At 60.3% G+C, this 57671-nt stretch carries 48 protein-coding genes (2 of these 48 only partly in view); 22 read left to right on the top strand and 26 right to left on the bottom strand.

Translation table 11 applies throughout. The annotated features are described in order from the left end of the window. A protein-coding gene (locus tag V2391_RS06940; RefSeq protein ID WP_329738751.1) for a homoserine dehydrogenase crosses the window boundary here: on the top strand, nt 1-68 show its final stretch. The gene continues 1276 nt to the left of window position 1, outside the view; the window shows 68 of its 1344 coding nt (coding positions 1277-1344); its start codon lies beyond the left edge, outside the window; it ends in the stop codon at nt 66-68. A 213-nt stretch (nt 69-281) separates the two neighbouring features. Next, nucleotides 282-1031 carry an SDR family NAD(P)-dependent oxidoreductase gene (locus tag V2391_RS06935; RefSeq protein ID WP_329738750.1) on the top strand — a complete coding sequence of 250 codons (750 nt, stop codon included), beginning with the start codon at nt 282-284 and terminating at the stop codon, nt 1029-1031. Nucleotides 1032-1152: 121 nt separating this feature from the next. Here V2391_RS06935 and V2391_RS06930 read toward each other — a convergent pair whose 3' ends face one another. After that, nucleotides 1153-2715 carry a cation:proton antiporter domain-containing protein gene (locus tag V2391_RS06930; protein WP_329738749.1) on the bottom strand — a complete coding sequence of 521 codons (1563 nt, stop codon included), beginning with the start codon at nt 2713-2715 and terminating at the stop codon, nt 1153-1155. 184 nt (nt 2716-2899) lie between these two features. On the opposite strand from V2391_RS06930, the gene V2391_RS06925 reads away from it, so the two are divergent. Beyond that, nucleotides 2900-6646 (top strand): phosphoribosylformylglycinamidine synthase, encoded by a 3747-nt coding sequence (locus V2391_RS06925; protein ID WP_329738748.1) that lies wholly within the window; start codon nt 2900-2902, stop codon nt 6644-6646. A gap of 99 nt (nt 6647-6745) precedes the next feature. Continuing rightward, a complete protein-coding gene (locus tag V2391_RS06920) occupies nt 6746-7681 on the top strand; it encodes a DMT family transporter (protein ID WP_329738747.1) in 936 nt (311 codons plus the stop codon). Between the two features lie 103 nt (nt 7682-7784). Here V2391_RS06920 and V2391_RS06915 read toward each other — a convergent pair whose 3' ends face one another. The 4 genes from V2391_RS06915 to V2391_RS06900 all read right to left on the bottom strand — a co-directional run bounded on the left by V2391_RS06915 (nt 7785) and on the right by V2391_RS06900 (nt 11283). Beyond that, a complete protein-coding gene (locus tag V2391_RS06915) occupies nt 7785-8846 on the bottom strand; it encodes a GGDEF domain-containing protein (protein WP_329738746.1) in 1062 nt (353 codons plus the stop codon). 268 nt (nt 8847-9114) lie between these two features. After that, nucleotides 9115-10137, bottom strand: a complete 1023-nt coding sequence (locus V2391_RS06910) for a 2-keto-3-deoxygluconate permease (protein WP_329738745.1) — start codon at nt 10135-10137, stop codon at nt 9115-9117. 140 nt (nt 10138-10277) lie between these two features. Next, the gene (locus V2391_RS06905; protein WP_329738744.1) at nt 10278-10601 is read right to left on the bottom strand and encodes an AzlD domain-containing protein; all 324 of its coding nucleotides are present in this window, start codon (nt 10599-10601) and stop codon (nt 10278-10280) included. Then, nucleotides 10591-11283: an AzlC family ABC transporter permease gene (locus V2391_RS06900; protein ID WP_329738743.1), complete on the bottom strand. Its 693-nt coding sequence runs from the start codon at nt 11281-11283 to the stop codon at nt 10591-10593. Before V2391_RS06900 ends, V2391_RS06905 begins: the two co-directional genes overlap by 11 nt. 138 nt (nt 11284-11421) lie before the next feature. Between V2391_RS06900 and V2391_RS06895 the strand changes: the two genes are divergently transcribed. Further along, on the top strand, nt 11422-12234 hold the full coding sequence (locus V2391_RS06895) for an HD domain-containing protein (RefSeq protein WP_329738742.1): 813 nt from the start codon (nt 11422-11424) through the stop codon (nt 12232-12234). On the opposite strand, the gene V2391_RS06890 is transcribed toward V2391_RS06895, so the two are convergent. Genes V2391_RS06890 through V2391_RS06880 form a run of 3 tightly spaced genes read right to left on the bottom strand, consistent with a single transcriptional unit; the run spans nt 12231 to nt 15856 of the window. Then, a complete protein-coding gene (locus tag V2391_RS06890; RefSeq protein ID WP_329738741.1) occupies nt 12231-13436 on the bottom strand; it encodes an electron transfer flavoprotein subunit alpha in 1206 nt (401 codons plus the stop codon). The genes V2391_RS06895 and V2391_RS06890 overlap by 4 nt on opposite strands. After that, nucleotides 13437-14252: an electron transfer flavoprotein subunit beta/FixA family protein gene (locus V2391_RS06885; RefSeq protein ID WP_329738740.1), complete on the bottom strand. Its 816-nt coding sequence runs from the start codon at nt 14250-14252 to the stop codon at nt 13437-13439. 2 nt (nt 14253-14254) lie between these two features. Next, a complete protein-coding gene (locus V2391_RS06880) occupies nt 14255-15856 on the bottom strand; it encodes an FAD-binding oxidoreductase (protein ID WP_329738739.1) in 1602 nt (533 codons plus the stop codon). Nucleotides 15857-16201: 345 nt separating this feature from the next. Between V2391_RS06880 and V2391_RS06875 the strand changes: the two genes are divergently transcribed. The 9 genes from V2391_RS06875 to V2391_RS06835 all read left to right on the top strand — a co-directional run bounded on the left by V2391_RS06875 (nt 16202) and on the right by V2391_RS06835 (nt 25929). Further along, nucleotides 16202-16498 (top strand): hypothetical protein, encoded by a 297-nt coding sequence (locus tag V2391_RS06875; protein WP_329738738.1) that lies wholly within the window; start codon nt 16202-16204, stop codon nt 16496-16498. Further along, complete coding sequence (locus V2391_RS06870; RefSeq protein ID WP_329738737.1) at nt 16495-17004, top strand: hypothetical protein; 510 nt, start codon at nt 16495-16497, stop codon at nt 17002-17004. Before V2391_RS06875 ends, V2391_RS06870 begins: the two co-directional genes overlap by 4 nt. Nucleotides 17005-17092: 88 nt before the next feature. Continuing rightward, on the top strand, nt 17093-17692 hold the full coding sequence (locus tag V2391_RS06865; RefSeq protein WP_329738736.1) for a hypothetical protein: 600 nt from the start codon (nt 17093-17095) through the stop codon (nt 17690-17692). Beyond that, nucleotides 17676-17933, top strand: a complete 258-nt coding sequence (locus V2391_RS06860; RefSeq protein WP_329738735.1) for a hypothetical protein — start codon at nt 17676-17678, stop codon at nt 17931-17933. The genes V2391_RS06865 and V2391_RS06860 overlap by 17 nt, the downstream gene beginning before the upstream one ends. A gap of 41 nt (nt 17934-17974) precedes the next feature. Further along, nucleotides 17975-19387, top strand: a complete 1413-nt coding sequence (locus tag V2391_RS06855; protein ID WP_329738734.1) for a hypothetical protein — start codon at nt 17975-17977, stop codon at nt 19385-19387. Nucleotides 19388-19505: 118 nt separating this feature from the next. Next, on the top strand, nt 19506-20222 hold the full coding sequence (locus V2391_RS06850) for a DUF554 domain-containing protein (protein WP_329738733.1): 717 nt from the start codon (nt 19506-19508) through the stop codon (nt 20220-20222). Nucleotides 20223-20310: 88 nt separating this feature from the next. Then, entirely contained in the window at nt 20311-22071 is a 1761-nt protein-coding gene (locus tag V2391_RS06845) for a TerB N-terminal domain-containing protein (protein ID WP_329738732.1), read from the top strand. After that, a complete protein-coding gene (locus tag V2391_RS06840; RefSeq protein WP_329738731.1) occupies nt 22064-23368 on the top strand; it encodes an ATP-binding protein in 1305 nt (434 codons plus the stop codon). The genes V2391_RS06845 and V2391_RS06840 overlap by 8 nt, the downstream gene beginning before the upstream one ends. Before the next feature lie 116 nt (nt 23369-23484). Further along, nucleotides 23485-25929 carry a DEAD/DEAH box helicase gene (locus tag V2391_RS06835; protein WP_329738730.1) on the top strand — a complete coding sequence of 815 codons (2445 nt, stop codon included), beginning with the start codon at nt 23485-23487 and terminating at the stop codon, nt 25927-25929. A 102-nt stretch (nt 25930-26031) separates the two neighbouring features. On the opposite strand, the gene V2391_RS06830 is transcribed toward V2391_RS06835, so the two are convergent. The 4 genes from V2391_RS06830 to V2391_RS06815 all read right to left on the bottom strand — a co-directional run bounded on the left by V2391_RS06830 (nt 26032) and on the right by V2391_RS06815 (nt 30530). Then, entirely contained in the window at nt 26032-26907 is an 876-nt protein-coding gene (locus tag V2391_RS06830; protein WP_329738729.1) for a spermidine synthase, read from the bottom strand. Then, nucleotides 26908-28812 carry an elongator complex protein 3 gene (locus V2391_RS06825; protein ID WP_329738728.1) on the bottom strand — a complete coding sequence of 635 codons (1905 nt, stop codon included), beginning with the start codon at nt 28810-28812 and terminating at the stop codon, nt 26908-26910. Nucleotides 28813-28911: 99 nt separating this feature from the next. Further along, nucleotides 28912-29808 carry a DUF4097 family beta strand repeat-containing protein gene (locus V2391_RS06820; RefSeq protein ID WP_329738727.1) on the bottom strand — a complete coding sequence of 299 codons (897 nt, stop codon included), beginning with the start codon at nt 29806-29808 and terminating at the stop codon, nt 28912-28914. Then, nucleotides 29808-30530, bottom strand: a complete 723-nt coding sequence (locus tag V2391_RS06815; protein WP_117821486.1) for a helix-turn-helix domain-containing protein — start codon at nt 30528-30530, stop codon at nt 29808-29810. Before V2391_RS06815 ends, V2391_RS06820 begins: the two co-directional genes overlap by 1 nt. A gap of 267 nt (nt 30531-30797) precedes the next feature. Between V2391_RS06815 and V2391_RS06810 the strand changes: the two genes are divergently transcribed. From V2391_RS06810 to V2391_RS06800, 3 genes are all read left to right on the top strand, one after another. Beyond that, nucleotides 30798-31670 (top strand): hypothetical protein, encoded by an 873-nt coding sequence (locus tag V2391_RS06810; RefSeq protein WP_117806642.1) that lies wholly within the window; start codon nt 30798-30800, stop codon nt 31668-31670. Between the two features lie 119 nt (nt 31671-31789). Beyond that, the gene (gene trmB, locus V2391_RS06805) at nt 31790-32629 is read left to right on the top strand and encodes a tRNA (guanine(46)-N(7))-methyltransferase TrmB (RefSeq protein WP_329738726.1); all 840 of its coding nucleotides are present in this window, start codon (nt 31790-31792) and stop codon (nt 32627-32629) included. Nucleotides 32630-32727: 98 nt separating this feature from the next. Then, complete coding sequence (locus tag V2391_RS06800) at nt 32728-35409, top strand: DEAD/DEAH box helicase (RefSeq protein WP_329738725.1); 2682 nt, start codon at nt 32728-32730, stop codon at nt 35407-35409. Nucleotides 35410-35488: 79 nt separating this feature from the next. On the opposite strand, the gene V2391_RS06795 is transcribed toward V2391_RS06800, so the two are convergent. From V2391_RS06795 to V2391_RS06755, 9 genes are all read right to left on the bottom strand, one after another. Then, nucleotides 35489-37246 (bottom strand): DUF2130 domain-containing protein, encoded by a 1758-nt coding sequence (locus tag V2391_RS06795; protein WP_329738724.1) that lies wholly within the window; start codon nt 37244-37246, stop codon nt 35489-35491. Nucleotides 37247-37384: 138 nt separating this feature from the next. Continuing rightward, on the bottom strand, nt 37385-38149 hold the full coding sequence (locus V2391_RS06790) for a ChbG/HpnK family deacetylase (protein WP_329738723.1): 765 nt from the start codon (nt 38147-38149) through the stop codon (nt 37385-37387). 78 nt (nt 38150-38227) lie between these two features. Continuing rightward, the gene (locus V2391_RS06785) at nt 38228-39676 is read right to left on the bottom strand and encodes a PTS transporter subunit EIIC (RefSeq protein WP_329738722.1); all 1449 of its coding nucleotides are present in this window, start codon (nt 39674-39676) and stop codon (nt 38228-38230) included. Nucleotides 39677-40019: 343 nt separating this feature from the next. Next, nucleotides 40020-40856 carry a PRD domain-containing protein gene (locus tag V2391_RS06780; RefSeq protein WP_329738721.1) on the bottom strand — a complete coding sequence of 279 codons (837 nt, stop codon included), beginning with the start codon at nt 40854-40856 and terminating at the stop codon, nt 40020-40022. A 73-nt stretch (nt 40857-40929) separates the two neighbouring features. Further along, nucleotides 40930-41475, bottom strand: a complete 546-nt coding sequence (locus V2391_RS06775) for a metallophosphoesterase (RefSeq protein ID WP_329738720.1) — start codon at nt 41473-41475, stop codon at nt 40930-40932. Between the two features lie 66 nt (nt 41476-41541). Then, the gene (locus tag V2391_RS06770) at nt 41542-41721 is read right to left on the bottom strand and encodes a hypothetical protein (protein ID WP_329738719.1); all 180 of its coding nucleotides are present in this window, start codon (nt 41719-41721) and stop codon (nt 41542-41544) included. An 18-nt stretch (nt 41722-41739) separates the two neighbouring features. Beyond that, nucleotides 41740-42066 carry an HIRAN domain-containing protein gene (locus V2391_RS06765; RefSeq protein ID WP_329738718.1) on the bottom strand — a complete coding sequence of 109 codons (327 nt, stop codon included), beginning with the start codon at nt 42064-42066 and terminating at the stop codon, nt 41740-41742. Between the two features lie 266 nt (nt 42067-42332). Continuing rightward, on the bottom strand, nt 42333-43712 hold the full coding sequence (locus tag V2391_RS06760; protein ID WP_329738717.1) for an aldehyde dehydrogenase: 1380 nt from the start codon (nt 43710-43712) through the stop codon (nt 42333-42335). A gap of 9 nt (nt 43713-43721) precedes the next feature. Continuing rightward, the gene (locus tag V2391_RS06755) at nt 43722-44942 is read right to left on the bottom strand and encodes an iron-containing alcohol dehydrogenase (RefSeq protein ID WP_329738716.1); all 1221 of its coding nucleotides are present in this window, start codon (nt 44940-44942) and stop codon (nt 43722-43724) included. Nucleotides 44943-45198: 256 nt separating this feature from the next. On the opposite strand from V2391_RS06755, the gene V2391_RS06750 reads away from it, so the two are divergent. Next, the gene (locus tag V2391_RS06750) at nt 45199-45759 is read left to right on the top strand and encodes a ferritin family protein (protein WP_022094328.1); all 561 of its coding nucleotides are present in this window, start codon (nt 45199-45201) and stop codon (nt 45757-45759) included. A gap of 1668 nt (nt 45760-47427) precedes the next feature. On the opposite strand, the gene pdxR is transcribed toward V2391_RS06750, so the two are convergent. Next, nucleotides 47428-48867, bottom strand: coding sequence for a MocR-like pyridoxine biosynthesis transcription factor PdxR (gene pdxR / locus V2391_RS06745; RefSeq protein WP_329738715.1), 1440 nt, complete (start codon nt 48865-48867; stop codon nt 47428-47430). 145 nt (nt 48868-49012) lie between these two features. Between pdxR and pdxS the strand changes: the two genes are divergently transcribed. Together pdxS and pdxT are read left to right on the top strand one after the other, a co-directional pair. Further along, nucleotides 49013-49903: a pyridoxal 5'-phosphate synthase lyase subunit PdxS gene (gene pdxS, locus V2391_RS06740; protein ID WP_329738714.1), complete on the top strand. Its 891-nt coding sequence runs from the start codon at nt 49013-49015 to the stop codon at nt 49901-49903. Nucleotides 49904-49923: 20 nt separating this feature from the next. Beyond that, nucleotides 49924-50511 carry a pyridoxal 5'-phosphate synthase glutaminase subunit PdxT gene (gene pdxT / locus V2391_RS06735; protein ID WP_329738713.1) on the top strand — a complete coding sequence of 196 codons (588 nt, stop codon included), beginning with the start codon at nt 49924-49926 and terminating at the stop codon, nt 50509-50511. 411 nt (nt 50512-50922) lie between these two features. Here pdxT and V2391_RS06730 read toward each other — a convergent pair whose 3' ends face one another. Both V2391_RS06730 and V2391_RS06725 read right to left on the bottom strand, forming a co-directional pair. Continuing rightward, nucleotides 50923-51834: a hypothetical protein gene (locus V2391_RS06730; protein ID WP_329738712.1), complete on the bottom strand. Its 912-nt coding sequence runs from the start codon at nt 51832-51834 to the stop codon at nt 50923-50925. A 152-nt stretch (nt 51835-51986) separates the two neighbouring features. Further along, nucleotides 51987-53399, bottom strand: a complete 1413-nt coding sequence (locus tag V2391_RS06725; RefSeq protein WP_329738711.1) for an MFS transporter — start codon at nt 53397-53399, stop codon at nt 51987-51989. A gap of 204 nt (nt 53400-53603) precedes the next feature. On the opposite strand from V2391_RS06725, the gene V2391_RS06720 reads away from it, so the two are divergent. Beyond that, complete coding sequence (locus V2391_RS06720; RefSeq protein ID WP_329738710.1) at nt 53604-54014, top strand: peptide deformylase; 411 nt, start codon at nt 53604-53606, stop codon at nt 54012-54014. A 199-nt stretch (nt 54015-54213) separates the two neighbouring features. On the opposite strand, the gene V2391_RS06715 is transcribed toward V2391_RS06720, so the two are convergent. Next, the gene (locus V2391_RS06715; protein ID WP_329738768.1) at nt 54214-55695 is read right to left on the bottom strand and encodes an aminotransferase class I/II-fold pyridoxal phosphate-dependent enzyme; all 1482 of its coding nucleotides are present in this window, start codon (nt 55693-55695) and stop codon (nt 54214-54216) included. 201 nt (nt 55696-55896) lie between these two features. Beyond that, nucleotides 55897-56754, bottom strand: a complete 858-nt coding sequence (locus tag V2391_RS06710; protein ID WP_329738709.1) for a LysR family transcriptional regulator — start codon at nt 56752-56754, stop codon at nt 55897-55899. Between the two features lie 118 nt (nt 56755-56872). Here V2391_RS06710 and V2391_RS06705 point away from each other — a divergent pair, with 118 nt between their 5' ends. After that, nucleotides 56873-57671, top strand: the 5' portion of a protein-coding gene (locus tag V2391_RS06705) for a DMT family transporter (protein ID WP_329738708.1). It continues 113 nt past the right edge of the window; the window shows 799 of its 912 coding nt (coding positions 1-799); its start codon is at nt 56873-56875; its stop codon lies off the right edge, out of view.

Genomic DNA, 57671 nt, shown 5'->3' with positions numbered 1-57671 from the left:
CCGAGGTCGCCAACGTCCTGCGCATCGAGGACGTTGAGGCTTGGACCGAAGGCGTCATGGCCAACTAACCCAACGCTCGCCTAGCGATACGCGCTTTAGGGGCTCCCGTCCGATATGGGACGGGAGCCCTTTTGTCTCCTGCCCTAGCACAACGGCAGAGCACATCTGCGCGAGCCGCTCATCGGTAACGCGAGCTACCGTTCACCGATATGCAAACGCGGCCGATTCCGGCTACCGCTACGCTGTGCTGCGAATGTCCGCCCGCGATGAGAGGAAGTACCATGTTGCTCGAGGGCAAGAAAGCAATCATCACCGGAGGCACACGCGGTATCGGCTATGCCATCGCCTGCCGTTTTATCGAGGAGGGCGCCGCCGTCACCGTCTTTGGCTCGCGTCAGGAGACCGCCGATGCGGCCGTTGAGAAGCTGGCAGCCGCCTATCCCGACGCCAAGGTCTGGGGCCGCTCCTGCGACCTCACCTCGCTCGAAGCCATGACCGAGGCCTTTACCCAGGCTGCCGCCGACATGGGCGGCTTGGACACAGTCGTCAACAATGCCGGTATCTCCCAGCGCTCGCCTCTCTTGGACTACACGGCCGAGGAGTTCGCAAAGGTCATGGACCTCAACGTCGTCGCCGTCTTTAACGGCCACCAGGCGGCCGCCAAGATTATGACCGAGGCCGGCCACGGCGGCACCATCACCACCACGAGCTCGATGGTCGCCAAGTACGGTCAGCCCTCTGGCGTCGGCTACCCCACGTCCAAGTTTGCCGTCAACGGCATGGTCCAGTCGCTCTCTCGCGAGCTCGCCCCCATGGGCATTCGCGTCAACGCCGTCGCCCCAGGCGTAACCAAGACCGACATGGTCGCCAACCTGCCCGAAGAGGTCATCAAGCCCATCATCGCCACCATCCCACTCGGCCGCATGGGCGAGCCCGAGGACGTCGCCAACGCCTTCGTTTTCCTAGCGAGCGACATGTCATCCTATGTCACGGGCGCCGTGCTCCCCGTCGACGGAGCCGCCCGCTCCTAAAGGTCGCAAGCCACGACTTCGAACCTCAACGAGGCCCAACGCAAAAGGCGCGCTGTCTGCATCAACCGCAGACAGCGCGCCTTCTATTATTTGGACGGAACCCGTATCCCGACATTCCTTGCTACTTGCCGTCGTCGTCCTCGGCTTCTTCTCTTGCATAGAGCTCCAGCATGCGGCGGCGGTATTCGCGCACGGCGAGCTTGGCGCGCTCCAGGCGGCGGCGCTCACGCGGAGTCAGCTCGGACGGGTCAACCTCATCACCATAGGTCTTATCGGCAAGCAGGCGCGCCGCGTCCACAATGCGGGCATCGATGTGGCCGCTCGCCGCCTCGGCGGAAAGACGCTCGGCAATCGTATCGAGCGTAGGCAGGCCCTCGAATACGCGACCATGTCCATGCGAGGTCAGCAGCTCGTGCTCTCGTGCGAGCAGACTCGCCAAATCGTGATGAGCGCGCAGGATATCGAGCGCATCGGATGGATGCTCGGCAACCTCTGCCACGGCGGCGACCGGCGCGGCATCGACCACGCGGTAGAAGAGCTGCGCGAGCAATGGCATCAAGAACACCGTGATGGCACCGGCGGCAACCATGACCGACGCAATATCTTGCGACAGCGCGCCCGCGTTGACGGCAACGCTCGTCACGGCAACGATGATCGGCAGGGCCGTGGTGCAGTACAGGGCCACGGTAATGCGACCATACGCCGACACATCGCGCGTCGCAGGACAAATGCTCATAGAGATGAGAATGGGCACGGCGCGAATGATAAGCAACGCCACGATAAAGCCCGCGAGCAGCCCGGGGCGTGACGCCACGGCCGTCAGGTCGATCTTTGCGCCCGATACGGTAAAGAACACCGGAATCAAAAAGCCGTAGGCCAGGCCGTCGAGCTTGGTCTCGAGCGTATGGTTGCCCTCGGGGATGATATAGCGCAGGACAAAGCCGGCGGCAAAAGAACCCAACACGATGTCGAGATCAAAGACGGCCGAGAACGCCACGAGCGTGACCAGGATGAGCACCGTCAGGCGCACGAAGGTCTGCGACGTGGTATCGGCACGCTCCTCGACAAACGCAAAGAAGCGGCTGCCGACGCGCTTGGAGCGGCTTGGGACCACGGCCAGCAACACGCAAACCACCGCAAACAAGCCAAGGATTACGAGCGTTTGGATGCCAGTGCGAGCAGACAGCAGCACCGACATGGCGAGCACGGGACCGAGCTCGCCCCAAGTGCCATACGCGAGAATCGAGTCGCCCACACGCGTGCCGATGAGCGAGCGCTCACGCATGATGGGCACGAGCGTGCCGAGCGCCGTAGAAGTGAGGGCAAGCGTCACGGCGATGCCGTCGAAATGACTGACCGAGAACCACGGGGTAAAGCGCACGGCAAGCCAGGCGATACCAAACGTGACGACCCACGTCGCCAAGCCGTAGCGCCCCTCGACGCCCGTAATGCTCTTGGGGTCGATCTCAAAGCCGGCAAGCAGGAACAAAAAGGCCAGGCCGAGCTCGGACACAAGCGAGACCTCGGCATCTACATGGATGACGCCGAGCATATGGGGTCCCAGCACCGCGCCGAGCACGAGCAAAAAGACGGTCTCGGGAACGGGTTTTCCGGGAATCGCCGAGGCGATGAAGGGGCTTGCGAAGGCCACGAGTGCGATGATGGCGAGCGAAACGAATGCCATGTGATGCCTTTCTCTTGTTTGCGCTTCACTGTAGCACCCTCGCCGTCCTCAACGCGCCGCGAGCTGTCGTATCATAGTGAGGTTTACAAACATGTGGCTCAAGGCGACCGCAGGGCAGACCCCGCAAACCGACCGCTGCCGCATACCGTACCGTACGCCCAACCGATCAGGAAGGCAGGAACCAATGGTCTCTCGTATCTACGTGGAGAAGAAACCCGGGTTCGACGTCGAGGCTCAGCAGCTCAAGGGCGAGCTGACCGAAATTCTCGGCATCAAGGGCATCGAGGCCCTGAGGATCATCAACCGCTACGACGTCGAGGGCATCGACGAGGAGCTTTTCCGCTCCTGCGTGCCGACCGTCTTTAGCGAGCCCCAGGTCGATGTGACCTACGACGAGCTCCCCGCAAGCGATGGCGCCGTCTTTGCCGTCGAATTCCTGCCTGGCCAGTTTGACCAGCGCGCCGACTCCGCCAGCGAGTGCGTGCAGCTCATCAGCCAGGGCGAGCGCCCCGCCGTGCGCTCCGCCAAGGTCTATATGATCTTGGGCGCCCTGGACGAGGCCGCCATCGAAGCCATCAAGCACTACGTGGTGAACCCCGTCGAAGCGCGCATCGCCTCGCTCGACCTGCCCGAAACGCTGTACATGAAGACACCCGAGCCGCAGCCTGTCGAAGTGCTCGACGGTTTCCGCGAGCTCGACGAGGCCGGCCTTGCCGCCTTTATCGCCGAGCGCGGCCTTGCCATGGACGAGGCGGACATCGCCTTCTGCCAGCAGTACTTCCGCGATGAGGACCGCGACCCCACCATCACCGAAATCCGCGTGATCGACACCTACTGGTCCGATCACTGCCGTCACACCACCTTCGGCACCGTCCTGGACGACGTGACGATCGACGACGCCGTGGTGCAGCAGGCCTTCGACCGCTACATGGAGATGCGCCACGAGCTCGGTCGCGACGCCAAGCCCGTCTGCCTCATGGACATGGGCACCATCGGCGCCAAGTACCTTAAGAAGACCGGCGTCATGACCGATGTCGATGAGTCCGAGGAGATCAACGCCTGCACCGTCAAGGTGAAGGTCGATGTCGACGGCGAGGACCAGGACTGGCTGTTCCTGTTTAAGAACGAGACCCACAACCACCCGACCGAGATCGAGCCCTTCGGCGGTGCCGCCACCTGCGTGGGCGGCGCCATCCGCGACCCGCTCTCGGGCCGCAGCTACGTGTACCAGGCCATGCGTGTCACCGGCGCCGGCGACCCCACCGTCCCCGTGTCTGAGACCCTCGAGGGCAAGCTGCCGCAGCGCAAGCTCGTGACCACCGCTGCCGCCGGCTACTCCAGCTACGGCAACCAGATCGGCCTTGCCACCGGTCAGGTCAACGAGCTCTATCACCCCGGTTACGTGGCCAAGCGCATGGAGGTCGGCGCCGTCGTGGGCGCTACCCCGGCAAACCACGTTCGTCGCGAGTGCCCCGCCCCCACCGACAAGATCATCCTGCTGGGTGGCCGCACCGGCCGTGACGGCATCGGTGGCGCCACCGGCTCCTCCAAGACCCAGAACACCGAGTCCATCGAGACCTCGGGCGCCGAGGTCCAGAAGGGCAACGCCCCGGTCGAGCGCAAGCTGCAGCGTCTGTTCCGCCGCGGCGACGCCTGCCGTCTGATCAAGCGCTGCAACGACTTTGGCGCCGGCGGCGTCTCGGTCGCCGTGGGCGAGCTTGCCGACGGCCTGTATGTCGACCTGGACACCGTGACCAAAAAGTACGACGGCCTGGACGGCACCGAGCTCGCTATCTCCGAGTCCCAGGAGCGCATGGCCTGCGCCGTCGCCGACGGCGACGTCGAGGAGTTCATGGGCTACGCCGCCGAGGAGAACCTGGAGGCGACCGTTATCGCCGAGGTTACCGCCGAGCCGCGCATGCGCATGGCCTGGAACGGTGTCGCCATCGTCGACCTATCCCGCGAGTTCCTCAACTCCAACGGCGCGCCCAAGCACCAGGTCGCCCACGTGTGCGCCCGCAGCGTGTGGCAGCCCAGCTGGGCCGGCACCACACTTGTCGAGCGCATGACCTCGCTTGTCACCGACCTCAACGTCGCCTCCAACAAGGGCCTTTCCGAGCGCTTCGACTCCACCATCGGTGCCGCAACCGTGCTCATGCCTTTTGGCGGCAAGACGCAGCTCACCCCCAGCTCGGCCATGGTCGCCAAGTTCCCCGTGGACGGCGAGACCACCACGGCGAGTGCCATGGCATGGGGCTTCAACCCCTATCTGATGGAGGCCGACCAGTTTGCGGGCGCCTATCTGTCCGTGGTCGAATCCATCGCCAAGCTCGTGGCCGCTGGCTTTGAGCACAAGCGCGCCTACCTCTCCTTCCAGGAGTACTTCGAGCGCCTGCGCACCGAGGCCGAGCGCTGGGGCAAGCCCATGGCTGCCGTCCTGGGCGCCCTTATGGCTCAGGTCGACCTGGGTGCCGGCGCCATCGGCGGCAAGGACTCCATGAGTGGCTCGTTTGAGGACGAAGCCGGCGAGCTCAACGTTCCGCCGACCCTGATCAGCTTCGCTGTCGCTGTGGGTAAGGCCGCCCGCGCCGTCTCCCCTGAGTTCAAGGGCCTCACGCACCGCGTCGTCCGCATCGCCCCCGCCACCTATGGCGAGGACTACCGCCCCGACGCCCATCAGCTGCTCGCCGCGTTTGACGCCGTCGAGGCGCTCACCGCCACCGGCGCAGCCCTGGCCGTCTCCACGCCCGGCTACGGCTGCGGCGCCGAGAGCCTCTTTAAGATGTGCGTCGGCAACCAGATCGGTATCGAGCTTGCCGAGGATGTAGACGTGGAGAGCCTCTTCACCCCGCTCTACGGCAGCTTTATCGTCGAGCTCGCCGAGGATGCCGAGCTGCCCGAGGTCGCCGACGGCGTTGTCGTCGAGCCCCTTGGTACCACCGTCGAGGGCTATGTCATCGACACCGGCTCCGAGATCATCGAGCTCTCCGAGCTCCAGGAGGCCTGGGAGAGCGGCATCGAGGGCGTCTTCGCCTACCGCAGCGCCGGCGAGACCCCCGAGGTCGAGACCATCGACTTCCGCGCCAAGGACATCCACGTGTACGGCGGCGCCAAGATCGCCCGCCCGCGCGTGATCATCCCCGTGTTCCCCGGCAACAACTGCGAGTACGACAGCGCCCGCGCCTTCCGTGCCGCCGGTGCCGAGGCCGACACCTTCGTGATCAACAACCTCACGCCCGAGGCGGTCGCCGAGAGCACCCACGAGCTTGCCCGCCGCATCCGTGCAAGCCAGATCGTCATGATCCCCGGCGGCTTCTCGGGCGGCGACGAGCCCGACGGCTCTGCCAAGTTCATTACGGCGTTCTTCCGCGCTCCCGAGGTCACCGAGGCAGTCCGCGACCTGCTCAAGGCCCGCGATGGCCTGATGCTGGGCATCTGCAACGGCTTCCAGGCCCTGGTCAAGCTCGGCCTGGTGCCCTACGGCGACATCGTCGACGCCACGCCCGATGCGCCCACGCTGACGTTCAACACCATCGGTCGCCATCAGAGCCGCCTGGTGCGCACCCGCATCTCGTCCAACCTGTCCCCGTGGCTGTCGCAGTGCAGCCTCGACGACCCCTACACCGTCGCCATCAGCCACGGCGAGGGCCGCTTTGTCGCCAACGACGAGGTACTCGCCCAGCTCATCGCCAATGGCCAGGTCGCCACGCAGTACGTGGGCGAGGACGGAAAGCCCAGCATGGACCTCTCCGTCAACCCCAACGGCTCCGCACTCGCCATCGAGGGCATCACGAGCCCCGACGGCCGCGTCCTGGGCAAGATGGGCCATGCTGAGCGTCGCGGCGACAACCTGTACCGTAACGTGCCCGAGCATGTCCCCGGCGACAAGTTCATGCCGATCTTTGAGAGCGGCGTAGCCTACTTCGCCTAAACCTATCCCATCGGGTACAATCCCTTCGGGTAGTATCACCCGCCACCGACACATCCGGTGGCGGGTTCTTTTTTGCTTCGCGCATGTAGAAAGGACATCATGGAAAGCCGCAAGCCGTATCTCGCCACCCTGCCCGGACTCATCCTGGGCTGTCTCGTTTGCTGCGCGCTCTGGGGCTCCGCCTTCCCCTGCATCAAGATCGGCTACGGCCTCTTTGGCATTCCCGCGCACGACAGCGCCTCGCAGCTGCTCTTCGCGGGTCTGCGCTTCACCCTTGCCGGCATGCTGGTCATTGTTGGCATGAGCGTGGCCCAGCGCCGACCGCTCGTTCCGCAAGCCCGTGATATCAAGCCCATCTGCATCTTGTCGCTCTTCCAGACCATTGGCCAGTACTTCTTTTTCTACCTTGGTCTCTCCCGTGCAAGCGCTATGTCAAGCTCCATCATCGAGGCCAGCGCCAACTTCTTGGCTATCCTCTTTGCCGCTCTGGCGTTTCGCACCGAAAAGCTCAATACGGCCAAGGTGCTCGGCTGCGTACTGGGCTTTGCCGGCGTCGCACTCGTCAACCTTTCGGGCGCGGACGGCACCTTTGGCTTTACGCTCGACGGCGAGGGCTTCATCCTGGCCTCCACCGTCGCGGGTGCCCTTTCGACCTGCCTGATCGGCATCTTCTCGCGCGAGCACGACGGCGTTTTGCTTGCCGGGTGGCAGTTCTTGGTCGGCGGCCTGGTCCTCACCGCCATCGGCTCTTTGATGGGTGGCGCGCTCTCCCCCACGGCGATTGCCCCTGCCGTCGCGCTCATCATCTACATGGCGCTTATCTCCGCGGTCGCCTACTCGCTGTGGTCGCGCCTACTTGCCGTCAACCCCGTCAGCCGCGTCTCGGTCTTTGGTTTTATGAACCCCGTCTTTGGTGTGCTGCTGAGCGCGCTGCTGCTCGGCGAGGGCGCTGACACGAGCCCCGTTACCGTCATCGTTGCCCTGCTGTTGGTCTGCGGCGGCATCATCATCGTCAACAAACCCAAAAAAGCCTAACGAACTGCCCTTATTTAGCAGAGGGGATTCATGTACTTTAGCTTAATGGAGCACATCGGTGAGCTGAGGGCCGCCACGCACGCAAGCGTGCGCCCCTTTTTTTCTAGCGTATCTGGACGCCGGCTTTCTTTTTCTCGGCCTTGACGCGGTAGAGCTCCGCATCGGAAGCGCGAAGTAAGTCTTGCCAGGTATCAACACTATCGCCGACCCGCGCGTAACCGATGGACATCCGCAATGCATACGGCACCTCGGCACGAGCGAGCTCGTCGTTAATCGCCGAACACAGGTCTATGATGTCCTGTTCCGCCGCAGCCTTCTGGAGCACCACGAACTCATCGCCGCCATAACGCGCGATAAAGCCACCTGACGCCGAGCAGACCTCTTTGAGCGCAGCAGATATGACCTGAAGAGCATGGTCGCCCTCCACATGCCCATAGCGATCGTTAATCTGCTTAAAGCCGTCGGCGTCCATCATAAGCAGATATACATCTTCGGCCTGATCCACATTTGAAAAGAGCGGCAGCATATAGGTCTCAAAACGGTTGCGATTGTTAAGGCCAGTCAACGGGTCGGTCGAGATCAGCTGCTCCTGGTAGATGATGTAGAGCAGCAGGATGCTCAGCGTTATACCGACACAAAGGCCCGGTACCGAAAACAAAACCTGGAAGGTACCGCCCACCAGAGCGGGAACCGCAAAAAAGGCGAGGGTGCGATAAATGGCCTTCTTTTGCAGACTTTCGACTTTTCGAGCCTGAATAAAGGCATGCAAGGACGTATATATAACGTAGCAGTAGCTAACGATAGGTTGAATCATATAAAGCGCTCCGCGACGATACACGCCCTGCGAATCGATATAGAACAGGGCGTGCGTCCAGTAACTGGCAAACGCCAGCACGACCACCAGAGCCGTAGGTAACGCTACAAGCACCACCCTATAGCGCGCGGACAAAAGGCGAGAGCCCTGCACTGTCTCGGAATACAAAAACCAAATGAGGCACGCGATGGCCAACAGCGAAAACGAGACCGCGTTGGAAATCCAGTTGGCCGTGATGCCTACAGGAGTGCTCACGCCGTCCGAGAGCGTCCAGATCATATCGAAGAAAATGTAGGCAGCGGAGGTGTAGCCGAGCATGCTAAACAAGAGCTGCTGGGTGCTCGAGAACAAGGAGCGGCGGCTTCATGCGGCAAGCCCGATAAGAACAATCATGCATAGCACGAATATCTCTATCTTGAGTGCCTTAACCACTAGCGCCATCCCTTCAATATCTAAGTGGCCAGAATCGCCCAATTCGAATCTGGGCAACAAACACCCCCTACTCCGCAGGGATAAGGGGAATAATAGCAGAGCGCCCGAACGTCACTGCAAGACAGCTTTCGTTCGGGCGCTCAAACGGCGCGAGTTGCACGCCGGCATCATTGATGGGTACCGATTGCTACTCGCCATCGATGTCGGTCGCGACGGCTTCCTCGATGGCCTCGACACCGGCAGGCAACAGATCCTCCTTGCCTTGGCAGAACTTCTTGTCGACCCAGCCGGTCAGAATCGGAGCCATGATCGCCGTGATGATAACGGCGGTGGCGATCTGAGCGTACGCAGTGGGTGCAAGCTCGGCATAGCGCGGCGCGACCTCGGCAAGAGCAACCGGCGTGGTCATAGCCGTGCCGGCAATGGTGGAGCAAGCCACGGCAGCCTTGCCGTTACCGCCGCACAGGCGCTCGAACACAAAGGTGATGGGACCGACGACAAACAGCGTGACAAGCCCCAGCAAGATGCCGGAAATACCGCCGGCGATAAAGCTCGAAAGGCTCATGGACGCACCGAGCTGAAATCCGATGACGGCGATCGCGGGATTGGCGCCGGGGACCAGCAGGTTCTTGATGAACGGGAAGAGGTTGCCCAGAACCATGCCGATAACAAGCGGCAGGATGGAGCCGACGATGGTGCCCAGCGGGATATTAGCAAGACCCGAAACGCCCAAGATGATCATGGTGACGGCGGGGCCGGCCGTAAAGAACAGGATACCGACAGCGCCCTGCTCGGACTCATCGCCGAACTCGCCCATGATGCCCGTGTAGAGCGCCATGTTGCAAAACGTAATGCCGCCGATGATGGAAACCGAGCTCAGGCCCAAAAGGCTGTCGTTAAAGAAATACGCAACGCCCAGACCCAGCGCGGCTGCCACCACAAGCTTAGGAATCAGCACGACGATGCCGGTCTTGATGGCACCCGGCGTGGACTTAAAGCTGATGCCGGCACCCACAAACAGCAAGATCGCGGCAACGATGGTGTTGGAGCCGCCGCGGCAGGCAGCCGTAAAGAAGCCGCCGATCTCGAAAACCTGCGGGCAGAAGGTATTGAGCAAAAGACCGACGATTATCGGGTAGATCATGATGTCACCCGGGATGCGCGGCACTTTGAATTTCTTTTGCTCGTTGGCGGTCGCCTCCTGTGCCATGAAGCCCCCATTTCCGCTGACGCGGAACAAAAGCCCACGTCATGCTTTGCTACAGTAAAGTTTGACCATGGTACCAGAAGAAGCAGACCGCCTCGGTGAGAAATTGGATTCGTTAGCCGGGATGATAACGCGTCCCGCTCTTATACGAGGCTCAAAACGATATAGAGCACGATGCCCGAGACGCAGCACCATAGCATCGACTTTGTCTTGATTGCCACCGCCACGACGCCGGCAGCCGCAATCCAGGGAATCAAGCCCTGCCACAAACCGACGTCAAAAGCGCCAGGGCTTATCAAATCGTTAGCAACCAGTGCCGCGAAGGCGGCGGGCGGAATATAACCCAAGGCCTCGGTAACGCGGGACGACAGCGTTCTCCCGCGCAAGGCGAACGCCGGGGCAATGCGGAAAAATGCGATGGCCGCCCACGACGACAGCCACAGGACCAAAAACTCGTTAACGGGCATCGCGAGCACCCCTTCCTTCGGCGAGAACATCGCGCGCAAGCGCAGCGACAACGCCGACAAGCACGCTTACCGGCACGGCGATATTCGTCCACCCCAAGAACTTGCATATGGCGACGGACACCGCAGCCAAACTGGCAGCTACGACATTGCCGTTCGACAGTCGCTGCGAAAAGAGTAGACAGATAAAGAGCGATGTGCAGACAAAACCCGCAATAGCGGTGGGAACGTCGACAACGGCGCCGACAGCAGCGCCCATCGTGCACGAAACGCCCCATGTTGCGATAAGGATCGCGTTGAGCACGAAGGACTCGCGCGGACCCCAATCCTCCCCCTCAATCAGCTTGGCAAGCGAGATGCCGTATGCCTCCTCGGTAAGTGTCGCGGCAACAGCCAGCGTCTGACGCTTCGAGGCACCCGTCAGATGCGGTGCGATCGATGCCGAGTAAAGCGCAAAGCGCGAGGAGATTGCGGCGACGCTCGCGACGATCGACGCCGCAGGCACACCTGCCAGCCACAGATTGCAGACCATAAACTGCCCGCTGCCCGTCACGAACGTGCTGCTCAGAGCAAAAACCATCCAGGGTTCCATTCCCGTCTGCGCCATAATCATTCCGCACGGCGCGGCTATCGCAACATAGGTAAGCATCACCGGCCAGACGGTTTTAACGATTTTGAGCACCATAGCGTTCCTCGTCCCGACAAGATTTCCGAGCCGCATTCAACGACGCGGCAGAACCATCGCCCGATGGCAACCGAGTTCGCCTACAATTGCCACCGGATCGAAAGACACAGAAAGACACAACTTTTTTAGGAAGTCATTATGACAGCTATCGATCGAACGCGGGCTGCCGCGGCCTTCAAGACCTACACCGATGCCTACGATGCCGCCAATCCGCGTATCGCGCTCAAAATCGAGCATACGTACCACGTTGCCGAGGCATGCGATGCCGTGGCACGCGAACAGGGCTGGTCACCGCAGGACATTGACTTGGCGTGGCTTTGCGGCCTGCTGCACGATATGGGCCGCTTTGAGCAGCTGCGACGCTGGGATACGTTTAAGGATGCCGAAAGCATGAGCCATGCGGCGTTGGGCGTCGAGGTCCTCTTTGGCGAAACGCCTGCAGGCGCGCCCGCGGCAACAAGTATCCGCGACTTTATCGACAACCCGGCAGAAGACGAGTTGATTCGCACAAGCATTGCCTATCACAGCGATTTCCGCCTACCCGCGCAGCTCGACGAGCGCACGCGGCGCTTCTGCGATATTGTGCGCGATGGCGACAAGATCGACATCATGCGCACCATCGCCGACAGTACCGTCGACACCATCCTCAAAGTGGATGAGGACACATTTCTCGCCAGCCGGTTCTCGACACCGGCGCTCGCCGCCTTTGACGAGCGCCGCTGCGTTGCACGCGACGAACGCGATGAGGCCGCCGACTACCTGGTAGGGCTCATCTGCTTTATGTTTGAGCTCGTCTATCCGGCAAGCCGCGCGCTGGCGCGCGAACAGGGCAATATCTACCGCCTGCTCGACGCGCCCTTTGGCATTGTGCGCCCCTTTACCGATCCCGCCACGCAAGCGACCTGGGAGCGCCTAAAGGACGAGATGCGCGACTGGCTGGCGCGCGCCTAGCGCTCAAGCTGGGCCAGCAGCTCCTCGACGACCTCGACGGCATCGCCGACAACCTTGTACTGGGCAGCACCAAAGATGGGGGCATCCGGGTCCTCGTTAATGGCGATAATGCACTCCGCCCCACCGATGCCGGCAAGATGCTGGATGGCGCCCGAAACACCGATACTTACGAGAAGCTTGGGCGAAACCGATACGCCTGTCTGGCCAATCTGATGGCGATACTCCAACCAGCCGGCCTCCACGACAGGTCGCGTGCAGCCAAGCTCGGCTCCCAGAGCCTCGGCGAGCCTTCGCATCAGCGGCAGGTTTTTCTTGGAACCAATGCCGCGGCCCACCACGACCAGACGCTCGGCATCGGCAATCGAAGCCTGCTGGCCCCGTTCCTCGGCGGGAATCGAAATCTCGACACGAGCCTTGGCGTCTTCCGCAAGGAATACCTGGGTAATTGTGCCAGAGTGGCTGTAGTCAAACTCGGGCGCCCCAAAGATGCCGGGACGCACCGTTGCCATCTGGGGACGATGATTGGGGCAGACGATGGTGGCCATCAGGTTGCCGCCAAACGCCGGACGTGTCTGTTGCAGCAGCCCCGTCTCCGTATCCATCGAAAGTACGGTGCAGTCAGCCGTAAGGCCCGTCTGCAAGCGCACGGCAACGCCGGGTGCCAGTTCGCGGCCAAAGGCGGTCGCACCGTACAGAATGGCCTCGGGCCTGCGCTCGGCTACCAAATCGCAGATCAGCCGGGCGTAGACCTCCGCATCGTTCTGGCGCAGACGCTCGTCGCGACAGACCAGGACCTCGTCTGCACCGGCGCAAACCAGATGCTCCAGGTCCTTGAGCGAGCTCTCGGGGCTCATGCCGGCCAATGCCACCAGACGGCAACCACGAGCATCGGCAAGCTCGCGTCCCTTGCCCATGAGCTCGTAGGCCACGGGAGCCACGGCGTCGTGCTCGTCAGTCTGCACGAAGACCCAAATGTCTCGATATGCATCAAGGTCCACCGCGCCAGCGGCCTCGTCGCGCTCGATCGAAATGGCATTGACGGGGCAAGCGTCGACGCACCCACCGCACAAGATGCAGCCGTCGGTCACATGGGCGCAGCGGTTGGGGCGCTCGCCCTCCACCACAACGCCACCCGAGGCACAGGCGCGAACGCAGCGACCGCAGCCGATACAGGCTTCGCTATCGATAATCAGTCCGCTCATCTATGCCATCCCCTCGATAATCTTGGCAAGCTTTGCCGCCTGCTCGGACGCCGTCCCCTCAACGGTCTCGCACGTTTGGTCACGGTCGGGCACAAACGAGCGCACGACCTGTGTCGGCGACCCGGCGAGGCCGCAACGCGCGGGGTCGGCGTTCACGTCGGCGGCACTGACCACGCGCGCGTCCGCCTCCTCTGCCGCGCGAATACCGGCAATACTCGGCATACGCAACTGGCCAATCTCCTTGGCAGTCGTCATCGCGCACGGCATCTCAAGATAGACCGTCTCCTCGCCGGCATCGCAGCCGTGAACAAGCGAAAGTGCACCGCACGTCGTAAAGCCCGCGCTCTGCACGCAGCTCACATCGGTCACGCAGGGAATCTCGAAGGCGCCGGCCAGCTCGGGGCCAATCTGAGCAGTATCGCCATCCACCGCCATCTTGCCGCAGATGAGCAGGTCGAAGTCCTCGTCGAGCGCCTCGATGCCGCATTTGAGAGCATAGGTGGTCGCCAACGTGTCCGCGCCCGCAAAAGCACGGTCGGTGAGCAGCAATGCATCGTCGGCGCCGCGGGCAATGCAGTCGCGCAGCAGCGATTCGGTTGCAGGGATGCCCATCGACACCACCGTCACACGTGCATCCATGCCAAAGCCGATAAAGTCGTCCTTGAGCGCCAGAGCGCATTCGAGGGCACTTGCATCGAAGGGATTAATGACCGCCTGCTTGCCATCACGCACGATGGTATTGGTTTTGGGGTCCATCTTGACCTCGGTGCTTCCCGGCACCGCCTTGACGCACACCACCATATGAAAATCGCTCATCTTCACGCGCCCCCTTTCTGGACGAGCTCATCCAAGAGCTTCTCCGAAAACAGGTTATCGCGACCCAGCTGCCCGGCAGGATCGAGCTGGAGCTTGAGCCGCGCCGACTCGACCATGGCCTCGTGACCGTACATCGTCTCCAAGAAGCCCGCCTTGATCTTGCCAACGCCGTGTTCGGCGGAGACGGCGCCGCCCATGGCCGTGACCTTGGAAGCCCACTGGGCAAAGAGCTCTCCGCCGCGACGGTAATCCTGCGCATCGCGCGGCAGAATGTTCACATGCAGATGGTTGTTACCGATGTGCCCCCAGGCGGCAGATTCAAGCCCACTTTCGGCCAACGTGCGGCGATAAAGGGCGATGACGTCGGCCAAGCATGCGTTGGGCACCGACATGTCCGAGCCCAGTTTGGTGATGGTGGGATCCGTGCGGCGACGCTCGTCGATGAGCATGTTGACGCTCTCGGGCACCGCATGGCGGAAGAATCGCTGACACTCGCGATCGACCTCGGTGCGCGCGACCCATGTCGCATCGTCGCTGCCGCCCGCAAGCTCTAGTACCCACCCCAAGTGATACAGCTCCTCAGTCGCCTGGGCCTCGTCGTCGCAGTCAAGCTCCACGTAGACACAAACCTTGGCGTCTTTGTCGAGCGCCGGCAGCGAGGCGAACGCGGTCGACTGCTCACGCTGACGACGCAGGATATCCAGGGCGCCCGCGTCGAAATATTCGATGGCAGCCGCATGGGACAGCACGGGACGCACGGAATCGGTAAAGGACACCGCCTTGTCCTCGCTGTCGAAAAAGCAGCTCACGCCCCATACGACCGAAGGTGCCGCCTGCAAGGCGATCTCGAGCTCGGTAATGACGCCGAGTGTGCCGCACGCACCGATAAAAAGATCGATGGCGTCCATATCGTCCGAAACGAAATAACCCGACGCGTTTTTGGTCTTGGGCATGGTATAGCCGGGAAGACCAAGCTCGAGCGCGCGACCCCCTGCCGTCACGAGCGACAAGTGGCGTGCGTCAGCGTGCGCCCGACCTCGATGAAGCTCGAGCAAATCGCCGTCCGCCAGTGCCACGTGAAGCCCCGTAACGTGCGGGCGCATGGGACCATAGGCGTAGCTGCGGGCACCGGAGGCATTGCACGCCGCCATACCGCCCAAGCAGGCAGATGCCTCGGTGGGATCGGTGGGAAAGAACTGCTCGGGAGCTGCCTGGAACTCCTCATAGGCCTCAAGCGATGCCTGATCCCAGCCAACGGTCGGCAATGCCTTCTTACCCAGCTGCTTGCGTAACTCCGAAAGCACGACGCCAGGCTCCACGCGCAGCAGAAAACGGCCTTGCTCGTCGCGGCGAAGACCCAGGTAGCGATCCATACGAGAAGTGTTGAGGATATGGCCGCCGTGGGGCACGGCGCCGGCAGCCAGACCGGTTCGAGCGCCCTGGACCGTTATCGGAACATGCTCGGCATGGAGCTTTCGCAGAATGGCGCGGACTTCGTCCTCCGTTGTCGGAAACGAGATACTCGACGCCTCGCCCGATGTGCGAGATTCATCGCGACCATATTCTTCGAACTCGTCGCTGAAGGGTTTGATGGCTGCAGACACGCGAACTCCCCCTTTAGTTAACTACAGTGTTTGCAGGGAGATGTTACCGCATCGTTTCGTCGACGTGACTGAGACCGTCTCCATAATTGGCGAATTTTACGTTTGCGCAATTCGGCGAACGGCGACGTTTTCTCGGCAGACGCTCTATTTAACGCGCTCCCTCCCATCGCAGCCACGCGCACAATTGGCGCTCGAAAAAACTTGAGATATTTTTTAGCGTCTCTCACCTGCGGCGATGTAAACCCGTCAAGCATTTGGTCAGAAATCGGTCAAGTTACGGCTGATACGGTCGGCATCGACAGCCAAAACCAATAGAAGGTTTGGCCCAAAAGCAGGGAGGTTCCCATGGCATATTACTGGCCCCAGTACGGCGTCGCTATCGAAGTTGACGACGACCCGTATCTTCTGCCCTTCGACGAGGAGGCATTCCCCGATACGGCGGTCTACCATGTCACCACCGACGTAATTTGCGATCCCGAGTCATTCTTGGCACTCGCCCACCACATCGCCCACATCCATGACATCAAGCTCCCTCCCGACTTCGAGGAGCTTGTCTACTCACGACGTCTCATGCTCCACATGCTCTTTGGAGCCGATCCGTCCACGTTCGCGCGCGTCTATACCACTAAGGATGCCGCATGAACGCACGGAAGCGGTCGAGCCCCCTGGGGTCAAAGCATCGAAAAAGGCTCGGCGTGATCTGCCTGGCCATCGCCTGCGCCCTTATCGCCGTCGGCCTTTACGCTTGGCAGTCAAAGCCCGTCGCCGAGACGGGCACCTCGGTCACAACGGCAGAGGGTAAGTCGCGCCAGGAAATCCAGGACGAACTCGATGCCATCGTCCGCGACAACATGATGACGATCTCGGTCGCACCGGTCGCCCAGCTACAGAAAGGCGGCAAGCTGCGCGTCAACGTGCAAAACGTCCAGGACAACAAGTTTCCCCAGCGTTTCCGCGTGATCCAAAACGACGAGACCATCTATGAATCGGGCGTGGTCGAGACCGGCAAGACCGTTGAGACCTGCCCCGCAGGCGACATCAAAGAAGGCGAGGCGTACATCGAGATCCAGGCACTCGACGCCAAGACCTACGACGCCCATGGCAATCCCACGCGCGTCAAGGTGCGGGTTGCGCAGGCAGAAGACTAAACCTGCCGCCTGTTGCGAAAATTCGCACCCGCGCCGCTTTCGTCTAACCATCACGGAAACGGTCCGTGACGAATAGAAAGGAACGATTATGGACATCACCAGGAACTTGAGTGGGACCAGGGCGCTCGTCGTGGGCGCAGGGCTGGCGCTCGCGCTCGCAATGGGCGCCGCGCCGACCACCGCCCTGGCGGAGGGACGCGTTGGAACCACCGACGTGACCATCAGGACCGAAATCGACAACATCACGTTTAAGGCTCCGACCGTCATTCCGTTTGTCGCAAAGGCAGACGGCACGCTCCAGGGCGCTTCCAAGGACGCAATCACCATTGACAATCTTTCGGCCTATGGCATCCACGTTACCAACATGAAGATTGCCGCCCAGAACTCCTGGAGCATCGTCGCCGACGCCAAGACGGGAACCGCCCAGAACTCCATCGATTTTAAGGTTGGCCCCGACAAGGCACTCCAAGACGCTCATGCCGCAACGCAGGAAGCGGGCCTCGACCTTTCCAAAAATGCATTCTTCGACATGGGTTATCAGGGCATCGCCGATGGTACAGACAAGATTGAGCTCAAGACGAGCGGCAATGTCGCCCGCGTCACGCGTGACATCTTCCATGTGACCGGCACGGGCGACCAGGTCGCGAGCATTACGTGGACGGTCGAGCCCGGTGCGCACACGGCCTAAGGCGATGGTCCTTGCCGTCATCATCAGCGTTGTAGCGTTTGCCCCGATCGCCGCCTTTGCCCAACAAGAGCAGGCGCAAGCTGCCACACAGGTGACTGTCGATCTATCGGAGCTCGAACGCAGCGGCCAACACGAGCCCCTAGCGCAAACGGGCGACACGCGACAGTTCCTGGCAGCAGGAATCGCCGCGGCAGGCGCAAGCGCCATCGGCCTTGGCCTGCGCATCAAACGCAGCCAGTAGCCACGAAAATCGAAACCGTCCAGAACAGGTAGGGAGAACCCATGGCATCAAAGAATCTTTTGCCCGTTGCCGCGCTCTGCAGTGCGCTTGCCACCGGCATGCCCGTCGCCGCTCTAGCGACACCCGCCGTGGACGTCCCCTTACCTGCCGTCAGCTGTCTCGCCACAAACCAGATGAGCACCATCGTGCGCCAACGCCTCTCCCTTGCACAGGCAAGCATTTCGACCTCGGGGTGCCTCCGTCGCCGCGCAAATAGCTCGATAGTCGTGGATACCGAGCACTCGCGCGAAGCGGACGGCCCCCTAACGGGATGCGCTATCTTCACATGGCGCGCGGCTGCAACTGATGCCGATGGCGATTCCTGCGACGTGGAGCTGCGCCTCGACATCGCCCTGTCCGATGACTCGGCGGACGGGGCAACAGTCGCCTTCGACAACACATTTTTCGAAGACGGAGGAGGTGTATGCCTGGGCTGCGTCCCCTCGAGCGCAGATGGCACGCAGCCCGCTATCTCATTCACCGCATCGCTGAAAATGACCAAAGCGGGCACCGACGCCACAGCAAATGGCGAGATCCCTCTGATGTTCTACGCGAGCGACACAGAAAGCCAGAAGACTCGGGGCAAACAGCGAACCGGATCGCTCAGCCTGACGCGAGGGGCAAACCCCGGTCCTGTCGATATCAGCACCCAAACACAAGATGCGCATCACGTCTTTGCCGATCCGGCACTCCTCGAGATGGAATGGAACGGAGCGGGAGCGGTCGGAATCGCTCCCTCGACAGGTGACATCGCAAGCGACTCCAGCGAGAACAGCGGTGAAATGGCGCCTGGGGACAATGGCACGCCAGGCGACATAACACCGCCATCGAGCGGTCCTTCAGCCACTTACGGCGAGCCAAGCGAAACGGCCGCCGATGCCGACGGCACGCAAGCTGGCGAAAACTTGGGGTATCCCATGCCGGCGAACATCGACGAGGGCAATTGTTGCATGATGGTCGCGCTCGACCGCACGGAAACCGTCGACGCCGCGAGCATTGAAGTCGTCGCCGCCGATAGGCCCGTCCGCAAAGCAGCCATTATCGCATTCCCTAAAACCGTCGAAGTTGTTTTTCTGCCATCAGGCGAGGTCGTAGCCCCCACCCTGCTCACCTTGCTTGGGGCAAAGGGCACCGCCAACCAAATCGACAACCTCACGGTCGCCGACCCTGTGACCACCGCAAAACTGCACCTGTATGCCGTAACCTCGAACGGAGGCAAAACCGAGGAATTCGACGGTGAGAATCTCCTGAGTAACCGAATACTCCATAGAATGGAAGACGTCTCGTATCAAATTGAGCTCGAGGGATTTGACCGAGCTCGAGATGCCGATATCATCGCCGCGGCCATTGAGTCCCCGCAGCGGCTCATGACGCTGCGCTTCGATTTCAGCCCCTATGTCGTGATGGGGGGCTGAGACTTGGGCACCAAATGCCGCCATTAATACCCCTTATATAACGTATAGGATGAGTCGTGACGCACCCTGCAGCCCGTTCTGTTACGATTGCCAGGTTGGCGTCAATATGGGAGGGCTCATGCCGGGTTTGGGAACGATCATCAACGTCGCACTTTTGATTGCGGGCGGACTGCTGGGCCTTATAGGCGGACGTTTTATCACGCCCCGCATCCAAGACACGCTCATGAAGGCATCGGGGCTGTGCGTTTTGTTTATCGGACTGGGTGGCACCATGCAAAAGATGCTCGTCGTTGACGGGAAAACGCTAGCGACCACCGGCACCACCATGCTCATCGTCTCGTTTGCCCTTGGCTCGCTCATCGGCGAGGCCATAAACCTGGAAGCCGGCATCGAAACCCTGGGCGAATGGCTCAAGCGCAAAACCGGCAGCGAGGGAGACAACGAGTTCACCAATGCCTTTGTCTCGACATCGCTAACCGTCTGCATCGGTGCCATGGCTATCGTGGGATCAATCCAAGACGGCCTGCTCGGCGACTGGTCCACGCTCGCCCTCAAGGGCGCGCTGGACTGCATCATCGTCTGCACTATGACGGCTTCGCTCGGCCGCGGCTGCATCTTCTCCGCCCTGCCCGTTGCCGTATTCCAGGGATCGATTACGCTGTTTGCCGGCGCGCTCTCCCCCATCATGACTGCCGCCGCCCTCGACAGCTTATCGCTCGTGGGCTCTATGCTCATCTTCTGCGTCGGCGTCAACCTCATCCGTCCTCAGACCTTCCGCACGGCCAATATGCTCCCCTCCGTTGTCATAGCCGTCATCTACGCCCTCCTGTTCTAAATCTATCTACGCAGCGGTATCTCGAACACCTGTTTGATGCTGTGCTATGATATGAGGTCACCGAAGCTGCGTTAGGAGAGGAGAGACGGTGGCCGACCAGGACATCAAGATGCTCATCGAGCGCATTATGGCCGAGGCCCGGACCCATCAGTCCGCCCGCTTCTCAAACGAAGTCTATGCTGACGAGCCGATTCTCAAAACCGGTCGTCAGATGCAGAATTTCCTTCCCGACCAGTACCGCAAGATGCGCGAGATATCGCGCTGGCAGGATGACCCCAAGGGCGGCGCGGGACGTTGGCTTTCGGAAGCCGAGCTTTTCTACCGCCAAGGCCTGCTGATGGCCGACTTTGAGGACGACTGCCCCTACAACGGCACATTCAAGTCGTACTTTCCCACCTACAACGCCATGAGCGATCGGCAACTACGCGGCTATTTTACTTGGCGCGCCCAAGTGCGCCGCGGAACCGTCGAGGAAACGTCTACGTCCTTTGCATTCCTATATCTCTATGAGCTGATCTGCGGCATTGGCGTAGATGACCCACTCGATGGTTTTAATAAAATCAAGGCCTTTTGGGATGCCTATCGCGCCTTCGAGCCCGGCATCGATCGGTTTGCACGCGTGTGGTTGCAGGATTACGCCGTATTCCATGGGCTCGACCCCAAGCTGCTTCGCGACTCTAAAACCGTCATGTTCGATAACGCCCTTATCGAGCTGCGGCGCGCAGCGCGAGACCTTGCGTTCGTGCCAGCCTCGTCAGACCTGGCGCCTGCGCGTCGCAAGACCTCCGAGCCCACACTCCCCCTTCCGCCCGACGAGGCGGGCGAGGAGCGACTCATGGCCGCTATCAATGCCCTCTCCACGTATAACCTCAATAACTCAAGACTCGATCGCTGCCACCATCGCGACCTGCGCCACGTGGCATGCGCCGTGTATGTCCGTATGGCGCGCTACTATGACACGCACCGAAAGACTGGCATCGTAGCGAGCTTGTTTGGGGAGGAGACGGCCATGCCCTACACCATGTTTGCCTCGGCCGTGTTCTTTGCGCCCGAGCGCCACGAGGACTGCGAATATCATCTGGACCCCATTCACATCTACCGCTGCCAAAATGGCTTTTGGGAATGCATGCGCATCCATGGCAGCAGACAAAAAAGTAGCAAGCTCGGTGAGATGATGCGCGCCTGCGACCAACGCCTGCGCCTGGCCCTAGACCCCACCCATCCCCTGAAGGAGGAGAAGGTCCCCAAATATCTGGCCAAGATCATCGATGACGAGATCGTGGCATGGCTTTCGTGGGATGCCGCACACCAGCCCATAAAGATCGATATCGATCTGAGCCAGCTGGGACACATTCGGAGCGCCGCCGCGCAAACGCGCGAAGCGCTTTTGATCGATGAGGAGCGCGAGGACGATGTTCTCGCAGAGGTCGATACGGAGGGCTCCGAGAAGCCGGAAACCGAACCCGCGGCCGACGTGATGGTCGAGCCGATCGCGGCGCCCACGGAGCGCAACGAAGCCGACGAGCCAACCATTTCCACCGAACAGTTTGGTGTCGTGGCACCGCTTCTCGCGCCGACGCCCGTGTTCGCAGCTGCTGCGCCCGCTGACGCCACGAACGAACTCACGCCTGCCGCAGACGCCTATCTCCGCGCGCTGCTCGAGCAGGACACGGCACAGACGGAATCGGCAGTGGAGAGGTCGGGTCAGAGCGAGGACATGCTCGTCGATAGCATCAATGAGGCGCTCTTTGACCTGGTGGGTGACACCGTAATTGAATTTGGCGCGGCAGGACCGCAAATTATCGAGGACTACGAAGCAGACGTGAGAGGATACCTAGACTATGAGTGATACCGCATCCGCAGCACCCCGCGTGCCCAAGCGCGTCGCCGCCGTCATTCTCAACTCGCTCAAGGGCGGCGTGGTCCCGCGCATCGGCCTTCCCTACATCACCGTAGGGCGCGAGGTCGAAATCCGCGCCCTGCTCACCGACCTGAGTCTCATCGCCGACGGCGGCGCGAGCTTCCGCTTTCTGGTCGGTCGCTACGGAGCCGGCAAGAGCTTTTTGCTCCAGACCATCCGCACGCACGCCATGGGCGAGGGATTCGTCGTCGCCGATGCCGACCTGTCGCCCGAGCGCCGCCTACAGGGCGGCCAGGGACAGGGCCTTGCCACCTACCGTGAGCTCATCCGCAACATATCGACTAAAACGCGCCCCGAGGGCGGTGCGCTCAACCTAATCCTCGATCGCTGGGTCGCCTCGTGTGCCGATGCCGATGAGTCTGCCGTCAATGCCCAACTGGCCCCGCTCGAGGAAATGGTCCACGGCTTCGACTTCGCCCGCATGCTCCGCCGCTACCGCGCGGCCGTATCCGAGGGCGACGAAGAAGCTATGAGCCGCGTGACCAAATGGATTCGCGGCGAGTACCGCACCAAGAGTGAGGCACGCGCCGAGCTGGGCTCCTCGACCATCATCAGCGATGACGACTGGTACGACTACGTTAAGCTCATTGCGCGCTTTTTGGTCTGCAGCGGCTACAAGGGCATGTTGGTGCTCATCGACGAACTCGTGAATCTGTATAAGATTCCCAACGCCATCACGCGCCAGTACAACTACGAGAAAATCCTGACCATGTACAACGACACGCTCCAGGGCAAGGCGCAGCACCTGGGCATGATCATGGGCGGCACGCCAACCTCCATCGAAGACCGCCGCCGCGGCGTGTTCTCCTACGAAGCCCTGCGCAGCCGACTCGCTCAAGGCCGCTTTGCACGCGAGGACCTTAAGGACATGCTCGCGCCCATCATCCGCCTGCAGCCACTCACCTATGAGGAGCTGCTGGTGCTGATCGAAAAACTTATGCAGATCCATGCCGGATACTTTGGTTGGACGCCCACGCTTACCGAGAACGACTTGGTGGACTTTCTCAAGATCGAGTTCGGTCGCGTGGGAGCCGATACGCACTTAACGCCCCGTGAGGTCATTCGTGACTTTATCGAACTGCTCGATATCCTGTGTCAGAACCCCAATGCAAATGTGGCCGAGCTGCTGCAAAGCGTCGGCGGCGACACGCTGGCGCCGGCAGCCGCAACAGGTGACACCGGCACCGCAGGCGGCGACCGTAACTTCGCCGAATTCACCATCTAACCTGCCAAAAAGGGACAGGTTTATTTTGGCAGGTTTTATCTGGGCAAACGCTGAGACAGCAATGCAGCAAACCATTGCCAGCCGCGTTGAGAGGTTCGCATTTGAGGGGAGGCCCCGTGAACGCCTTTGACCGATATGCTCCGTTTATCCAAGACTTCATCTACTCCCACGATTGGGAAAGCCTACGCTCTATCCAGGTTGCAGCAGCTGATGCCATCTTTAACACGCAAGATAATGTGCTCCTGACGGCATCCACGGCTTCCGGCAAAACCGAGGCAGCCTTCTTTCCCATCCTGACCGAGTTTTGGGAGAACCCGCCCGCGAGCGTGGGCGCCCTCTACATCGGCCCCCTCAAGGCACTCATCAACGACCAATTCGTCCGCCTCAACGACCTCTGCGAAGAAGCCGATATCCCCGTCTGGCACTGGCATGGCGATGTCTCACAATCACACAAGGCCAAGCTCATCAAAAAACCGAGCGGCATCTTGCAGATTACACCCGAGTCACTCGAAGCGCTCCTGATCCATAAGCATATGGCGATCCCGCGCATGTTTTGCGACCTGCGCTATGTGGTCATCGATGAGGTCCACTCGCTCATGCGCGGCGACCGTGGCGGGCAGACGCTCTGCCTTATCGAGCGACTCTCGCGCATGGCCGGCGTGCAGCCTCGCCGCATTGGCCTTTCGGCCACCATCGGCGACCCCGAGCGCACGGGTACCTTCCTCTCACAGGGAACGGGGCGCGACTGCGTTATCCCCCGCTTTGAAGAACCGCGCCACGTGTGGCGCATCTCCATGGAGCACTTCTACAACTCGGGTCCCCAGGCACAGCAGCGGGGATTCGAGAGCACGGGTCCTCAAGAGGCCGAAGTGCTTGCGTGCGAGCGCATCGAGGCGGCGGCATCCGCGGCACTGCCCGCCGGCGCCCAAGACATGCGTCACAGCGGACAGCTCACACAAGAGGAGCGCCGTCAACGTCGTGGGCGGGCACGGGGCAAGGCCGCTCCCAAGGACCGCCAAACTTCCTCGGCCCCCGAGGGCGAAGTCGACATCCCACGAGCAACCGAGCAGGCGCTTCTCAACCCCACCGACACAGCACCAGACAACGCCGACCCCGGCATGGGCTATATCTTCGAACACACCCGCGGCCGCAAGTGCCTGGTCTTTGCCAACTCGCGCGAAGAGGCAGAGGCCGTATGCTCCATGCTGCGCAGCTACTGCGAGAGCCGACACGAGCCCGACCGCTTTCTCATCCACCACGGCAATCTTTCGGCATCGCTGCGCGAGACGGCCGAGGAACTCATGCGCGATGAGGAGCAGGCGCAGACAACCGTCACCACCTCCACGCTGGAACTCGGCATCGATATCGGCCGTCTGGAACGTGCGTTCCAGATCGATGCGCCGTTTACCGTCAGCTCCTTTTTGCAGCGTATGGGCCGCACGGGACGCCGCGATCTTCCGCCCGAGATGTGGTTTGTCATGCGCGAGGAAGAGCCCGAGCCGCGCACGATGATGCCCGAGACCATTCCGTGGAAGCTCCTGCAGGGCATCGCGCTCGTACAGCTCTATCGCGAGGAAAAGTGGGTCGAGCCGCCTGAGCTCGATCGACTCCCCTACAGTCTGCTCTATCACCAGACCATGTCGACGCTTGCCAGCACCGGCGAACTCACGCCGGCAGAGCTTGCCCAGCGCGTACTCACGCTCAGTTATTTCCATCGAGTCTCGGCCGATGACTATCGCGTGTTGCTGCGCCACCTCATCAAAATCGACCATATCCAGGTCACCGAGGGCGGTGGGCTCATTGTGGGCCTCGCGGGCGAACGCATCATTAACAACTTTAAGTTCTACGCCGTGTTCCAGGAAAACGAGGAGTTCACCGTTCGCAGCGAGTCGGCCGAGTTGGGCACGATCGTCAATCCCCCACCGCCCGGCGAGCGCATCGCCATCGCCGGACACTGCTGGATTGTCGAGGAAGTGGACTGGAAGCGTCATACCGTCTTTGCCACTCAGGTCAAGGGCCGTGTGCCGGCTTACTTTGGCGATTGCCCCGGCGACATCAACACGCATGTGCTCGAGCGCATGCGTAAAGCGCTCAACGAACATGCCGCGTATCCGTACCTTATGGGTAACGCGCGGGCCCGCTTGGCGCAGGCTCGCCATACGGCCGAGATTTCGGGCGCGGGAACCAAGCCGCTCATTAACCTGGGTGGCGACACCTGGGTGCTCTTCCCCTGGCTGGGCAGCTACGCCTTTTTGGCCCTCGAGCGCATGCTCAAGATTAAATGTGCCGCGGAGCTGGGCCTTCGCGGACTCGACCCGTCGCGCCCGTACTTTATGCAATTTAAGATGAAGGCCGACGAGGAGACGTTCTTTGGGGTGCTCGCCGCCGAGGCCGAGAAGGACTTTGATCCCATCGAGCTCGTCTATCCCGGCGAGGTGCCTTATTTTGATCGCTACGACGAGTACGTTCCCGAGGAGCTCGTGCGCAAGGGCTTTGCCGAAGGCGTGCTCGACATAGAGGGCATGAAGCAGCGCGTTCTCGGCTGGGGCGACCACGCCTAAGACCAGTCCTTTTTGGGACGGGGCTTGTTGAGCTACTTTGGGCATGACCATGAAGTAGCTAAAAGAGCCCCACCACAAACAGACTGGTCGCAGGGAGACGCGCTAGTCGTGGAGAGCAGCGCCGAGGAAGTCGGTGTCGAAGGGCACAGCTTCGGCAAAGGCATAGTCGCCGTCGCTGGCGATGAGCAGGTAGTTTTCCTCGCCGCCGAACTCCGTATCGCCACATGGGACCACCCAGGCGTGGGCGAACACCTCGAGTGCCGTGGCGGCGCAGTCGCGCAGGAACGTCACATCGCTCCCCTCGTTTGCGCTCACGATATTGGCAACGTAGACGCCACCGGCATTTAGGCTGCCTCGCACTAAACGCAACGCCCCAACCGTCGCCAGCTCGCGTACGGGTTCGGCGCCGCCAAAGCAATCGCTCACGACCACGTCGTAGCGACGATGGCCCACGCTCGTCACGCCCAGATACGAGCGAGCCTCAGCGGTAATCACCCGCAAGCGGTCGCCCGCCGCGCGCTCCAGCTCGTCTAGGTAGAACCAGCGGCGCGCCAGGCGCGTAATCTCGGCATCGTACTCAATGACGTCCATGCGCAAGCTCTCGTGCGACATCAGCGCGAACTTGGGATAGGCAAACCCGCCGCCGCCCAGCATGAGCATACGGCTGATACCGTGACCATAAACGTCGCGCATCGCATCCTCGGCCTCAAACACGTCGTCAAACGCGCGATAGTACGCAAAGACGGGCTCCGCCCAGCGCTCGCCAACGTAACTCGCACTTTGGTAGACACCGCCTTGCACCAATACGCGGACTTCATCGCCGCCCTCATCGTGCACGCGTTTCACACGCGCCAACCCATTGCGGGTTCGCGCAACCTGCAGACAGGCAGCACGAACAGCGACGGCGGCCGCACCAAGCGCCGCGGCCCCCAGAGCAACGCCGGCAACGACGCCGGCAGAAACACTCGGCTTGTTCATCTAGAGCTCCTTTTGCAGATAAAGGCCATGGTCATAAAAACCCAAATGGCGATAGTACTCGCGCGTACCAATCGCGCTGATCACGTTGATGCGCGTATAACCCGCATCCCGGGCAATCTCGCACGCACGCTCTACGAGCAGACGCCCCAACCCATGGTGCTGGGCCGCCTGGCCTTGATCCCCCACGCGCGCCGCCATGCCATACACGTGCACCTCGCGGATCATCGCCTCGTCCGGCGTCGTCGGCAACTCGTCCGCATGCGCGGCAACAAAAGCGCGAACGGGCAGAGACAGGCGCAAAAAACCAACAATCTTGCCCTCGGGCGTCACCCATTGCAAAAAACGCTCGCTCGTCACCGGCGTCTCGTACGCGACCTCATCAAGGGACAGCTCACCCAAGTCGGCACCCGCCGTACTGATCTCGCGATAGCGAATCTCGCGCACCGTCGCGCCTTCCCCCCGAGCAGCCAGGCGGTTCTCAACGAGCTGGCGCAGGTTGGGTTTCTTGTTGCCCACCATGATGTCGTCGGAGCTAAAGTCGCGAATCATGCGGCTGATGCGGCAGAACGCCGGCGTCACCACGATGTCATCGGTCAGCACATCGAGCAGCTCATCCTCGGTATAGGGGCGCCACTCGCCACGCTCATAGCAGCCCACCAGACGCGAGCCCTCGATGAGCGCACACGGGTAGACCTTGACCTCGTCGGGCATAAAGGCCCCTTCGGTCATAAAGCGCTCGTAGTCGCGCTTGTCCCCCTCGGGCGTGGCGCCCAGCAGGTTAAGCATAAAATGCGCATGGATCTTAAAGCCAAACAGGCGCGCAAGCGAAAACGCCCGCTCGATCTGCGTCACCGAAATGCGACGCTCGTTGATATCGAGCAGGTGCTGGTCGAGGCTCTGGATACCCATCTGAATCTTGGTGCAGCCCAGGCGGCGGATGAGCGTGAGGGCCTGCGGCGTTACGGCATCGGGACGCGTCTCGATAACGAGCCCCACCACGCGATGCTTCGCCGTCTCGTTGATGCGCTGTTGACGTTCAAGCTCCTCCATCGTTGCCGTCTGCCACTCGGTGACTTCGCCCCACGGCGTACCGGGGCCGTACAGACGACGCACCGCACGGTTGTAGCCGCCCACGGCAGCATCCACACGCCACTGGTCGTCGGCAACGCCGGCAGCAAGCTCGACCTCGTCTGTCGCAATGCCGGCTGCCCGATAGCGCTCGCGACGCTCCGCTACCACCGGCGGCAGGGCATCGGCGGGAGCGTCATCGAGCAGGCGCCCCGCCTCGGCACGACTGATGCCCGGACGCGCCAACATGGGGTTTGCCGCCACGCCGGCGACGGCATCGTCATTGAGCGCACGGAAAAGCTCCGACATAAACCATGCCTGATACCCTTGCGGATAGTCGCTCCAGGTGCCACCGAGCACGATGAGCTCTATCTTATCGGTCGCATGCCCCATCTGCGAAAGCGCCGTCAAACGGGCGCTCACCTGCAGATATGGATCGAAGCAGTTTTGCTCTGCACGGGCGCACGCCGGCTCGGCGTGCAGATAGCTTTTGGGCATGCGCAGATCGTTGGGGCAAAACAGGCAATCGCCCGAGCACGGCCACGGCTTGGTGATGACGGTAATGGTCGCTACGCCCGAAGCCGTGCGACGAGGCTTCATGCGTAGCACCTGCAGCAGTTGACGCTCTAGCTCGGCGTCGACATTCCATACCGTCCAACGAGCCGGCTCCTCGCGCTTCACCCGCTGGTAAAACGGCAGCAGGCGACGCTTGGCCAGATCGCGCTTGTCGGCACCCTCACGGCGTGCCTCGGCATGTATCAGTTTGACGAGCGCTTTGTCGTCCACGGTCTCGCCGCGACGCAGAGCCTCGAGTATGTTCAAGATAATCTGTTCCATGCCCCCATTGTAAAGGCAAAGGCGCCGAAGCCAATCTCGGCTTCGGCGCCTTCATCAAACAGCGCGTCTATATCTTCGCCTAGGCTTTCGTCTGCCTCACTACTCCGAATCAAACGACATGTCGCCCGAACCGACCTCAAAACGATACGTGGCAGACTTATCGCCGTTATCGAATTCAAGATTCAAAACGGTCTCGCCGTCGTAGCCAAGCGGAAGGAAATCGCTCTCGAAGTCGCCGCCGCCCAAGGTGAGGCTCGCCTTAAAGCCCGTCGAGTTCGGAACCGTCATCTCCACATCGCCCGAGCCCACGCTCACGTCCATCGACTTCGCGGGGGCCTGGTAGAGCTCGAACGTCACATCGCCCGAACCGACCTCGGCATTCAGGGTATCGGTCACGGTACCCGTAAACTCGACGTCTCCCGAGTCCAACGTCAAATCGAAGTCGTGGCACGCAATGTCCGTAATCGTCAGATCCCCCGACCCCACATTCGCCGAAATGTCCATCATGTTATCGGCAAGCTCGCGCGGCAGCTCGATGGTGACCGTACGGTCAAGCGCACGCTCGTCATCGCAGTCGAACTGGTTAATCCTGAGCGTAGAGCCCCTAATCTCGGCCAGATTTTGCGTGGCAGCATCGTAAGCAGTTACTCCTTTTGCAACGCGACCACTCTCGATGACACGCACCGGTCCATCGGAAACGTACTTAATATCGACCGTACCCGACGTCACATCCAGGTCAAGGGACTGGAATGAGTCGGCATCGAAGGTTTCACTCGAAAGCTTTTGAGACTGAGCGGAGTAAATACCGTCATCAAAAACATCGTCCTCGTCAAACGCATCGTCCATACCAGACAAGCCGGATACAACATCGTTGAGATTCCACGGTCCATCAAAATGAATCAAAGTCCGCGAAGTGCCGACGACAAGCCCGATGATGAGCACAAACGCTCCGATGCCAATGCCCAAGCGCCTCTTAGACTCATGCGAGAGCTTCATCATTCATCACCTTCTTTGGCGCTCGACTCAGCGGTGGTCGCGGCAGCCATGTCAGCGTCAACCGCTGTGGAAACGTCCTCCCCCTTAGTCCTAGCGACCGCCGGCGCCGGACCAACCTGGATATCCCCGCGCGCCCAATCACCATCGAGCGCACGCGCCACCCAGTGATAGATGGGAATCGTAAAGAAGATCAGCGCGGCAAAGGGGCCGGCGCCAAACAGGAACATCAGCAAAAAGAACAGCAGCCAGCACACGGCCCAATACGGGAACGACTGGAACGGGCCCTTCACCGGAGTCGAGCCAACCGCGGTGCCACTCGTCGCCTGCGCCGTAGCGGCATTGGCGGCCTGCGCACTCCAGCTTGCCGCCTGCGCCGCCTTGGCCGCGGCATCACTTGCCTGCGTAGCTGCCTCCGTGGCGCGTGCCGCCGCCTCATGGGTGCGGGCGCGCTCCGCCGCCTCGGCCTCGCGCTGACGGGCGCGGTCCTCGTTCTCAAACTCGATATCGTCCTCGATCTCATCGCTCGGATTGAGGAGCTCGTCCAAACTCACGCCATAGAGTTTGGCAAGCGAGATCAGATTCTCGGTATCGGGCGAGCTCTCCGCACGCTCCCATTTACTGACCGCCTGGCGCGACAGTCCCAGCTTTCGTGCAAGCCCTTCTTGGCTAAAACCCTTGCTGCGACGAAGGTCGGCGAGCCGCTGCGCAGTTTCTACATTCATGGTTCCTCCTATGTGATGCCAGCCGTGCCGCCGGACCGTTTTTGTTCTTAAGGCGCCTTGCACAGTTAAAAATGTATCCGCCACCGCCAAAAGCATGCCACCTATTCTAGTGAGATTTTTGACAACCGGCGGTTGCGGGTGCATATGAGCTGCGGAAATGTGTCCAAACAAAGCAATGACCCGTAGCTTGGTTGTCCCCGTTGCAGCGTTAACGGTAGTATGGTCGTACTGTTAATTCCGCACCGCCAACGGAGGGAGTTCCGCGCCGTGAACCGCGATTTCGCCTCATCGCTCATCCAGCTCAACAATACGTTCTATCGCGAGCACTCCGCCTCCTTCTCCGATACGCGCCAGGCCCCGTGGCCCGGCTGGGTGCGCACCATGGATATCGCACTCGGGCAGCTCGACGTCGCCACGATCGAGCATCCCGTCCGCGTCTTCGATCTTGCCTGCGGCAATATGCGATTCGAGAACTTTGCCGCCGGCGGCGCACTTGCCGCCAAGGGCGTCGACGGCGCAAACCCCTCGGCGGATGCCAGCTGCCCGTTTGAGTTCTATGGTGTCGACTCGTGTCAGGATTTGGCTATCGATGCACGCGGCCACGCCCTGCGCATTCCCAACCTGCACTTCCAGGAACTCGACGTGCTCGACGCTCTCATGAAGCTCAACCCCGCCGAGACGCCCGACGTGCTTTTCGACGCCCCACTCGCCGACATCTCGGTCTGCTTTGGCTTTATGCACCACGTACCGTCATGCGAGTACCGCGTGCGCGTGCTCGACGCCCTGGTGCGGCAGACGCGCCCAGGCGGCATCATCGCCATCAGCTTTTGGGAGTTCATGAACGACGAGCGCATGGCGCGCAAGGCCGTTCGAGCCGAGGCCCGCGCCGAGCTCACCCCGCCGTTTGAGGGTTACGATTCAGCGCAGTTTGAAGCCGGCGACCACCTCATCGGCTGGCAAAACGACCGCCACGCCTACCGCTATTGCCATCACTTTGACGATCAGCAGATCACCGACCTGGTGCGCGGCGTCCGTACGTTCTACAAGAGCGGCGAGGTCCCCGTGCGCGAGCTTGAGCGCTTCCATGCCGACGGTCGCAGCGGCGAGCTCAACCGCTATGTGATTCTCAAGCGTCTGTAGGCACCGACGACTCGCCTTCGAGCCGCATCGCATCTTTCGGGCAAACTATGCCCACCCTTTTTTCAACCCATTGACGGAACGTGCAACCATGCGTTCCACACTTATGACCAAGGAGCCTCATGGGAGCCGTCCACGTTCGCACGCCTAAGAACTTTGTGCTCGAGGAGCGCCTGGAGCGCTACGCCGATGCGATTGAGACGAACCCCGAGGCTTATGCCGGAGATTGGCGCGAGGCTTGCGCGCCAGCTGGCAGCAAGCCCTTCGAACACCTTCACCTGGATCTTGGCTGTGGCAAGGGAACCTATCTGGTCGAGCGCGCCCACCGCGAGCCCGACACCCTCTTTATCGGTATGGACCAGGAGCCCATCTGCATCGCCTATGCCGCGCAGAAAATCTGCGAACAGGGGCTATCCAACGCACTCGTCCTGCCCCAAGACGCCGCATCGCTGCCACGGCTGTTTGTCGCAGGCGAGCTCGATGCCATCACCATCAACTTTCCCACGCCGCAGCCCAAGGCCAAGTACGCAAAAAAACGACTCGTCCATGTCGACCATTTGATGCTCTACCGCCCGCTCCTTGCAGCCGGCGCCACCGTCACACTGCGAACCGACAGCAAGCCATTGCGCGACTACGCCCTGGGGCAGTTTGCCGCGGCAGGCTACGACACACTTTGGGTAAGTGACGACGTCCGCCGCGACCATCCCGAGCATCCCGAGACCGAATATGAATGCCGCACGCGCGAGATGGGCGCCGCCGTCTATGGCATTTGCGCCACACCCGGTGTGCAGCCCAGCGATGAACAGCTCGCGGCGGGCCGCGCGCAGGAGCAGAGCCTCGCCTGCTACCTGCCCGATAACCTCGATGAGCTCACCTATGTACCTCTGGGCATGGAAGAAGCCGTCGAGAACTTTAGAAACCGCGCCCGCAAAGGCAAGAAGCGCCTGCCGCAAGAGCACTAACTTCACGCGCCCATTTCCTGCATTTTCTCGCGCGCTGGCGCCCCACGCCGCCGCTACGCCATAATAGTTGGCGGACAATCGCGAGAGAAAGCAAACACATGGCACAGACCACGACAGATACCGCCGCCAGCACCGTCTCCGGCGCCGGCGGCGCCAGCTCATTCTCGGGCGGCACGGGAACCGAAGCCGAGTTTGGCTCGCTCGGCGCGCTCTCCCCCACCTGGTGGGAGCCCGAGGACGGCAGCGAGCCCGAACCATGGCTCACGCCCGATCAAGCCTTCGAGCGCTTCTTTGAATGGACGGGCGATCGCGGCATTGAACTGTGGGATCACCAAGAAGAGGCCCTCATGGACCTGGCTGCCGGTGATCACGTCATTTTGGGCACACCGACCGGATCGGGTAAATCGCTCGTCGCGCTGGGCATGCTCTTTATGGGCATGGCGCAGGGCAAGCGCTGTTATTACACGGCCCCTATCAAGGCTTTGGTCAGCGAAAAGTTCTTCGATCTGGTACAGGTGCTCGGCCGCGATAACGTCGGCATGATCACCGGCGATACGCATATCAATACCAAGGCGCCCGTCATCTGCTGCACGGCCGAAATCCTTGCCAACGATGCACTGCGCGAGGGCGAGGGCGCCGACGTGGGCTGCGTGGCCATGGACGAGTTCCACTACTTTGCCGACCCCGACCGCGGCTGGGCCTGGCAGGTACCGCTGCTCACCCTGCCCCACACGCAGTTTATGCTCATGAGCGCCACGCTCGGCGATGTCACTGCCATCGCAGCCTCACTCGAGGAGCACACCGGCGCTGCTTGCGACCTGGTTGTCGACGCCCCGCGTCCTGTTCCGCTGAGCTACGACTATGTGACGACCTCCCTCGAGGGCACGGTCGAGCTCGCCATGCGCCGTGGCGAGGCCCCACTCTATATCGTGCACTTTAGCCAGGATGCCGCCCTTGCGACGGCACAGTCGCTCGCCAATTTTGGCATCGCTAGCAAGGAACAGCGCGAGGCCATTAAGGAAGCTGCCAAAGGCACGAGCTTCTCGACGGCCTTCGGCAAGATCCTCAAGCGCTTGCTCGGCTGCGGCGTCGGCGTGCACCACGCCGGCATGCTGCCGCGCTATCGCCTCCTGGTCGAGCGCCTGGCGCAGCAGGGCCTGCTGCCCGTCATTTGCGGCACCGACACACTCGGCGTCGGCATTAACGTACCCATCCACACTGTGGTGCTCACCGCGCTCACCAAGTTCGATGGCTACAAGATGCGTCGTCTGCGCGCCCGCGAGTTCCATCAGATTGCCGGTCGCGCCGGCCGCTCGGGCTTCGATACCGAGGGTATGGTGATTGCCGAGGCGCCCGAGCACGAGATCGAGAATGCCAAGCTTATGGCCAAAGCGGGCGACGACCCCAAAAAACTCCGTAAGATTAAAAAGAAAAAGGCCCCCGAGGGCTTTGTCACCTGGAACAAGCAGACCTTTGAGCGCCTGATCGAGACGCAGCCCGAGACACTCAAGCCGCGCCTGCGCATCACGCACTCCATGGTGATTAGCGTGGTCGAGCAGGGCGGCGATGCCCGAGCCCGCGTACACAACCTCATCGAGACGAGCCTACAGACTCCCGAGGAAAAGGCTAAGCTCGAGGTTCGCGCCGACGAAATCTTCGCCACACTCATCGATTCCGGCGTCGTCGTCCGCACCGAGGTGCCACCCGCGCCTGACGCCCCAGCTGACGCTGCACCAGACATCGACTATGCGCTGACGGTCGATCTGCCCGAGGACTTCGCGCTCGATCAGCCGCTCTCGCCGTTCCTGCTTGCCGCGCTGGAGCTGCTCGATCCCGAGAGCGAGACCTATACCATGGATCTAATCTCAATGGTCGAGGCAACGCTCGAGGATCCCAAACAGGTGCTGCGCGCACAGGAGCGTGCCGCACGCGATCGCGCCATGGCCGAGATGAAGGCCGACGGCATCGAATATGAGGAGCGCTTGGAGCGCATTCAGGACGTCACGTACGAAAAGCCGCTCGAGGATTTGCTCGACGCCGCTTTTGACAAGTACTGCCAGGAAGTACCCTGGGCAAACGACTACCAGCTCTCTCCCAAGAGCGTTCTGCGCGATATGTTAGAAAGCGCGAGCGATTTTAAGGGCTACATTCAAAAGCTCGGCATCGCTCGCTCCGAGGGCATTTTGCTGCGCTACCTGGCAGAGGCCTACCGTTCTCTCGACCGCACCGTACCCATCGAGAAGCGCGACGAGCGCCTGCGCGACATTATCTCGTGGCTGGGCTTTGTGGTGCGCTCGGTGGACTCGAGCCTGGTGGACGAGTGGGAGAACGCCGGCAACCCGGCAGCCCTCGATGCCGCGCCGCCACAAGGCATCAACGAGGTCGTGGCGGACCGCCGAGGCTGCACGCTGTTGGTTCGCAACGCACTCTTCCGCCGCGTGACCCTTGCCGCCCGCGAGCACGTTCGCGACCTGGGCGAGCTCGACGACGACTGGGGCATGAGCGAGATCCGCTGGCAAAAGGCGCTCGACGCCTACCATGAGCAGCACGAGGAGATCCTCACCGACGGAGATGCCCGCAGCGCCGCGATGTTTTCCATCGACGAATCCGATGAGAAGACCGCACACGTGTGGCACGTGCACCAGATCTTTGCCGACGAGGATGGCGACCACGACTTTGGCATCATGGGCGATGTCGATCTGGACGCCACGCAAGACGGCGGCGAGGTCATCTTCAAAAACTACCGCGTCGGCTTTATCGAGGACCTGCTCGAGGGCTAGCCGAACATACTGGAACAAAACGAAGCGGGGCCGTTCGCAATATTGCCAACGGCCCCGCTTTTGCACTATACGCTATGCCTTACTCGGCATCCTCGACCTCATACGAATCCGCCTCGGCGGGCTCATCGTTTGTCTCTGGCGCAGCCCCGCGCGCCTCGTCAAACGCCGCCTTCATGGTCTTGTTGCCCCACGTGAGCTTGCGAATGGTAAGATCGTCGGCCTTCTTGTTGGCTAGGCGCAGGTTGTTCTCGGAGGACAGCAATGCCTCCTTGGTTTTCTGCAGATGGCTAATCGTCTTGTCGATCTCATCGATTGCCGTTTGGAACTTGCGACTCGCAATCTCGTAGTTGCGGCCGAAATCATTCTTGAACTTTTCCATCTTGGCTTCGAAGTTCGTAACGTCGATGTTCTGCTGCTTGTACTCCGCCAGTTCCTGCTTATAGCGCAGCGAACCCATGGCGGCGTTGCGAAGAAGCGTAATCATGGGAATGAAGAACTGCGGACGGATCACGTACATCTTCTCGTAGCGATAGCTCACGTCGACTATCCCTGCATTATAGAGCTCGCTCTCGGGCTCGAGCAGCGTGCAGAGCACCGCGTACTCACAGCCCTTTTGGCGACGATCGTGATCGAGTTTCTTAAAGAAGTCCTCGTTTTTATGTTTGGTCGCGGTCTCATCGTTCTCGTTTTTCATCTCGAACATAATCGAAATGACCTCGTTGCCGCTCGCGTCGCACTCGCGGAAGATAAAGTCGCCCTTGGTGCCCTCGGACGCATCGTTATCCTTCTCGAAGTACGCGTTAGGAAATGCCGTCATGCGCAGACGGTTAAACTCGGTCTCGCAGTGCTGCTCGAGCGACTCGCCCACCATCTTGGTGGACAGGCGGACCTTCATGTCCTTAAGGCGCTCAATCTCTTCATCCTTGTAGCGAATCAGATCATCGCTCGCGCGCTTGGCCTGCGCAAGCTCGAGCTCGTGTGCCGCCTTGGCTTGCTCCTCGCGAGAATCGCGCACCGCTAGCTCGCTCGTCAGCTTGGCACGTGCCTCATCGCGCTCTCGTTCCGCCGCGGCGACCGCCTCTGACAGGTTCATTTTTGCCATCAGTTCCTGCTCGCGCAGTTGGGCACGCAGGCCCTCGGCCTCTTGCTCGGACTGAGCCTTTGCAGCGGAAAACTTCTCTTGTACCGTCGCGCGGTAGTCAGCAAGCACGCGCTCGGCCTCGCTGCGAGCGGCATCGAGCTCACGCTGCGACTCTGCCGCGGCAGCGGCAAGCGCCATCTCCTGGGCCTTGTCAGCCGCTGCAAGCCTGGCCTGCAGCTTGGCAATCTGAGCATCACGTGCAGCTAAGTCGTTTTGAGCAGCGTTGCGCGCCGCCGACTCGGCAAGCTTGGCTTCGTCATCTTTGCGTCCCAGCTGCGCACGCAAATTGTCGATCTCGCGCTGAAGCTCGGCATTCTCCTTCTGAGCATCGGCACGGGCCTCAACCGCCGCACGCTGACTTGCGCTCTCGCGCTCTGCGACAGCGCCCTCGAGCTTGGCGCGCAACTCGGCAAGCTCGGCATCGCGCTTGGCGACCTCTTGTGCCAGCTGCTGAGCCGCCGCGTTCTTCTGCTCAACGAGCTGAGCGTTGCGCTGAGACTCTGCCTCCTGCAAAGCAGCCGTCGAACGCGAGCGCTCAAGCTCCAGCGCCTGCTCGCCCTCGCGCTGGACTGCCCTCACACGCTCATCCAGATCGCGCGAAAACTCGGCATCGCGTACTTGCTTGACGATATCCGCATAGCCGGACGCATCGACCTTAAAAACTTCGCCACAATGCGGGCACCTGATCTCATTCATGGCAGCTCCTCGATGGACGCAAATTTCAACCGACTATACTCTACCGCGCCGCAGGGACAAAAAAAGCGCCGCCGCCATAATGGCAACGGCGCCAGAACCACCACAAAAGTGCCTGTTCCCTTGTAGTGGTTTGGGTCTTTACAGGTCGCGGTAGTCGATCAGGCGAAGATCGGGTTGAGACTCGAGCCAAGCGCGCAGCTCAGGATCGGTCAACGCATCGACTTCCTTGGCACGATCGACCGTAAGCGAGCTGTTCTCAAGGATAAAACGATCGAGATAGCCCGGGTGACACACAAAGACGACCGTCTCGCCGTCGGACATCTCGCGAACTGTCTGCATGATTGCCTCTTTGGGCTCGTAGCCCGGTTCCATCGAGCGCATCACCATGCGCAGGTCGGTATCTCCGCAACGCACCACCGCCGTCGGGTCGAAGCTTGCCTTTTGCTCCTTAAGGCCCAGCTCCTGAGCAACCGTCGAGATCGCTCGGTTAAGATTTTTGCTCATGACGGCATGGGCCTCAAAGTAATCGGGCTCGCGGCACACAATCTCGACAAGGCGGTCGTGCTGCGCACGAATCTCGATGCAGGCCTCGTCGAAGTCTATCAGCTCCTCGCCGCGCTTAAAATGCTCGCGGAAGGTACGGCTGCTATGGAACTCGCCGTTCTCGTTGAGCATGCTCGGGATGAGCGCCGGGTCGGCACACGGCTTGCCCAGGCACACGTTGGTATGCTGGCCCACTGCAATATCGGCATCCGCCACGAGCGACCACCCACGCTCGGCCTCGGGCATATTTGGCATAAGGCCCGCTGAGCGCACCAAGCCCTCGTTGACGCTACGGGCGATCCCCAAGTCAACGGCGTACGAATAACCAAGATCATCGGCACGAATAAGCAATTGCTTCACAACGACTCCAATCTATGGAAACGGGCACTTGGAGTGTAGCCAAGTGCCCCAGGTAATTATCCTACCTAAACAGATGTCTTAAGCCTTAGCGGCATCAACATCTTCCTCGAGCTGATCCTTGCTAAAGCCAAAGAGGTAGGCGATGGCAGCGGCGGCAACAAATGCAGCGCCCGATGCAACGCAACCCCAGACGAGATTAGCCGTTCCGCCGGCAACAAAGCCGGTGACGCCCAGAATATTGGTCGCGCCCAGAACATACGTTGTCACATTGGTGAGGGCTGCGATCAAACCGCCGATAGCACCGCCGGCAACCATGGCGCCCAGGCAGCGAGTGTACTTAAAGCCACAGCCATACAATGCGGGCTCCGTCACGCCGCCCACGATACCGGAGAGCGAGAAGCCGAGCATGGCGCCCTTCTCGTCGGTCTCCTTAAGGCGCAGGAAGGCACCGAAGGCCATGCCCCACGTAGCGAACTGAGAGATACCGGCCGCGACCATAACGCAGGAGTCGGAGCCCAGGGTGAGCAGCTGCACAATACCAAGGGCAAGCAGGACCTGGTGCATACCGGTCATAACCAGGAACTCCCAAAGTGCGGCAATGACGACGAGGGAGAGAATGGTGACAATGCCGCCGGCGTTACCGAGACCGAACATAAAGTTGCCGACCATGCTGCCCAGGATGGAGCCGATCGGAGCCAGCACGCACAACGAAACGGGGATCATAACGGCCATGGTGCCCACGGGTACAAACACCGTAGAGAGCATGTCGGGAACGACCTTCTTCATGAACTTCTCGACGACCATAAGCACCGGCATGGACAGAACCATGGGAAGCACGGTGGAGGAATAGTTGTTCAGCTGGGCCGGCAGCACGCCGTAGACCATGGTGGTCGTTACGCCCGAATCCGCCGCAGCGTTGACCAACGTCATGAACTCAGGAGCAATGAGCACACCGCCGAGCATCATGCCGAGTGGCTGGCTGCAGCCAAGCTGCTTCGCAGCAGCCCAACCCAAATAAACGGGAAGGAAATAATAGCCAGCGTTATAAATCCAGCTGTAGAAGAAGTTGTAGATGTCGGAGTCGGCAGACCAAATACCGAGCATGCCGTCACCGCAAACCACAGCGATGGTACGGAACATGGCAGCACCCATGATGATGGGGATCGTCATGACCATGGTCTTGGAGAGATAGTTGAGGATCTTGTTGCCCGCAGTCTTGAGCGTCAGCGGCTCCTTGGTGCCGCCATCGAGGTTCTCGTCAATGGAGCCTTCGCCCTTAACTCCCAGCGCAATGGCGGCGTCGTAGACCTTCGGTACGTTCTGACCGATGATGACCTGATACTGGCCGCCAGACCACTGGGCACCCAGAACACCCTTGATCTTCTTAACTTCATCGTCATTGGGGATGGACTGATCCTTAAGGTTCAGACGCAGACGGGTCATGCAGTGCGTCGCGTTCGTCACATTGGAGGCGCCGCCGACGGCAGCAAGCACGTCCTCGGCAATCTTCTTGTTATCGACAGCCATGTCGAATCCCTTCTCTTCCAACTAAAGGTCTGTGGGCCTTCACAGCATCAAGACGCACGATTCCGCTCGTGCCTGCGCAGCACGCGATATCCGTTGGCAAGAGATTTCATTGCATGTGATTCCCGGGTGGATCGACATGAAAAAAGCCCCGCGCACAACCGACAGAGACCCAATAATGGCCTCGGCAGAATCGGTAGTGCCTCTCGGAGCTGCGCCGTGAGTAACACCCAACACACGGCGAGTATATGCGGCAGATGCGTTCGCTGCGGCTCAGATTACCGATGAACGGTAGCAAACGGCCCGCAAACGGTCGCCATAACGGAAAGGGGGCGCCAGAGACCCCCTATCTATCCAGGCTGGTGGGAGCCACGCGATTCACGTGCATGATCAGATAGACGAGCTCTTCTTGGGCCAATGGCTCGCCAAAGGCCTCTTGAATCAGATCGTCGATACGATGAGCACAGCGCGATGCCGCCGGATACTGCTCCACGAGCACGTCGTAGAGACCTGAGTTCTCGGTATCAATCGGCTCTTTCTTTGCCACGCGGTCGAGCAGATAGCGCACATGGGTGGCAAAGCGAGTAAAGGCAAACGACGAGCGGTCGACCGTCACACCCAACTCTTCTTGAATAATTGCAACCGTCATGTCGAGCAGATGCTCCTCGTGCTGTTCGGCAAGCACGCGCCGCTCACTCGGCTTAATCGCCGCATTGATAATCGACATGGCAATGCCCGCGGCCTCACTCTGGGGCATGCGAATGGCAAAAGTTTTCTTAATGCCGCGAACGGCTAGCTCGCCCAATCGATACTCAATAGGATGCAGCTGCTCCAGATCGCGCTTGAGCGGCAACGACACCACCATATGTTCGCGGGCGCGCTTAATGGCAAACTGGATATGATCTGCCAGCGTAATGGGCAGATTAGGACTCAATTCGTACGAAAGTTGCCCAGTTGCGATATCGGCCAGCTGGGCGGAAAACTCCAGCACCTCGGGATCAACTTCGTCGATAAACGCCAGGTACTTGGAATCGATACCGTAAAAGGTGCGGGTGACGACATCCAAATCGACATCGTGCGGCATATCGCCAAAGCCGATACCGCGACCCAACGCGATGAGCTGGCGCCCCGCGCCGTCTTCGCAGATGGCAGCGTTGTGGTTAATGCGCTGGACAGCCCTCATGGAATCATCGCTCCTACTAAAACACGCCGTGCAGACCATCCACACGGCGCGTTCATTCTACCTGCACTTGCAGCTACAGTCCAAAGAAGCTCAAGATCTGGTCTCGGCTTACGGGCTTGTAGTCGTTGGCATCGAGACCGACATCGTAACGAAAGATGGGGCGCTCGCGATCGCGGTTGCGCACGTTGGTGCGGTCTCCTCTGCTGTGGATATGCCCGTGTAGCATGATGGCGCCACGCGCCTTACCATTCCAGCTGAGCATGGGGTAGTGGCTCATAACCAGACGATGGCCCTTGGCATAGCTGGGAGCAATCTCCAGGTAATCGCGCACGTCTTCCCAAATCTGCGGTGCGCCGGAATCTTCCCAGTCGCCATCATGGTTGCCACGGATGAGTGTCACGTTCTGGCATTCGATGCGCTCGCGCAGGCGCACCGCCTCCGCCATGGGCAAGCGATACGTAAAGTCTCCCAGGATATAGAGGCGGTCGTCCGCCGCCACGCACTCATTGATGGCATCGACGACCTTACGGTTCATCTCCTCGACCAAATCAAACGGTCGATCCATGTCGTGCAGGATATTCGTGTCGCCCAGGTGCAGGTCGGCGGTAAACCACATCATCGTCTCTGTCCTCATTTCGCAACGTGTTCAACTCGTGCTAAGTATACAGACGCAGCGATGCGGCGGTTATCCAAAGAGCCCGCCGAACAGTCCGCGGCGGCGCTTGTCCTGCTTGTTCGAAGCGTCACCCTGAGTTTTCTTGTTCTGCCGCTTCTTACGGTCCTGCTCCAGCTCATCATCGTCGAGCAGCATATCCCATTCAAACGGGTCATCCGTCAGATCAAACAGACCATCGTCGTCAAACATGGCCGCCTCCATTGCCGACTAGCGAGCATCCACCACATAAAGGCCAACGCGCACCTGATGCCACGGGCTGCGCTCGGGGGCAACCTGTTGCACGCGGGCCTCAAACACGTCCTCGTGGCCGTAATACATCATCAAGGACAGCGGGCCGACCTCGTTTCCCGGAACATAGCCGAGCTTGGTCTTGCCGTAGTAGATTGCAACCGCCTCGGGATCATGGGGGTTATCGCGCTCGGCACACAGTGGCAGCTTATCGCCAACCTTAAGATCCCCCAGGACCAAGGCACCGTCGGCATACTGAAATCCCGCAATATGAAACGACAGAAGAACACGTGAAGGCTCGTACATGGCAGCTCCTCTAACGGCCGGATAAACCGGCGCTTAACCTTATTGAGAAGTCTACGAACTCGTGCGGACACAGATTCACCCGCCCATGCCTTTTGCTCATTTGTCGCAACGCTCACATGACAGAGCGCTTGCAAATAAGATAGGAATACGCGGATGGCACCCGTGGCAGCGGGTCTTGTCAACTCCGATACACGTATTCATCGTGAGAAGTGGCCGTCTTCGCTTACGCGGGGACGGCCACTTTTATCCCTATCTTCTATCCCATTCTAGTGTACAAACATGCGCACGAATTTGTGCTTCCAGCTTGCGTAGGGCGCATAGCGGAATGGCACGTCCAGCCAGGTTGCCTTGTTCACGATGCTCTTCTTGTGACTAAACGCATCGAAACTCTCGCGGCCATGGTACTGGCCCATACCGCTCGCACCCATGCCGCCAAAGCCCATATGGCTCGTAGCCAAGTGCATGATCGTGTCGTTGACGCAGCCTCCGCCAAAGGGCACGTAGCGCACAAAGCGCCGCTGAGCCGCACGGTCCTGGCTAAAGATATACAGAGCCAGCGGCGTCGGGCGATCCGTAATAAACGTCTCGGCCTCGTCAAGGCTCTCAAACGTCAGCACTGGCAAGATGGGGCCGAAGATTTCCTCCTGCATCACGGCGTCATCGGGGGACACGCCGTCCAAAATCGTCGGCTCGATCTTGAGCGAAGCCTCGCGCGCGGTACCTCCAAGCACGACCTTATCGGGATCGATCAGCCCGCACACGCGCGCAAAATGCTTGGCGTTGACGATATGCCCGTAGTCCTCGTTATCGAGCGGATGCTCGCCAAACATACGGCGGACCTCCTCCTTGATGAGGCCCAGCAGCTCGTCGTGCACGCGCGCATCGACCAGCAGGTAGTCGGGCGCCACGCAGGTCTGCCCCACGTTGAGCCATTTGCCAAAGGCGATACGCCGCGCCGCGACCTTCAAGTTTGCCGTCGCATCCACGATGCAGGGGCTCTTGCCGCCCAACTCAAGCGTCACGGGCGTGAGGTTTTTGCTCGCGCGCTCCATGACGAGCTTGCCGACCGGAACACTACCGGTAAAGAAGATTTTGTCCCAACATTCATCGAGCAGCGCCTTATTCTCGGCACGCCCGCCTTCGACGACCGTCACCAGGCGCGAATCAAATGCTTCTTCGCAAATCTGCCTGAGCACCGCGCTCGATGCCGGAGCATAGGCGCTCGGCTTGATGACCACAGTATTGCCCGCGGCAAGGGCACCGGCGAGTGGCTCGAGCGTCAGCAAAAACGGGTAGTTCCACGGAGCCATGATGAGCGTGACGCCATAGGGCACGGCTTGCGTCTTGCACACACTAATGGCATTGGCGAGGTCGCAGGGGCGCAGGCGTGGGCGGCTCCATCGGGCCACATGCGCAATCTGATGGCGAATCTCGGAAAGCGACGTGCCGATCTCGCACATATATGCCTCGTCATGCGACTTTCCCAAATCGGTCTTGAGCGCATGGGCGATATCGCCCTCGTGCGCACGAACCGCATCGCGCAGGCGCACCAGTGCGCGGCGGCGAGCATCGACATCAAACGTAGCGTGCGTCTTAAAGTAGGCGCGCTGCTCGCCGACGATGCACGCAATTTCCTCGGTGTTCATGGCACCCTCCTAGTTCTCGTCCTCAAACATACCACCCGCGACGACCTCGTACATATGCTCGAGCTCCGAGCGGGCCATCAAAAGCGGAACGGGGTACAGCGGATTGGCCTCGGCATCGGCATGTGCCGCCATTTCGGGAATGTCGGAGCGGCGAATGCCCGCCACATATTTGGGAATGTCCAAGGCGGCGTTCATTCGATCGACCCAATCGATAAAGGCCTCGGCCGCCAGGCTGTCCTGCGCGGTCACCGGCGCGATGCCGGCCATGCGGGCGAGATCGGCGAGCTTAGGAGCAGCAGCTTCGCCATAGGCGCGAAGCATATGCGGCAGGATGATAGCGTTAGCCAAGCCGTGCGGAATCCCGTAACGCCCGCCCAGGCTGTGTGCGATGGCATGAACGTATCCAACATAGGAGCGCGTAAAGGCAACACCCGCCTTATACGCCGCCGAAAGCATATTCCGACGCGCACGCATGTCGTCGCCATGTTCATAGGCCTCGAGCAAATTGTCGTGGATGAGCTGCACCGCCCGTCGCGCCATCTTGCGCGTATAGGGCGTAGTACTTCGCCCGATAAACGCCTCGACGGCATGCGTCAGGGCGTCCATGCCCGTCTGCCCCGTAATGGAGGCGGGCAGACCGCGCGTAAACTCGGGGTCGTGCACCGCAAAGCGCGGGGTAAGCACAAAGTCGTTAATGGGGTACTTGTAGTGCGTCTCGTCATCGGTAATTACCGCCGCAAGCGTGACCTCGCTTCCCGTGCCTGCCGTGGTGGGAACGGCGATGAGCAGCGGCAGACGACGATGAATCCGCAGCAGCCCGCGCATCTTGTTGATGGGCTTGTTTGGCTGCGCGATACGTGCTCCCACGCCCTTGGCACAGTCCATGGCCGAGCCACCGCCAAAGCCGATAATGGCCTGGCAGGCGCGCTCTCGATACAGGGACGCCGCTTCTTCCACGTTTGAGACCGTGGGGTTCGCACGCGTTTCGGCATAGACCGTAACGCCAATCCCCTGAGCCGTAAGCGCACGCTCGAGTGATGCCGTGAGCCCCAAACGTGCAATACCAGGGTCTGTCACGATAAGGACCTTCTGGATCGAGCGCTTTTGAAGCACCGCGGGCGCATCCTCAGCATGCTCCAGAATGCGTGGCTCGGTATAGGGCAGCACCGGCAATGCGATGCGAAAAACCGTTCGATACGTTCGGCACCAGGCGCGGCGGGCTAGATGCATAAAGGAAACTCCCTCATTTGTTGATTGGTCAACATTTGCTCGACCGATTGTACTCAGCGGCGGTCAAAGACGGCCTGCCAATCGTTAATCAATCAACATCTTCATATCTTATAATTTTTTTATTAAAAATCATTCCTAATAGGCTTCACATTTGGTCGCATTTATGGATAATAGAACTCGTCAAGACGCACGTCCGGAGAGGGCCCTTACGGGACCGGACGAGCGCGCAATCGCCATCGATCGAAAGGATCGAATCATGAAGTTTGTTTGCCCCGTTTGCGGTTATGTGGAAGAGTTCGACGGCGACCAGCTGCCCGAGGATTTTAAATGCCCCCAGTGCGGCGTTCCCGGTTCTCGTTTCCTGAAGCAGGAGGAGGGCCAGCTCGAGTGGGCTGCCGAGCACGTCGTGGGTGTCGCCAAGATGGAGGGCGTCTCCGAGGACATCGTTGCCGACCTGCGCGCCAACTTTGAGGGCGAGTGCTCCGAGGTCGGTATGTACCTGGCCATGGCTCGCGTCGCTCATCGCGAGGGCTACCCCGAGATCGGCCTGTACTGGGAGAAGGCTGCTCACGAGGAGGCCGAGCACGCCGCAAAGTTCGCTGAGCTCCTGGGCGAGGTCGTGACCGACTCCACCAAGAAGAACCTCGAGATGCGCGTTGAGGCCGAGAACGGCGCCACCGCCGGCAAGACCGATCTTGCCAAGCGCGCCAAGGCCGCCGGCCTCGATGCCATCCACGACACCGTGCACGAGATGGCTCGCGACGAGGCCCGCCACGGCAAGGCTTTCGCCGGCCTGCTCAAGCGCTACTTTGGCTAAGCCAACCGCCTGAGAGACAATCTTTAGCTCGATAAGGCCCGGACCGCATGGTTCGGGCCTTTTTCGTGCCTCACGAACTTGTTAACTCCCTGAAATAGGACCACCTTAGGCATCGGATTCTCGTCAAAAAATAAGTGAGTAGACTTTTTGGAACTTGCCGAGCAGGCCATCCATATTGCTTTATAAAGTCGCAGGTAAATGACTTGTTGCAAAAACGGCCTGGTCGCCATCAAGCCAAAAGTCTACTCACTTAGTTTCGCAGCCGTCCACGATCGAGCTATTTTGTGTCTAACGGGCATCTTTTCGTCGATTACTCCCAATTTTGTCCAGTCAACGAATAGTTCAGACCGGAGTAATGTCTCAGCCCTTTGCTCATCTGAGCTTTTATCACGATATTCAGCATCGAGCATCCTGCATACGGCCTTAACGATCGCGCGGAATCTATCCTCATCGGATATCTGTCTGTGTGTCAGGAGAAGTACATCGTAGCCCATGGCCTGAAGGGCTGTCATGCGGTCAGCGTCACGCAAGCCATCCCCTGCGCGTCCGTGCGAGGCCTTTCCCTGACATTCAATGGCCACCTGTCGCTTGCCGTCCGGCGAAGAGAGAAGTAGGTCGATATATACACGGGACTTTCCCACAATCGCTCGAGCACTTGTGCTTAGCGTCACTTCGACATTGAGCTCTATGCCGCAAAAACCCTTCGCCTCCCAGGGCTCGCGGCAGTCCAAGCAACAAATACGCCTCGACCTCAAAAGGCGACGCGGCACCCAATGGAACGAGTTGCGATACCGCCATAAATCTATTGCCGTAACGCATCCCGCAAACATCTGAACAAAAACGGTCAAGGTCTCTGCCCAAAACCAAAGCGTCTCGACGCCATAAACTTGAAGTGATGCCGTCCTCGGACGGGCAGCGCACCCAACCGAACGTTGTCGAAATCGCGCCCGAATCAATTGCACGCGAAAGCTCCGCCTCAAGCGCCACCGGCAGAGCACACACCGCAAACAAGCCACACATCTCCGCCAACACAAAAAGAAGCTGGAGATCCGTCAGATGTCGAGACATGATAAATGCCGTCAGTAGAGGAGACGTGACCAAAAATCCATGCTCCGTTTCCAACACAGATTCCCTGGGGAGCTCACCAAGGAACAGCCGCTGCCTAATGCTGACAGGGCAGGTCCGTTTGTTTCTCGTCCGAACCAATGTATACAACGGAAAACCGAGCGCGACTGCAGCCGTCGGGTTGCGGGCGAGATCATATCGCTGCCGGTCTTCTTCCGGTCGTGGAAACGGCGGACACAAAGCGCGGACTTGAGGAGGCAAACGCCAGTACCTAAAAGCCGATATGTCACAAAGTAGATCCTTCATAGGCACAGGAAAACACGGATTTCAACCCAATCGGTCTCGCATTGGCGCGAACGCAACAAAAATGGCACCGAACGGACTGCTAAGTTTTCAACAGCCCTCCCCAACTGACCAAAAGCTTGCCGAGAGCTGGACGAAGCACTGTTGAAAACCCCATTTTTTTTCTCATGCAGAAGCTTTGCGCGGCAAGTGAGTAGACTTTTTCGAACTTGCCGTGCAGACCAGCCAAATTGCTTTATAAAGTCGCAGGTAGATAGCTTGTGGTAAAACGGCTTGGTCGCCAAAATGCCAAAAGTCTACTCACTTAGATTGCAGAGCGCCCCCCCCCATTAGCTGCAATTCCAAGGTAGTTAGCACTTTTGGATTCAGATCGTCATACTGAACAAGAATTTGACTTGAGTTTTCAGGGACAAATGCACCATCGGCACACCAATAACAGTCACTGATATCGATAAACGGAATACCCGAGCGCGTGAGAGCCCGCGCAAAAGAGCTTCCACCCGTTCCGCGCTCCGCAACAACAGTGCAGTAAAGGCCCGCGTCCGCATGCTCGATCGAGACCTCCCCTGCCGGAAACGCTTTCCGTACAAGCGCCGCCAGGCCATCACGCGCCTCGCGAGCACGAACACGCACGCGGTTCACATGCCGCTCGTAATCACCCGATTCCAGCAAACGTGCCAAAGCGACCTGGTCAACAGAACTCACCGACGAGGCGTAGAAACCAAGGTTGCGCCTAAACCGCTCCATCAGTTCATCGGGCAACACCATGTACGCTAGACGCAACGCCGATGACAGGCTCTTCGAAAACGTGTTGGTGTAGATAACCGACTGGGAGGCATCGATCGACGCGAGCGCGGGAATCGGCTTGCCGGCAAGGCGAAACTCACAATCAAAGTCATCTTCGATGAGATACCGACCTGGTCGCTCGGCAGCCCAGCTCAACAGCGCATAGCGACGCGCAATGCTCGTCACAAGGCCGGTCGGATACTGATGGGATGGCATCAGGTGAAGGACATCGGTCCCGGTTTTCTGCAGAGCACTCAGGTCCACGCCGTCATCATCCAACGGGATATGCCGAACTTTGCAACCCATAGCCTGATAGATGCGCGTCAGGCGCAAATAGCCCGGGTCCTCAACGGCATACACCTTGTCCGCGCCAAGCAACTGAACCAACATGGTATCGAGCAGCTGGGCGCCTGCACCGATAACGATGTTGTCGGGGTCGACATTCATACCCCTTGTCCCGCGCAGATGGTGAGCAATTGCGCGTCGTAGCCGAGCGGTGCCCTGCGCGGGCGCGGGCGAGAAGATTTCGCGCTCGTCTTCGGATGCCAGCGTCGCCCGCAGTGCGCTTTGCCAAAGCCGCGCCGCCTCCAAAGCGGAAGGAGAGAGCGCATCGAATCGCTCGACCTGTCCGTTGGCATCATGCGCGCTAGGACCCACAGAGACGGCATCTCGGTCGATGTTCCCTGTAGCCAAAGGCAAAACCGGTGCATCAGGAAGCTCGCAAGCGTAGTAGCCACGCCGCGGCTTTGAGCAAATATAACCCTCGGCAAGTAACTGGCTATATGCATTCTCGATGGTAATGACACTGATTCCCAGATGACTGGCAAAGGCGCGCTTAGACGGAAGATGCTCCCCCGCCGCAATGCGTCCAGCTACGATATCATCTCGAATTTGCTGGTAAACATACTCATAGAGCGATGCTTCGCCACGTTTTTCCAAATTGTAGTCAAGCATGAGTTTACCACCTGACCTTATCGAGCTGTTCAGTCTGGTATTAGTCTGACCTTGTTATTATCTCGAAAACTGAGTATTTTGCCATACCCAGCTCCCCGATAGGATGTTCCGTCAAGCAATGCACATGCCAATCAAGGGAGCAACCATGGCAGAACAGACCAGCAAGGCCGATCGCGTCAAACTCAATCGCGAGCTCGCGCAGATGCTCAAGGGCGGCGTCATCATGGACGTCACCACGCCCGAGCAGGCACGCATCGCCGAGGAGGCGGGCGCCTGCGCCGTCATGGCACTCGAGCGCATTCCGGCCGACATCCGCGCCGCAGGCGGCGTCTCGCGCATGAGCGACCCCAAGATGATCAAGGGCATCCAAGAGGCAGTCTCCATCCCCGTTATGGCCAAGTGCCGCATCGGCCACATTGTCGAGGCGCAGGTCCTGCAGGCCATCGAGATCGATTACATCGACGAGTCCGAGGTTCTCTCCCCCGCCGATGACGTCTATCACATCGATAAGACCCAGTTTGACGTGCCGTTTGTCTGCGGCGCCCGCGATCTGGGCGAGGCACTGCGCCGCGTTGCCGAGGGCGCCACGATGATTCGTACCAAGGGCGAGCCGGGCACGGGCGACGTCGTCCAAGCCGTACGCCACATGCGTAAGATCCAAAAGCAGATCTTCGACGTTGTCGCCCTGCGCAATGATGAGCTCTTTGAGGCAGCCAAGCAACTGCAGGTTCCGGTCGAGCTGGTACGCGAGGTTCATGCCACGGGCAAGCTTCCCGTGGTGAACTTTGCCGCCGGCGGCGTAGCGACCCCCGCCGACGCCGCGCTGATGATGCAGCTGGGCGCCGAGGGTGTCTTTGTCGGCTCGGGCATCTTTAAGAGTGGCGACCCCGCCAAGCGCGCCGCCGCCATCGTTAAGGCTGTGGCAAACTTCACCGACGCCAAGCTCATTGCCGAGCTTTCGGAGGACCTGGGCGAGGCCATGGTGGGCATCAACGCCGACGAGATCGAGATCATCATGGAGGAGCGCGGGCGCTAGTCCAGCAGAAAGGATCGCACATGAGCGATTATGCAGACCAAACGGTCGCCGTGCTGGCGGTCCAAGGCGCTTTTGCCGAGCACGAGGCAAGACTATCTGAGCTGGGCGCGCACTGTATTGAGCTGAGGCAGGCGGCCGATTTGCAGCAGAACTTTGACCGCCTGGTCCTCCCCGGCGGCGAGTCCACCGTTCAGGGCAAGCTACTTGCCGAACTCGGTATGCTCGAGGGGCTTCGCATCCGCATTGTTGAAGGCATGCCTGTATTGGGGACTTGCGCCGGCTTGATTCTGCTGGCGCGCGACCTTGCCGCCCACGACGATAAGGGGACGCCGCGCCTGGCAACCATGGATGTGCTCGTTGAGCGTAATGCCTATGGCAGACAGCTCGGCAGCTTTCGCACCAAGGGGCGGGTAGACGGTATCGACGGTGAAGTGCCGCTGACATTTATCCGTGCACCCCGCATCGTCAAGGTGCACGGCAATGCCAAGGCCCTGTCCGAAGTCGATGGCCGCATCGTCGCCGCCCGTCAAGACAACCAGCTCGGCGTCACCTTCCACCCCGAGCTCGACGACGACGCCCGCCTCCACGAGCTCTTCCTCCAAATGTAGGCAAAAACGAACGAGCGTAGATTTCCACTCTCATGCTATGCAGTCGTTGGACGTTCTTAAACGACTAGTCCAACAAGAACATCCCCAATGACTACATTGCGATAGACGACCACGTTTGCCCAGATAAAACCGACCAAAATAAACTTGTCCCCCTTTTGGTAGGTTTGGATCAAGGCAACGCCGATATTTTGCTACCGACAGCGAAAACCCGCCAGAGCGAGGGAGGCCCTTTTGGGGCGAGATGACGCCATAGGTTGAGCATAAGTCAGCGAGCGGGTCGCATTTGTGACAAGGTGGCGTGAAACGAAAGGGCGCTGACCTTCTGGTCGCGCCCTTGAAGTTGAACGTCAGATTGTCCAAATGCGGCCCGCGCAGCGTCGGCCGGTTACGGCGTTTGGTAAAACGCCGTAACTAAAAACGGTTGCCGCGGAAGCCGCCGCCGTTGCGGCCGCCACGGTCGCCGCCGCGACCGCCGCGGTCGTTACCACGGTTGCCGCCGAAGCCGCCACGGTTGCCACCGCGATCGCCATAGCCACCACGGTTGCCACCAAAGCCGCCGCGACCGCCACGGTCGCCGCCACGGTCACCAAAGCCGCCGCGACCACCGCGATCGCCACCGCGACCGCCACGGTCGCCGCCACGGCCACCGCGATCACCAAAGCCGCCGCGACCGCCACGGTCGCCGCCACGGCCGCCACGGTCGTCACGGCCGCCGCGAGGACCGCGGTCCTCGTCCAGGCCCATGGCGACGAGCGGGGCGATAACCTTATCGAGAGCGGCCATCAGCTCGGTGGCCCCCTCATAAGAAAGCTCGGGCAGGAGCTTCTCCTTCTTGTTGGCAAGCTCGACCAGGCCCTCAGCGGCATCCTCGGCAGCGAAGACGACGATCTTGCGCATATCGCCCTCGGCGTCGTCGATGCGGCCGACCAGATCGGCAGCCTCGGCCTCGGCCATCAGGCCATCGAGCTCACGAAGGCGCATGCCCAGCAGGTCGGACATTTCCTTCTGCTCCATCTTGGGCTTGAGGTCAAGAAGCTTGATGGCGCGCTCGATGTTCGCCATGCGCTCGGCCTTGGCCTCCTCCTCCTTGGAAATAGCAAAGCGACGGCTACGCAGCAGGCGGGCGGCCTTCTGCATCTTGTCCATCAGCTCTTCGTCATCGTAATCAACGGCGGCCTCGACAACCTCGGCCTCCTCCTCGGCGGAAACCTCGTCAGCAGCCTCAACCTCGGCAGCTTCGGTCTCCACGGTCTCGACTGCCTCAACCTCGGCAGCCATGGTCTCGTTCTCGGTCTCGTTCATGATCTCTTCGTTCTCAGACATGAGACTCCTTCTTGGCCCTCTCGGGCATCATCGCCCCATTCGCGGGGCCCGTCGCGCACTCTTTGCGCTTTAAACATTCATGCCTCTCGGCAAAACGTCCATTAGTTTATGGTGTCGCTCGCTAATCTAGCTGCAGAATCTATGTGCACACATTAATGCGACATGTGCGACTCGCGACGAGCGTACACCAGCGACGCCACGAACCCGACCACGGCAATTACAGCCGCCACACGCACGGCCGCCGCAAATCCAATCGCCTGGGCAACGTCGGTCGCAACGCCAGCGGCGCCGGCAGTCGCCGCAGAACTCGAGAGCAGGCTGATAAACAGCGACGGGCCAAACGATGCGGCAATCATGTTCCACGTGTTGAGCAATGCCGTTCCGTGAGGATGCTCAGCGCCAGGCAGCGTCTCCAAGCCGGCCGTTTGCGAGGGGCTCAGCACCAAACCGACTCCGGCATACACCACAACGGTCAGCGCCACGACGACGCCGATGTTCATGCTCACCGCCGTCACCGAGATGGCAGTCTGCCCCACGGCAATCAGGGCAAAGCCGACCGGCAGCAGCGGCCATGCGCCACGGGCGTCCATCACGCGTCCGCCCACAATCGAGGTCACGGCGTTGCAGGCAATTGCCGGCAAAATGAGCAAGCCCGCAACAAGTGCGGTCATGCCGTATGCGCCCTCAAAATAGAGCGGCAACAAAACGCTCATCGAGAACGTCGTCATCATCGATACCACCACAAGCAAGCACGCAGGCCAAAAACGAACACTCGCCATGGGACGCACGTTAAGCACCGGATGCTCGAGCTTGAGCTGACGGGCCGCAAACAGGCCGAGCAGCACAACGGCGGCGAAAAGCGCCACGACACCGGCAATCAAATTGGTCGAGAACTCGCCTACGGAATACACAAATGCCGTAATACCGGCAGCGAGCAAAACAACCGACAGACTATCAAGCGTGGTGTTCGAGCGCTCTCCGACATTCTGAACATGCTTTACGCCCGCCGCAGCGACCACAATGCCGCCCACCAGCGGCACTACGAACACCGCTCTCCAGCCAAACAACGTGCACATTAGACCGCTGATCACGGGTCCAAACGCCGGCCCCAGCGTAATGCAGGCACCGCCCAGGCTCAGATACAGACCGAGCTTCTCGCGCGGGGCGCAAGACAGCACCACGTTCATCATGAGCGGGAACAAGATGCCCGATCCCGCAGCCTGCAAAATACGACTTGGCAGCAAAACGCTAAACGACGGAGCGATCAGACACAGGACTTCGCCGGCGACCATGCATCCGCATGCGAAAAACAGCAGCTTGCGCGTCGAGAAACGGCCGGACAGAAAGGCCATGATGGCCGTAAAGATCGACGTCACGATCATGTAGCCCGAAACGAGCCACTGCGCCGTGGTGGCACTCACCGAAAAGGCCGCCATAATGTCGTGCAACGCCACGTTAATGATGTTCTCGTTAAACGCGGCAACAAAGGCTGCAACATACATTACGACGAGAATCGCCGAGGCTGTCGACGGTGATTGAGTTTGCTTTTGGGATTTGGTCCCCATGAAATTCCTTCCTCTTAGAACGACAATCGCATCGCCCCAGAGGAACAGTCCAGGGCGAAAATGAGCCCTAGACTTACACCAGACGCCGTACACGACGAATCTGGCAACATGGTCCAACGTCGAAAGATTGTAACGCGGACGCGCAGCTTTCCTTCCGCGCTATTATTAAAAGTCCACGAAAGCATAAGACATGAGGAGCCCGCCATGATTAAGCCCATCATGAAATCCGAGTTCTTTTTGCGCCTGCCTTCCGAAGACGCGGGACCCGACGATGCCGCGACCGGGCAGGACCTCCTGGATACGCTCCACGAGCATGAGCACGAGTGCGTGGGCCTCGCCGCCAACATGATCGGCGTGCGCAAACGCATCATCTGCGTAAAGGACGGCAGCAAGTCGCTGCTCATGTACAACCCTCAAATTCTTGAGCAGGTCAATGCCTATCAGACAAGCGAAGGATGCCTCTCGCTAATCGGCGAGCGTCCATGTACCCGCTATCGCCGCATTAAGGTTGAGTATTTGGACGAGAACTTCGTCCACCGCATCAAAAACTTCTCGGACTACACCGCCGAGATCATCCAACACGAAATCGACCACTGCAACGGCGTCGTGATCTAGTTCCGCCGTTCTACCGAACGGCGGACCACTTGACGCTACGCGAGCCGCATTCACGCCAATCTGACGTTCAATTTCGAGGGCGCGACCAGAAGGTCAGCGCCCTCTCATTTCACGTCACCTTGGCGCAAATGCGGCTCGCTCGCTGTCGTATGTCTATCCTGCGACGCCTCGATTCTTGCGGCGGCAGATACCTAACTCCCTACGCTTGGCGGTAGTGATCGAAGAAGTCGGCGAGGTCTTCGAGCGACTCTTTGAGCACTTCCATGCGCGGCAGATACACGATGCGGAAGTGGTCGGGCTCAGCCCAGTTGAAGCCGCCGCCGCGCGTGATCAGGATCTTCTTCTCGTGCAGCAGGTCGAGAGCGAACTGCTCGTCATCGGTGATGTTGAACTTCTTAACATCCATCTTGGGGAAGATGTAGAACGCCGCGCGCGGCTTGACCACCGAGATGCCGTCGATCTTGTTGAGCGCCTCATACACAAAGTTGCGCTGCTCGTAGACACGACCGCCGGGACGGATATAGTCGTTGACCGACTGATGGCCACCGAGCGCCGTCTGGACGATTGACTGGGCCGGCACGTTGGAGCACAGGCGCATGTTGGAGAGCATGTTGATGCCCATGATGAAGTCGCTCATGCAGCGCTGGTTGCCCGAAAGCACCATCCAGCCAATGCGATAGCCCGCGATCATGTGCGACTTGGAAAGGCCGCTAAAGGTGACACAGGGCAGATCGGGAGCGAGCGAGGCAATCGAGACGTGCTCATAGCCGTCCATGCACAGGCGGTCGTAGATCTCGTCTGCAAAAATCATGAGCTGGTGCCTGCGCGCAACCTCAACGATGCCCTCGAGCACCTCACGCGGGTAAACGGAGCCCGTGGGGTTGTTGGGGTTGATGATGACGAGGGCCTTGGTCGCGCTCGTGATCTTGGACTCCATATCCTGCAGATCGGGATACCAATCGGCCTGCTCGTCGCACAGGTAGTGCACAGGATGGCCGCCGGCAAGGGTCGCGCACGCCGTCCAGAGCGGGTAGTCGGGGCTGGGGATCAGGATCTCATCGCCGTTGTCGAGCAGCGCGTTCATCGAAAGCTGAATGAGCTCGGACACGCCGTTGCCCGTGTAGATGTGCTCCATCTGAACGTTGGGCAGGCCCTTGATCTGCGAGTACTGCATAATCGCCTTGCGCGCAGAGAACAGACCGCGCGAGTTGGAATAGCCTTCGCAGTCGGGCAGCTGCTGGCGCATGTCCTTGATGACCTCGTCGGGCGTGCGGAAACCGAAGGGCGCCGGGTTGCCGATATTGAGCTTGAGGATGCGCTCGCCCTCGTCCTCCATACGGGCGGCCTCGTCGACGACGGGACCGCGCACGTCATACAGGACGTTATCAAGCTTGGTGGATTTAGAAAAAGTACGCATGGTGGTGCTCCTTGGAATTTGAGCTGAGGGATGAGGTTCGGGCTTGGAAACGTTACGGGGCGATGATGCCTCGCCTTGATCGGCGTCACCGGCAAGCAGCCAGGTAACATCGACCTCCAAAATGCGGGCGAGCAGCTCTGCCACATCGCGCCGCGGAATCGTCTTGCCGCTCACATATTGGCTCATCTGACTCTTGCCGAGTTTTTTGCCGAGCATCTCCGATGCGCGGATTACGTCCGACTGGCGAACGTCGCGATCGGACATAGTCTGTCGCAGGCGATCGCTAAACGTCTCTTGGGCCACTAGAACCTCCTTGCTGGCAAAGTTCAATTTATAGAACACGAATTGAACCGGAGTTCAATTTAGGCAGCAGTATAACGCGGCACCTCATTCCAAAGTTCAATTTCATAAGAAAATGTACCGAACCCCGAGGATTGTCCCAAAGTGGACAACAGGTACGCGCCTTTAGAGATATTCAAGGAGACGAGCCGCCGCAAGCGAAACGTCAGCCGTGCGATATATCGCATTGATCTGCCGATGAGGATGTCCCTCGAGTGGGCGCACGGCAACATCGAACTGGCAGCGGCGCAAGATGAGCGCCGGAAGAATGCTCACGCCCAGGCCGTCCTCGACCATAGCCATAATCGCATAGTCATCCCAGGTCGACAGCTTAGAGCGCACCGCCAGACCCGCGCGACGAAACAGCGGCGTAATCTCGTCGTCGCTACCGCGTTCCAGCAGAATAAACTGCTCGTTGGCCAAATCGGCAAGAGAGACGACCTCCGCCGCGGCAAGCGAGGAGTCCGCTGGCACCACGGCCATCAGCTCGTCTTGCACCAACGGCCGCGACGCCATGCCGGCGCCGCGTGGTTCGCGCGGAATAAAGCCCAGGTCGCAGCGGCCTTCCGCCACCCATTGCTCAATCTCGGAGTAATCACCCATCAGCAGCTCGTAATCGATGTCCGGGTGATCGGCGCGAAAGTGCGCAATCACCGGCGGCAGCACGTGGGTCGCCACACTCGAAAACGTACCGATGCAGATTTTGCCGCGCATGAGCCCACGCATCTCATCCACCCGTCGCTGCAAACGAACAAATTCCTCGCACAACGCCTCGACCGCCGGCATAACTTGCCGCCCATCGGCAGAAAGCACTACGCCCTCGTGGCTTCTATCGAGCACTTTAAAGCCCCAGTCGGCCTCGAGATCGGCCACCATACGGCTCACGCCCGACTGCGAATAGCTCAGCCGCTCGGCGGCGCGCGTAAAACTTCCGGCGCGCACGGTCTCAAGCAGCACCTGCATCTTTTGAATATTCGTTTCCACGGCACCCCTCCACCTTTGCATGAGTTTTTCTCATGCTATCCATGCATTATATTCGCTTTTCTTCTAAAGCCAGTTCACCCATAGTAAACATGCTCGGATATAGAGGGGATGTCAGCGTATGAACAACGGACTGTTTACGTACTTAGCAGCATTGCTGTTGTTTGGCTCCAACGGCATCATCGCCGCCGCCATCGCGCTCCCGAGCTCCGATATCGTACTCCTGCGCACGTTTTTGGGCGCACTCTCGCTTGTCACCATCCTCGCCATCACCCAACGCCATAAGTTGCAGGCGCCATCTCGCCCCCGCGAAGCCGCAGCCCTCCTCCTCTCGGGAGCCGCGCTGGGCGCCAGCTGGATTTTTCTGTTCCGAGCCTACCAGACGATCGGCGTCGGCGTTTCCTCGCTGCTGTACTACTGCGGCCCCATCATCGTCATGGCCCTCTCCCCGCTCATCTTTGGCGAAAAACTGACCGGCGGCAAAATCGCCGGGTTTATCGCCGTCGCCTGCGGCGCTTTTCTCATTGCAGCGCAAGGTCTAGGCGGCAGTATGCCCATTACGGGCATCGTCTGCGGCATCGCCTCGGCATTTTGCTATGCGCTGATGGTCATCGCCAGCAAGGGTGCGCCGCACATCGAGGGCCTCGAAAACTCCGCGCTCCAGGTGAGTGCCGCCTTTGTGACCGCGCTGGTCCTCACGCTCGTCACCCAAGGCGCCCCCACGTTTTTCTCCCCCGGCATCGCCGCAGGCATCGATTGGCGCGCCGTCGCCATGCTCGGCGTCGTCAACACCGGCATTGGTTGCCTGCTCTACTTTAGTGCCGTCGCCAAGCTGCCCGTCCAGACCGTCGCCGTCGTCGGCTACCTCGAGCCGCTTTCGGCCGTCGTGTTCTCGGCCGTCCTTTTAGGCGAAGCCATAA

It is taken from the genome of Collinsella sp. CM84Y_54 (assembly GCF_036317945.1).
Lineage (GTDB): Bacteria > Actinomycetota > Coriobacteriia > Coriobacteriales > Coriobacteriaceae > Collinsella.
The sequence above is the reverse complement of the archived record's forward strand: the minus strand, read 5'-3'. Positions and strand labels throughout refer to the sequence as shown.

Excerpts from the sequence above, each read along its gene's own strand:
- V2391_RS06935 (WP_329738750.1), top strand. The coding sequence starts at position 282 with ATGTTGCTCGAGGGCAAGAAAGCAATCATCACCGGAGGCACACGCGGT.
- V2391_RS06930 (WP_329738749.1), bottom strand. The coding sequence starts at position 2,715 with ATGGCATTCGTTTCGCTCGCCATCATCGCACTCGTGGCCTTCGCAAGC.
- V2391_RS06925 (WP_329738748.1), top strand. The coding sequence starts at position 2,900 with ATGGTCTCTCGTATCTACGTGGAGAAGAAACCCGGGTTCGACGTCGAG.
- V2391_RS06920 (WP_329738747.1), top strand. The coding sequence starts at position 6,746 with ATGGAAAGCCGCAAGCCGTATCTCGCCACCCTGCCCGGACTCATCCTG.
- V2391_RS06910 (WP_329738745.1), bottom strand. The coding sequence starts at position 10,137 with ATGGCACAGGAGGCGACCGCCAACGAGCAAAAGAAATTCAAAGTGCCG.
- V2391_RS06905 (WP_329738744.1), bottom strand. The coding sequence starts at position 10,601 with ATGCCCGTTAACGAGTTTTTGGTCCTGTGGCTGTCGTCGTGGGCGGCC.
- V2391_RS06900 (WP_329738743.1), bottom strand. The coding sequence starts at position 11,283 with ATGGTGCTCAAAATCGTTAAAACCGTCTGGCCGGTGATGCTTACCTAT.
- V2391_RS06895 (WP_329738742.1), top strand. The coding sequence starts at position 11,422 with ATGACAGCTATCGATCGAACGCGGGCTGCCGCGGCCTTCAAGACCTAC.
- V2391_RS06890 (WP_329738741.1), bottom strand. The coding sequence starts at position 13,436 with ATGAGCGGACTGATTATCGATAGCGAAGCCTGTATCGGCTGCGGTCGC.
- V2391_RS06885 (WP_329738740.1), bottom strand. The coding sequence starts at position 14,252 with ATGAGCGATTTTCATATGGTGGTGTGCGTCAAGGCGGTGCCGGGAAGC.
- V2391_RS06875 (WP_329738738.1), top strand. The coding sequence starts at position 16,202 with ATGGCATATTACTGGCCCCAGTACGGCGTCGCTATCGAAGTTGACGAC.
- V2391_RS06870 (WP_329738737.1), top strand. The coding sequence starts at position 16,495 with ATGAACGCACGGAAGCGGTCGAGCCCCCTGGGGTCAAAGCATCGAAAA.
- V2391_RS06865 (WP_329738736.1), top strand. The coding sequence starts at position 17,093 with ATGGACATCACCAGGAACTTGAGTGGGACCAGGGCGCTCGTCGTGGGC.
- V2391_RS06855 (WP_329738734.1), top strand. The coding sequence starts at position 17,975 with ATGGCATCAAAGAATCTTTTGCCCGTTGCCGCGCTCTGCAGTGCGCTT.
- V2391_RS06850 (WP_329738733.1), top strand. The coding sequence starts at position 19,506 with ATGCCGGGTTTGGGAACGATCATCAACGTCGCACTTTTGATTGCGGGC.
- V2391_RS06840 (WP_329738731.1), top strand. The coding sequence starts at position 22,064 with ATGAGTGATACCGCATCCGCAGCACCCCGCGTGCCCAAGCGCGTCGCC.
- V2391_RS06830 (WP_329738729.1), bottom strand. The coding sequence starts at position 26,907 with ATGAACAAGCCGAGTGTTTCTGCCGGCGTCGTTGCCGGCGTTGCTCTG.
- V2391_RS06825 (WP_329738728.1), bottom strand. The coding sequence starts at position 28,812 with ATGGAACAGATTATCTTGAACATACTCGAGGCTCTGCGTCGCGGCGAG.
- V2391_RS06820 (WP_329738727.1), bottom strand. The coding sequence starts at position 29,808 with ATGAAGCTCTCGCATGAGTCTAAGAGGCGCTTGGGCATTGGCATCGGA.
- V2391_RS06815 (WP_117821486.1), bottom strand. The coding sequence starts at position 30,530 with ATGAATGTAGAAACTGCGCAGCGGCTCGCCGACCTTCGTCGCAGCAAG.
- trmB (WP_329738726.1), top strand. The coding sequence starts at position 31,790 with ATGGGAGCCGTCCACGTTCGCACGCCTAAGAACTTTGTGCTCGAGGAG.
- V2391_RS06800 (WP_329738725.1), top strand. The coding sequence starts at position 32,728 with ATGGCACAGACCACGACAGATACCGCCGCCAGCACCGTCTCCGGCGCC.
- V2391_RS06795 (WP_329738724.1), bottom strand. The coding sequence starts at position 37,246 with ATGAATGAGATCAGGTGCCCGCATTGTGGCGAAGTTTTTAAGGTCGAT.
- V2391_RS06785 (WP_329738722.1), bottom strand. The coding sequence starts at position 39,676 with ATGGCTGTCGATAACAAGAAGATTGCCGAGGACGTGCTTGCTGCCGTC.
- V2391_RS06780 (WP_329738721.1), bottom strand. The coding sequence starts at position 40,856 with ATGAGGGCTGTCCAGCGCATTAACCACAACGCTGCCATCTGCGAAGAC.
- V2391_RS06775 (WP_329738720.1), bottom strand. The coding sequence starts at position 41,475 with ATGATGTGGTTTACCGCCGACCTGCACCTGGGCGACACGAATATCCTG.
- V2391_RS06770 (WP_329738719.1), bottom strand. The coding sequence starts at position 41,721 with ATGTTTGACGACGATGGTCTGTTTGATCTGACGGATGACCCGTTTGAA.
- V2391_RS06765 (WP_329738718.1), bottom strand. The coding sequence starts at position 42,066 with ATGTACGAGCCTTCACGTGTTCTTCTGTCGTTTCATATTGCGGGATTT.
- V2391_RS06760 (WP_329738717.1), bottom strand. The coding sequence starts at position 43,712 with ATGAACACCGAGGAAATTGCGTGCATCGTCGGCGAGCAGCGCGCCTAC.
- V2391_RS06755 (WP_329738716.1), bottom strand. The coding sequence starts at position 44,942 with ATGCATCTAGCCCGCCGCGCCTGGTGCCGAACGTATCGAACGGTTTTT.
- V2391_RS06750 (WP_022094328.1), top strand. The coding sequence starts at position 45,199 with ATGAAGTTTGTTTGCCCCGTTTGCGGTTATGTGGAAGAGTTCGACGGC.
- pdxR (WP_329738715.1), bottom strand. The coding sequence starts at position 48,867 with ATGCTTGACTACAATTTGGAAAAACGTGGCGAAGCATCGCTCTATGAG.
- pdxS (WP_329738714.1), top strand. The coding sequence starts at position 49,013 with ATGGCAGAACAGACCAGCAAGGCCGATCGCGTCAAACTCAATCGCGAG.
- pdxT (WP_329738713.1), top strand. The coding sequence starts at position 49,924 with ATGAGCGATTATGCAGACCAAACGGTCGCCGTGCTGGCGGTCCAAGGC.
- V2391_RS06730 (WP_329738712.1), bottom strand. The coding sequence starts at position 51,834 with ATGTCTGAGAACGAAGAGATCATGAACGAGACCGAGAACGAGACCATG.
- V2391_RS06725 (WP_329738711.1), bottom strand. The coding sequence starts at position 53,399 with ATGGGGACCAAATCCCAAAAGCAAACTCAATCACCGTCGACAGCCTCG.
- V2391_RS06720 (WP_329738710.1), top strand. The coding sequence starts at position 53,604 with ATGATTAAGCCCATCATGAAATCCGAGTTCTTTTTGCGCCTGCCTTCC.
- V2391_RS06715 (WP_329738768.1), bottom strand. The coding sequence starts at position 55,695 with ATGTCCGATCGCGACGTTCGCCAGTCGGACGTAATCCGCGCATCGGAG.